At 74.2% G+C, this 56,325-nt stretch carries 55 protein-coding genes and 1 tRNA gene (2 of these 56 only partly in view); 47 read left to right on the top strand and 9 right to left on the bottom strand.

Annotated features, from left to right (window positions below):
- The 3 genes in view from EMA09_RS02485 to EMA09_RS02475 are tightly spaced (at most 45 nt apart) and all read left to right on the top strand, a layout consistent with a single transcriptional unit that may run on beyond the window.
- On the top strand, window positions 1-928 hold the 3' portion of the coding sequence (locus tag EMA09_RS02485; RefSeq protein ID WP_129838452.1) for a chorismate-binding protein. It extends 158 nt beyond the left edge of the window; 928 of the gene's 1,086 nt are visible here — the last part of the coding sequence; its start codon lies beyond the left edge, outside the window; its stop codon occupies window positions 926-928.
- Window positions 919-1,743 carry an aminodeoxychorismate lyase gene (locus EMA09_RS02480; protein ID WP_129838450.1) on the top strand — a complete coding sequence of 275 codons (825 nt, stop codon included), beginning with the start codon at window positions 919-921 and terminating at the stop codon, window positions 1,741-1,743. The genes EMA09_RS02485 and EMA09_RS02480 overlap by 10 nt, the downstream gene beginning before the upstream one ends.
- 45 nt (window positions 1,744-1,788) lie before the next feature.
- The gene (locus EMA09_RS02475) at window positions 1,789-2,382 is read left to right on the top strand and encodes a GNAT family N-acetyltransferase (RefSeq protein WP_129838448.1); all 594 of its coding nucleotides are present in this window, start codon (window positions 1,789-1,791) and stop codon (window positions 2,380-2,382) included.
- Here EMA09_RS02475 and EMA09_RS02470 read toward each other — a convergent pair.
- Complete coding sequence (locus EMA09_RS02470) at window positions 2,364-2,882, bottom strand: DsbA family protein (protein WP_129838446.1); 519 nt, start codon at window positions 2,880-2,882, stop codon at window positions 2,364-2,366. The genes EMA09_RS02475 and EMA09_RS02470 overlap by 19 nt on opposite strands.
- A 129-nt stretch (window positions 2,883-3,011) precedes the next feature.
- On the opposite strand from EMA09_RS02470, the gene EMA09_RS02465 reads away from it, so the two are divergent.
- On the top strand, window positions 3,012-3,416 hold the full coding sequence (locus EMA09_RS02465) for a hypothetical protein (protein ID WP_129838444.1): 405 nt from the start codon (window positions 3,012-3,014) through the stop codon (window positions 3,414-3,416).
- Between the two features lie 102 nt (window positions 3,417-3,518).
- Window positions 3,519-3,728 carry a hypothetical protein gene (locus tag EMA09_RS02460; protein ID WP_129838442.1) on the top strand — a complete coding sequence of 70 codons (210 nt, stop codon included), beginning with the start codon at window positions 3,519-3,521 and terminating at the stop codon, window positions 3,726-3,728.
- Between the two features lie 129 nt (window positions 3,729-3,857).
- Here the strand turns inward: EMA09_RS02460 and EMA09_RS02455 are convergent, their stop codons facing one another.
- Window positions 3,858-4,271, bottom strand: a complete 414-nt coding sequence (locus EMA09_RS02455; RefSeq protein ID WP_052850787.1) for an SsgA family sporulation/cell division regulator — start codon at window positions 4,269-4,271, stop codon at window positions 3,858-3,860.
- A gap of 200 nt (window positions 4,272-4,471) precedes the next feature.
- Here EMA09_RS02455 and EMA09_RS02450 point away from each other — a divergent pair, with 200 nt between their 5' ends.
- The 4 genes from EMA09_RS02450 (at window position 4,472) to EMA09_RS02435 (ending at window position 7,858) form a co-directional block, all read left to right on the top strand.
- On the top strand, window positions 4,472-4,954 hold the full coding sequence (locus tag EMA09_RS02450) for an SRPBCC family protein (protein ID WP_129838440.1): 483 nt from the start codon (window positions 4,472-4,474) through the stop codon (window positions 4,952-4,954).
- 46 nt (window positions 4,955-5,000) lie between these two features.
- Window positions 5,001-5,072, top strand: a tRNA-Val gene (locus tag EMA09_RS02445).
- A 178-nt stretch (window positions 5,073-5,250) separates the two neighbouring features.
- The gene (gene thrS / locus EMA09_RS02440) at window positions 5,251-7,230 is read left to right on the top strand and encodes a threonine--tRNA ligase (RefSeq protein ID WP_129838438.1); all 1,980 of its coding nucleotides are present in this window, start codon (window positions 5,251-5,253) and stop codon (window positions 7,228-7,230) included.
- Between the two features lie 70 nt (window positions 7,231-7,300).
- On the top strand, window positions 7,301-7,858 hold the full coding sequence (locus EMA09_RS02435; RefSeq protein WP_129838436.1) for an HIT domain-containing protein: 558 nt from the start codon (window positions 7,301-7,303) through the stop codon (window positions 7,856-7,858).
- Window positions 7,859-7,908: 50 nt separating this feature from the next.
- Here EMA09_RS02435 and EMA09_RS02430 read toward each other — a convergent pair whose 3' ends face one another.
- Window positions 7,909-9,585 carry a hypothetical protein gene (locus EMA09_RS02430; protein ID WP_129838434.1) on the bottom strand — a complete coding sequence of 559 codons (1,677 nt, stop codon included), beginning with the start codon at window positions 9,583-9,585 and terminating at the stop codon, window positions 7,909-7,911.
- 315 nt (window positions 9,586-9,900) lie between these two features.
- On the opposite strand from EMA09_RS02430, the gene pgsA reads away from it, so the two are divergent.
- The 15 genes from pgsA (at window position 9,901) to EMA09_RS02355 (ending at window position 25,481) form a co-directional block, all read left to right on the top strand.
- Complete coding sequence (gene pgsA, locus EMA09_RS02425; RefSeq protein ID WP_129838432.1) at window positions 9,901-10,581, top strand: phosphatidylinositol phosphate synthase; 681 nt, start codon at window positions 9,901-9,903, stop codon at window positions 10,579-10,581.
- On the top strand, window positions 10,578-11,477 hold the full coding sequence (locus EMA09_RS02420; RefSeq protein WP_129838430.1) for a phosphatidylinositol mannoside acyltransferase: 900 nt from the start codon (window positions 10,578-10,580) through the stop codon (window positions 11,475-11,477). The genes pgsA and EMA09_RS02420 overlap by 4 nt, the downstream gene beginning before the upstream one ends.
- Before the next feature lie 19 nt (window positions 11,478-11,496).
- The gene (locus EMA09_RS02415) at window positions 11,497-12,657 is read left to right on the top strand and encodes a glycosyltransferase family 4 protein (RefSeq protein ID WP_129838428.1); all 1,161 of its coding nucleotides are present in this window, start codon (window positions 11,497-11,499) and stop codon (window positions 12,655-12,657) included.
- Window positions 12,658-12,675: 18 nt separating this feature from the next.
- Window positions 12,676-13,308, top strand: coding sequence for a hypothetical protein (locus EMA09_RS02410; RefSeq protein ID WP_240796200.1), 633 nt, complete (start codon window positions 12,676-12,678; stop codon window positions 13,306-13,308).
- 194 nt (window positions 13,309-13,502) lie between these two features.
- Complete coding sequence (gene pdxS, locus EMA09_RS02405; RefSeq protein ID WP_129838426.1) at window positions 13,503-14,414, top strand: pyridoxal 5'-phosphate synthase lyase subunit PdxS; 912 nt, start codon at window positions 13,503-13,505, stop codon at window positions 14,412-14,414.
- A gap of 82 nt (window positions 14,415-14,496) precedes the next feature.
- Window positions 14,497-15,144 (top strand): pyridoxal 5'-phosphate synthase glutaminase subunit PdxT, encoded by a 648-nt coding sequence (pdxT, locus tag EMA09_RS02400; RefSeq protein WP_240796199.1) that lies wholly within the window; start codon window positions 14,497-14,499, stop codon window positions 15,142-15,144.
- A 71-nt stretch (window positions 15,145-15,215) separates the two neighbouring features.
- Window positions 15,216-15,968 (top strand): YebC/PmpR family DNA-binding transcriptional regulator, encoded by a 753-nt coding sequence (locus EMA09_RS02395; RefSeq protein ID WP_129838422.1) that lies wholly within the window; start codon window positions 15,216-15,218, stop codon window positions 15,966-15,968.
- A gap of 122 nt (window positions 15,969-16,090) precedes the next feature.
- Window positions 16,091-16,645, top strand: coding sequence for a crossover junction endodeoxyribonuclease RuvC (gene ruvC, locus EMA09_RS02390; protein ID WP_129838420.1), 555 nt, complete (start codon window positions 16,091-16,093; stop codon window positions 16,643-16,645).
- A complete protein-coding gene (ruvA, locus tag EMA09_RS02385) occupies window positions 16,642-17,265 on the top strand; it encodes a Holliday junction branch migration protein RuvA (RefSeq protein ID WP_129838418.1) in 624 nt (207 codons plus the stop codon). The genes ruvC and ruvA overlap by 4 nt, the downstream gene beginning before the upstream one ends.
- A gap of 53 nt (window positions 17,266-17,318) precedes the next feature.
- A complete protein-coding gene (gene ruvB, locus EMA09_RS02380; RefSeq protein ID WP_129838416.1) occupies window positions 17,319-18,398 on the top strand; it encodes a Holliday junction branch migration DNA helicase RuvB in 1,080 nt (359 codons plus the stop codon).
- Window positions 18,399-18,562: 164 nt separating this feature from the next.
- Window positions 18,563-19,033, top strand: a complete 471-nt coding sequence (gene yajC, locus EMA09_RS02375) for a preprotein translocase subunit YajC (RefSeq protein WP_129838414.1) — start codon at window positions 18,563-18,565, stop codon at window positions 19,031-19,033.
- A 219-nt stretch (window positions 19,034-19,252) separates the two neighbouring features.
- Window positions 19,253-21,028, top strand: a complete 1,776-nt coding sequence (gene secD, locus EMA09_RS02370; RefSeq protein WP_129843787.1) for a protein translocase subunit SecD — start codon at window positions 19,253-19,255, stop codon at window positions 21,026-21,028.
- Between the two features lies 1 nt (window position 21,029).
- The gene (secF, locus tag EMA09_RS02365) at window positions 21,030-22,274 is read left to right on the top strand and encodes a protein translocase subunit SecF (protein ID WP_129838412.1); all 1,245 of its coding nucleotides are present in this window, start codon (window positions 21,030-21,032) and stop codon (window positions 22,272-22,274) included.
- On the top strand, window positions 22,271-22,819 hold the full coding sequence (locus EMA09_RS02360; RefSeq protein WP_129838410.1) for an adenine phosphoribosyltransferase: 549 nt from the start codon (window positions 22,271-22,273) through the stop codon (window positions 22,817-22,819). The genes secF and EMA09_RS02360 overlap by 4 nt, the downstream gene beginning before the upstream one ends.
- 94 nt (window positions 22,820-22,913) lie before the next feature.
- A complete protein-coding gene (locus tag EMA09_RS02355) occupies window positions 22,914-25,481 on the top strand; it encodes a bifunctional (p)ppGpp synthetase/guanosine-3',5'-bis(diphosphate) 3'-pyrophosphohydrolase (RefSeq protein WP_240796198.1) in 2,568 nt (855 codons plus the stop codon).
- Between the two features lie 75 nt (window positions 25,482-25,556).
- Here the strand turns inward: EMA09_RS02355 and EMA09_RS02350 are convergent, their stop codons facing one another.
- Window positions 25,557-26,786 (bottom strand): DUF349 domain-containing protein, encoded by a 1,230-nt coding sequence (locus EMA09_RS02350; RefSeq protein WP_129838407.1) that lies wholly within the window; start codon window positions 26,784-26,786, stop codon window positions 25,557-25,559.
- Between the two features lie 199 nt (window positions 26,787-26,985).
- Window positions 26,986-27,843, bottom strand: coding sequence for a peptidylprolyl isomerase (locus EMA09_RS02345; protein WP_129838405.1), 858 nt, complete (start codon window positions 27,841-27,843; stop codon window positions 26,986-26,988).
- Between the two features lie 131 nt (window positions 27,844-27,974).
- On the opposite strand from EMA09_RS02345, the gene EMA09_RS02340 reads away from it, so the two are divergent.
- The 6 genes from EMA09_RS02340 (at window position 27,975) to EMA09_RS02315 (ending at window position 33,906) form a co-directional block, all read left to right on the top strand.
- Window positions 27,975-28,700, top strand: a complete 726-nt coding sequence (locus EMA09_RS02340) for an MBL fold metallo-hydrolase (RefSeq protein WP_129838403.1) — start codon at window positions 27,975-27,977, stop codon at window positions 28,698-28,700.
- Between the two features lie 11 nt (window positions 28,701-28,711).
- On the top strand, window positions 28,712-29,995 hold the full coding sequence (hisS, locus tag EMA09_RS02335) for a histidine--tRNA ligase (protein WP_168220625.1): 1,284 nt from the start codon (window positions 28,712-28,714) through the stop codon (window positions 29,993-29,995).
- Between the two features lie 75 nt (window positions 29,996-30,070).
- A complete protein-coding gene (locus EMA09_RS02330) occupies window positions 30,071-30,712 on the top strand; it encodes a vitamin K epoxide reductase family protein (RefSeq protein WP_129838399.1) in 642 nt (213 codons plus the stop codon).
- 54 nt (window positions 30,713-30,766) lie between these two features.
- Window positions 30,767-32,119: a replication-associated recombination protein A gene (locus EMA09_RS02325; RefSeq protein ID WP_129838397.1), complete on the top strand. Its 1,353-nt coding sequence runs from the start codon at window positions 30,767-30,769 to the stop codon at window positions 32,117-32,119.
- Window positions 32,120-32,193: 74 nt separating this feature from the next.
- Window positions 32,194-32,898: a HEAT repeat domain-containing protein gene (locus EMA09_RS02320; protein WP_129838395.1), complete on the top strand. Its 705-nt coding sequence runs from the start codon at window positions 32,194-32,196 to the stop codon at window positions 32,896-32,898.
- A gap of 6 nt (window positions 32,899-32,904) precedes the next feature.
- Entirely contained in the window at window positions 32,905-33,906 is a 1,002-nt protein-coding gene (locus EMA09_RS02315) for a MerR family transcriptional regulator (RefSeq protein ID WP_129838393.1), read from the top strand.
- A 751-nt stretch (window positions 33,907-34,657) separates the two neighbouring features.
- Here EMA09_RS02315 and EMA09_RS02310 read toward each other — a convergent pair.
- Window positions 34,658-36,643, bottom strand: coding sequence for a BTAD domain-containing putative transcriptional regulator (locus tag EMA09_RS02310; protein ID WP_129838391.1), 1,986 nt, complete (start codon window positions 36,641-36,643; stop codon window positions 34,658-34,660).
- A 137-nt stretch (window positions 36,644-36,780) separates the two neighbouring features.
- Between EMA09_RS02310 and EMA09_RS02305 the strand changes: the two genes are divergently transcribed.
- Window positions 36,781-37,701: an alpha/beta fold hydrolase gene (locus EMA09_RS02305; protein WP_129838389.1), complete on the top strand. Its 921-nt coding sequence runs from the start codon at window positions 36,781-36,783 to the stop codon at window positions 37,699-37,701.
- Between the two features lie 19 nt (window positions 37,702-37,720).
- Here EMA09_RS02305 and EMA09_RS02300 read toward each other — a convergent pair whose 3' ends face one another.
- Complete coding sequence (locus EMA09_RS02300) at window positions 37,721-38,455, bottom strand: DUF2470 domain-containing protein (protein WP_240796197.1); 735 nt, start codon at window positions 38,453-38,455, stop codon at window positions 37,721-37,723.
- 172 nt (window positions 38,456-38,627) lie between these two features.
- Here EMA09_RS02300 and rpsD point away from each other — a divergent pair, with 172 nt between their 5' ends.
- Window positions 38,628-39,239 carry a 30S ribosomal protein S4 gene (gene rpsD / locus EMA09_RS02295; protein WP_129838385.1) on the top strand — a complete coding sequence of 204 codons (612 nt, stop codon included), beginning with the start codon at window positions 38,628-38,630 and terminating at the stop codon, window positions 39,237-39,239.
- On the opposite strand, the gene EMA09_RS02290 is transcribed toward rpsD, so the two are convergent.
- On the bottom strand, window positions 39,227-41,527 hold the full coding sequence (locus EMA09_RS02290; protein WP_240796196.1) for an AAA family ATPase: 2,301 nt from the start codon (window positions 41,525-41,527) through the stop codon (window positions 39,227-39,229). The two genes, rpsD and EMA09_RS02290, sit on opposite strands and share 13 nt — an antisense overlap.
- A gap of 218 nt (window positions 41,528-41,745) precedes the next feature.
- Between EMA09_RS02290 and EMA09_RS02285 the strand changes: the two genes are divergently transcribed.
- From EMA09_RS02285 to nusB, 14 genes are all read left to right on the top strand, one after another.
- Window positions 41,746-42,192 (top strand): DUF948 domain-containing protein, encoded by a 447-nt coding sequence (locus EMA09_RS02285; protein ID WP_129838383.1) that lies wholly within the window; start codon window positions 41,746-41,748, stop codon window positions 42,190-42,192.
- Between the two features lie 7 nt (window positions 42,193-42,199).
- Window positions 42,200-42,511 carry a DUF6167 family protein gene (locus EMA09_RS02280; protein WP_129838381.1) on the top strand — a complete coding sequence of 104 codons (312 nt, stop codon included), beginning with the start codon at window positions 42,200-42,202 and terminating at the stop codon, window positions 42,509-42,511.
- Window positions 42,511-45,180 (top strand): alanine--tRNA ligase, encoded by a 2,670-nt coding sequence (gene alaS, locus EMA09_RS02275; RefSeq protein ID WP_129838379.1) that lies wholly within the window; start codon window positions 42,511-42,513, stop codon window positions 45,178-45,180. The genes EMA09_RS02280 and alaS overlap by 1 nt, the downstream gene beginning before the upstream one ends.
- Entirely contained in the window at window positions 45,180-45,644 is a 465-nt protein-coding gene (ruvX, locus tag EMA09_RS02270) for a Holliday junction resolvase RuvX (RefSeq protein ID WP_129838377.1), read from the top strand. The genes alaS and ruvX overlap by 1 nt, the downstream gene beginning before the upstream one ends.
- Window positions 45,645-45,730: 86 nt before the next feature.
- A complete protein-coding gene (gene mltG / locus EMA09_RS02265) occupies window positions 45,731-47,593 on the top strand; it encodes an endolytic transglycosylase MltG (protein ID WP_129838375.1) in 1,863 nt (620 codons plus the stop codon).
- Window positions 47,586-48,431, top strand: a complete 846-nt coding sequence (locus EMA09_RS02260) for a shikimate dehydrogenase (protein WP_129838373.1) — start codon at window positions 47,586-47,588, stop codon at window positions 48,429-48,431. Before mltG ends, EMA09_RS02260 begins: the two co-directional genes overlap by 8 nt.
- 112 nt (window positions 48,432-48,543) lie before the next feature.
- Window positions 48,544-49,728, top strand: coding sequence for a chorismate synthase (gene aroC, locus EMA09_RS02255; RefSeq protein ID WP_129838371.1), 1,185 nt, complete (start codon window positions 48,544-48,546; stop codon window positions 49,726-49,728).
- Window positions 49,725-50,261 carry a shikimate kinase gene (locus EMA09_RS02250; protein WP_129838369.1) on the top strand — a complete coding sequence of 179 codons (537 nt, stop codon included), beginning with the start codon at window positions 49,725-49,727 and terminating at the stop codon, window positions 50,259-50,261. Before aroC ends, EMA09_RS02250 begins: the two co-directional genes overlap by 4 nt.
- Complete coding sequence (gene aroB, locus EMA09_RS02245; protein WP_129838367.1) at window positions 50,258-51,367, top strand: 3-dehydroquinate synthase; 1,110 nt, start codon at window positions 50,258-50,260, stop codon at window positions 51,365-51,367. The genes EMA09_RS02250 and aroB overlap by 4 nt, the downstream gene beginning before the upstream one ends.
- Window positions 51,364-51,804: a type II 3-dehydroquinate dehydratase gene (locus EMA09_RS02240; RefSeq protein ID WP_129838365.1), complete on the top strand. Its 441-nt coding sequence runs from the start codon at window positions 51,364-51,366 to the stop codon at window positions 51,802-51,804. The genes aroB and EMA09_RS02240 overlap by 4 nt, the downstream gene beginning before the upstream one ends.
- A gap of 163 nt (window positions 51,805-51,967) precedes the next feature.
- Complete coding sequence (locus tag EMA09_RS02235) at window positions 51,968-52,663, top strand: AAA family ATPase (protein WP_240796195.1); 696 nt, start codon at window positions 51,968-51,970, stop codon at window positions 52,661-52,663.
- A 96-nt stretch (window positions 52,664-52,759) separates the two neighbouring features.
- Window positions 52,760-53,923 (top strand): M24 family metallopeptidase, encoded by a 1,164-nt coding sequence (locus tag EMA09_RS02230; protein WP_129838363.1) that lies wholly within the window; start codon window positions 52,760-52,762, stop codon window positions 53,921-53,923.
- Between the two features lie 73 nt (window positions 53,924-53,996).
- On the top strand, window positions 53,997-54,563 hold the full coding sequence (gene efp, locus EMA09_RS02225; RefSeq protein WP_129838361.1) for an elongation factor P: 567 nt from the start codon (window positions 53,997-53,999) through the stop codon (window positions 54,561-54,563).
- 2 nt (window positions 54,564-54,565) lie between these two features.
- Window positions 54,566-54,991, top strand: coding sequence for a transcription antitermination factor NusB (gene nusB, locus EMA09_RS02220; RefSeq protein WP_129838359.1), 426 nt, complete (start codon window positions 54,566-54,568; stop codon window positions 54,989-54,991).
- 89 nt (window positions 54,992-55,080) lie between these two features.
- Here nusB and bldD read toward each other — a convergent pair whose 3' ends face one another.
- Window positions 55,081-55,581, bottom strand: a complete 501-nt coding sequence (gene bldD / locus EMA09_RS02215) for a transcriptional regulator BldD (RefSeq protein ID WP_129838357.1) — start codon at window positions 55,579-55,581, stop codon at window positions 55,081-55,083.
- A 197-nt stretch (window positions 55,582-55,778) separates the two neighbouring features.
- Here bldD and pyrR point away from each other — a divergent pair, with 197 nt between their 5' ends.
- On the top strand, window positions 55,779-56,325 hold the 5' portion of the coding sequence (gene pyrR, locus EMA09_RS02210; protein ID WP_240796194.1) for a bifunctional pyr operon transcriptional regulator/uracil phosphoribosyltransferase PyrR. 68 nt of this gene lie beyond the right edge of the window; only the first 547 of its 615 coding nucleotides appear in the window; the start codon lies at window positions 55,779-55,781; the stop codon falls past the right edge of the window.

The raw sequence follows: 56,325 nt of genomic DNA, 5'->3' as shown, positions 1-56,325 counted from the left end.
CCCCGCGCCGCCCGCGCCCGCGTCACCGGCCCCCTGGTACGGGCCGTCCCGCGCTGCCTGGACCAGTTCGCTGGACCGGGCCGCCTGGACCGCGGGGGTGGCGGACATCCACGCCCGCATCGCCGCCGGCGAGGTCTACCAGGTCAACCTCTGCCGCGTCCTGTCCGCCCCGCTGCCCGCCGTCCCCGGCCACGCGCACGACATCGACGCCCTGACGGCCCGGCTCCGCCGCCACCACCCCGCCGCCGCGCCGGCCGGCACCGTCCGGCTCCCGGACCACGGGGTCGAGATCGCCACCGCGTCGCCCGAACTGTTCCTCCGCCGCACGGGCCGCACCGTCGAGTCGGGACCGATCAAGGGCACCGCCCGCACGGCCGCCGCGTTCCTGCCGAAGGACCGCGCGGAGAACGTCATGATCACCGACCTCGTCCGCAACGACCTCGGCGCCGTGTGCGCCCCGGGGTCCGTGACCGTGCCGGGCCTGTGCGTGCCCGAGCCCTACCCCGGCCTGGTCCACCTCGTCTCCACCGTCCGCGGCGAACTCACCGCGGGGGCCGGCTGGCCCGCGCTCCTCGACGCCGCGTTCCCGCCCGGTTCGGTGACCGGCGCGCCCAAGTCCAGCGCCCTGCGCGCCATCGCCGCGCTCGAACCGGTGCCGCGCGGCCCCTACTGCGGCGCCGTCGGCTGGGTGGACGCCGACCGCGGGACGGGCGAGCTGTCCGTGGCGATCCGCACGTTCTGGATCGACCGCGCGTCCGGGACACCCCTGCTGCGCTTCGGCGCGGGCGCCGGCATCACCTGGGACTCCGACCCCGCGGGCGAGTGGGCGGAGACCGAACTGAAGGCCGCCCGCCTCCTCGCGGTAGCGTCGGACCCGAACGATCACGAGCACGTCCACGACCTCCGGAGGGCACCCTCATGGCGCTGATCTGGCTGAACGGCGGGCTGCGCGACGCCGACAGCGCGCGCGTCCCCGTCCACGACCACGGACTGACCGTCGGCGACGGCGTGTTCGAGACCCTGAAGACCGTGGACGGGCGCCCGTTCGCCCTGACCCGCCACCTCGACCGGCTCGCCGTCTCCGCCGCCGGCCTCGGCCTGCCCGCGCCCGACACCGACGAGGTGCGCCGCGCCTGCGCCGCGGTGCTCGACGCCGTCCCGCTGCCGCTCGGCCGCCTGCGCGTCACCTACACCGCGGGACCCTCCCCGTTCGGCTCCGACCGCGGCGACGGCACCCCGACCCTGGTCGTGGCCCACGTGCCGACCACGCGCCGCCCGGACGCGACCGCCGTCATCACCGTCCCCTGGACGCGCAACGAGCGCGGAGCCCTCACCGGACTCAAGACCACCTCCTACGCCGAGAACGTCGTCGCCCTCGCGCGCGCCCGCGCGGAGGCCGCGAGCGAGGCCCTGTTCCCGAACACGGCCGGCCGGCTGTGCGAGGGCACCGGCAGCAACGTCTTCGTCGTCGTCGACGGCGAGATCCACACCCCGCCGCTCGCCTCCGGCTGCCTCGCGGGCGTCACACGCGCCCTGACCATCGAGTGGACGGGCGCCCGCGAGACCGACCTGCCGATGGACGTGCTGCGCCGGGCCGACGAGGTGTTCCTCACCTCCACCACCCGGGACGTCCAGGCCGTCCGCCGCGTCGACGACCACGAACTGCCCGGCGCGCCCGGACCCGTCACCGCCGCGGCGATGCGCGTCTTCGCGGAACGGTCGGCCGCCGACATCGACCCGTGAGCCGCCCGGGGCGGCGGAGCCGCGCGGCTGGGTAGGAATCCCGCGATGACGACGACACTGCGCCCCGAGGGGCCGCCGGAGCCCACCCCGGACGGCGGCCGGACCCGTGCCTACAGCATCCGCGTCAACGGCCGCGACGCCGGCCGTGTCGTGCTCGCCGCGGGACCCGGCCGTCCCGCGGCCGGCCGGATCGTCCGCCTCCATGTCGCGCCGGAGGAGCGGCGCCGGGGGAGGGGCACGGTCGCCGCGCTCGCCGCCGAGGAGGTCCTGCGGGCGTGGGGCTGCGCCGGTGCGGAGGCGGCCGTCCCCGCGGGGGAGGCCGCCGCGCTGCGCCTGGCCGCCGCCCTGGGCTGGCGCGAACGCGTCCGCACGTTCTCCGCCGACCTGGCCGCCGCCCCGTGGGACGACCCGGGCACGCCCGTGAGCGCCGGCCTCCCAGCCCGTCCGCCGGGCGCCGACGGTCCGGCGGACGGCGCGGCCTTCACCGAGGCCCTCCGTGCCGCCGTCCGCGCGGCACGGGCCGCCGGCACCGCCACGCTCGCCCTCGACCTGCCCGCCGACGACCCGCACGCCGCCCGCCTCGCCGCCGCGCACGGCCTCCGGGCGGCCGTCCACCACTTCTACAAGCCGCTGTCCTGAGCGAGCAGCGCCTCGACGATCGCCTCGATCCGCTCCCGCAGCCCCTCCTGGCTGCGGCCCCCGTCCAGCCGCTCCCCGCCGACGACGTAGGTCGGCGTCCCCGTCACACCGAGTGCCTGGCCCTCCGCGTGGTCGGCGTCCACGGCGAGCAGGTGCCGCCCGTCGATCAGTGCCGTGTCCACCTCGCCGGCGTCGAGCCCCAGCTCGGCCGCCAGCTCCGTCAGCAGGCGGGGGCCGCGCTCGCCGAGCTCGGCCCAACGGGCCAGCAGCGCCGTCCAGTACGCGTCGCCGCGCCCCTGGGCGAATGCCTCCTCGGCCGCCTGGGCGGCCGCCAGGGCGTGCGGGTGGCCGGGCAGCGGGAAGTGCCGCCGGCGCAGCTCCAGCGCGTCACCGAACCGCTCGCGCAGCGCCCGCACGTCGGACTCCGCACGGTGACAGTCGGGGCACTGGAGGTCGCACCACTGGTCGATGACCACGCGACGGGGGCGGTTCGGGTTCATGCCGCCAGTCTTCCACCCCGGCCGGGACGGCACCGGTTCTCGGGGCCACCTCGGGGAGTACCCGGACTTCTCCCCGATCCCGGGCACGGGGCATGGCCACCACCGCCGCCGGCGCGGCACGATGGAAAGATGCTGATCGGCACCGTCTGTACGCTTCTGACCGCCGCAGGCCTCGGGGTCTCCTTCCTGGTGGCCCGCCGCCGCAGGTACGCCGCCGCGCTGCGCATCGCCGGGATCTCCCTGCTGCCCGTCGGGCTGGCCATGACCGGCGTGGTCCGCTTCGTGTTGAACATGACGTTCAACCCGCTGGCCTGGGCCGGCTTCGGCGTGCTCGCCCTGGCCGTCCTGCTCTTCCTCTCGGGGCGCCTCGCCGACCGCTCGGGCGGCCGGCGGAGCGAAGCCGCGGCGCCGCGCGCCGCGACCGGCACGGCACGGCGCGGCCTGCCCGGCCGGGGCGCGGCGGCGTCCGACGCGGCGTCGCCCGCCGCCGAGTTCGACGAAATCGAGGCGATTCTCAAGAAACACGGCATCTGACGGAAGTCCGCCTTAGCACGCCGAGCCCGGCACTTGCGCGGGAACCGATGAAAACCACCGCGGGGGATGGCTGCCGATCGCCCGCGGTGACGTCGTCGCGCCATGATCACGCACGTCATGCCGTACATCACCGGGGAGCACGCTCCCGACACCACGACCCCGCCCCCCGCCGTGCCGGACCGCTCGACCGGCGAACCGGACGAGGCCCGCGGCTGCCTGTTCGCCCTCTCCCAGCCGCCGCTGATGCTCTTCCTGGCCGTCATCGGCACGCTGCTGCTCATCGTGGGGGTGCATGATCAGTTCCTGCTGTGAGTGACGCGCCGCCCCGGCGGCGCACACGTCGGCGGCGCCGTCACGGGAAGACCGTGACGGCGCCGCCTGTGTCGTCGCCGGCCCCACGCCGTCGCCCCGAGTCAGACGACGTGGGAAACCGGCGGGTCCCTAACTCTCGGCCAGGATGTGCGAGAGTTCCGAGTCGAGGTCGAAATGACGGTGTTCCGTGCCGGGCGGGACAGCGGCGTCCGTCCGCTTCAGGAACGATTCGAGTGCGCGGGCCGGAGCCTCCAGCAGCGCCTCGCCCTCGGGCGAACTCAGGGCGATGCAGACGACTCCCTGCCCGTGGCTCCGGGAGGGCCACACCCGGACATCCCCCGTGCCGGTGGGGCGATGGAGCCCCTCGGCCAGGAGATCCCGGGCGAAAACCCATTCGACGGTTTCTTCGGCTCCGGTGTGGAACGTCGCGTGGACGGCGTAGGGGTCCGCCGTGTCATACCGCAGCCCCGCGGGTACAGGTAGTGAGGACTCGCTCGACACGACGAGGCGCAGGTGCAGCTCGCAGCTGACCGTGGTGTTCATAAGCGCCAGGGCCTTTCGCTCAGTGTGCGCTCGGGGATTCGCACGTCGGCGAAATCGACATGCCACCTACCCATCGGTTCCAAACTCCTCCGCCCCGAATGCGGGGGGTAATCTCATTCAAATGGGCGAAGCAGAACAACCGATATAGCACCGACGGTGTGCGGCGGACGGCGCTTCCGGAAGGGCGCCGGGAGGGAGAAATGGAGATCGTCATGGGCGCGAACGCGGGGCAGGCCCGTTACCGGTTCTCCACCGTCTGGTCGCTGCCGGCGCCGCGGGAAACGGTCCGGGCGGTGCTCGAGTGTCCGCAGAGCTATCCGCGGTGGTGGCGCGAGGTGCGGCGGGTCGTCCCGACCGGCCCCGACAGCGGCCACTGCGCCTTCCGCTCGGCCCTGCCCGTGACGCTGCGCGTCGATGTGGCCGCCGCGCGCCGCGAGCCCGCCGCGGGCATCCTGGAGATCGGCCTCTCCGGCGACCTCGACGGTTTCCTGCGGTGGACCCTCACCGCCGCGGAGGGCCGCACGCTCGTCCGCTTCGACCAGGACACCGCCCTGCGCCACCCGCTCCTGCGCCGTCTCCCCGCCGCCGCGCGCCCGCTCCTGCGGGCCAACCACGCCCGCATGATGCGCTCGGGGGAGCGCGGTCTGCGGGCCTGGCTGGGTGCGCATTTGGAAGAGAGCTGACCTGCCCTGTATGGTTCTTCCCGTGCCGCAAGGCGCAAGCTCACAGGGGCGATTAGCTCAGCGGGAGAGCGCTTCGTTCACACCGAAGAGGTCACTGGTTCGATCCCAGTATCGCCCACCGGCACACCGGCGGCCCGCCGTCACGGACTCCGTGACGGCGGGCCGCCGTCGTCGTGCCCGCCGCCCGCCGCCGCTTCGCTTCCGCCCCCGCCGCCTCGGTACGATGCGGAACTGCGCGGCCGGCGCCGCGCCGCGCCCGGCAGGGGCCGGGCCGAGACACATGTCAGGAGAGACCGGTGGCAGACATCCGTGTGATCATCCAACGCGATTCCGAGCGGGAAGAACGCGTGGTGACCACGGGCACTACGGCCGCCGCGCTCTTCGAGGACGACCGCTCCGTCGTCGCCGTCCGCGTCGCGGGCGCCCTGCGGGACCTGACCCGTGAGCTCGCCGACGGGGACGAGATCGAGCCCGTCACCCTCGCCTCGCAGGACGGGCTCGACATCCTGCGCCACTCCACCGCGCACGTCATGGCCCAGGCGGTGCAGGAGCTCTTCCCCGAGGCCAGGCTCGGCATCGGCCCGCCCATCAAGGACGGGTTCTACTACGACTTCGACGTCCCCGAGCCGTTCAACCCGGAGGACCTCGCCCGCATCGAGAAGCGGATGCAGCAGATCCAGAAGCAGGGCCAGCGCTTCTCCCGCCGCGTCGTCGGCGACGACGAGGCCCGCGCCGAACTCGCGGCCGAGCCCTACAAGCTGGAGCTGATCGGCCTCAAGGGCGCCGCCGCCGACGCGGCCGAGGGCGCGGGCGCCGAGGTCGGCGCCGGCGAACTCACCATCTACGACAACCTCGACCCGAAGACCGGCGAGACCTGCTGGAAGGACCTGTGCCGCGGGCCGCACCTGCCGAGCACCCGGCTCATCCCGGCGTTCAAGCTGATGCGCAGCGCCGCCGCGTACTGGCGCGGCAGCGAGCGCAACCCGCAGCTCCAGCGCATCTACGGCACTGCCTGGCCGTCGAAGGACGAACTGAAGGCGCACCTCGCGTTCCTCGCCGAGGCGGAGAAGCGCGACCACCGCCGCCTCGGCACGGAGCTTGACCTCTTCTCCATTCCCGAGGAGCTGGGCTCGGGCCTGGCCGTCTTCCACCCCAAGGGCGGCACGGTGCGCCGCGTGATGGAGGACTACTCGCGCCGCCGCCACGAGGAATCGGGATACGAATTCGTCAACACGCCGCACATCAGCAAGCGGCGTCTCTTCGAAATCTCCGGCCACCTGCCGAACTACGACGAATCCATGTTCCCGCCCATGGAATTCGAAGGCCAGGATTATTACCTGAAGGCCATGAACTGCCCGATGCACAACCTGATTTTCCGGGCGCGCGGGCGGTCCTACCGGGAATTGCCGCTGCGGCTGTTCGAGTTCGGCACGGTCTACCGGTACGAGAAGTCCGGTGTCGTCCACGGCCTCACCAGGACCCGCGGGTTCACCCAGGACGACTCCCACATCTACTGCACCAAGGAGCAGATGCCGGACGAGCTGGACGCGCTCCTCACCTTCGTCCTCGGCCTCCTGCGGGACTACGGCCTCTCCGACTTCTACCTGGAGCTGTCCACCCGGGGCGACAGCGACAAGTTCATCGGTGAGCCGGAGGAGTGGGCGGAGGCCACCGAGGTGCTGCGCCAGGCGGCCGGCAAGCAGGGTCTCGAACTCGTCCTCGACCCCGGCGGCGCCGCGTACTACGGTCCGAAGATCTCCGTGCAGGCCAGGGACGCCATCGGGCGGAGCTGGCAGATGTCCACGATCCAGGTCGACTTCCAGCAGCCCAAGCGCTTCGAGCTGGAGTACACCGCGGCCGACGGCTCGCGGCAGCAGCCCGTCATGATCCACCGCGCGCTGTTCGGCTCGATCGAGCGGTTCTTCGCCGTCCTGCTGGAGCACTACGCCGGTGTCTTCCCGCCGTGGCTCGCCCCGGTGCAGGCGGTCGGCATCCCGATCGGCGACACCCACGTCCCCTACCTCCAGGAGTTCGCCGCCGAGGCGAAGGCCCAGGGGCTGCGGGTCGAGGTGGACGCGTCGTCCGACCGCATGCAGAAGAAGATCCGCAACGCCCAGAAGGCCAAGATCCCCTTCATGGTGATCGCGGGCGACGACGACGTGGCGAAGGGCGCCGTCAGCTTCCGCTACCGCGACGGCTCCCAGAAGAACGGCGTCCCGCGCGACGAGGCGCTCCGCGAGATCGCCGAGGCCGTCGCCTCCCGCGTCCAGGTCTGACCGGCGCCCGGGGCGCGGACGACCCGTCCGCGCCCCGGGGCACCGCCCGTGGCGGGGGCGGGCACGCCATATGCTGGCGCCCATGAGCAGCGAGCCGGAACAGCAGATCGGAGTCGGGACGCCGGACGCGTTCCAGCGCCTGTGGACCCCCCACCGCATGGCGTACATCCAGGGCGAGGGAAAGCCCACCGGCCCGGACGCGGGCGACGGCTGCCCGTTCTGCGCGATCCCGGGGAAGAGCGACGAGGACGGGCTCGTCGTGGCGCGCGGCTCGGCCGTCTACGCCGTGCTCAACCTCTACCCGTACAACGGCGGCCACCTGCTGGTCGTGCCCTACCGCCATGTCGCGGACTACACCGAGCTGACCGGTGAGGAGACGGCGGAGCTGGCCGAGCTGACCAAGCGGGCCATGACGGCGATCCGCACCGCCTCCGGCGCCCACGGCTTCAACATCGGCCTGAACCAGGGCACCGCCGCCGGCGCCGGCATCGCCCCGCACCTGCACCAGCACGTCGTGCCCCGCTGGGGAGGCGACGCCAACTTCATGCCGGTCGTCGGCAACACCCGGGTGCTGCCGCAGCTCCTCGCCGACACCCGGCGGATGCTCGCCGCCGCCTGGCCCGTCTGACCGGACGCCGCACGGCCCCGGCCCGCGGGGGACCGGGACCGGCGGCCGGCTCACATGTTGTACTCGTCCGCGTGGCGCGGCTCGGCCGCCTCGACCTGACCGCTCAGCGCCTGCGCCCTGCTGTCGAACGGCGCGACCTCCACGCCGTGCTCGGCGAGGACCTTTATCGCCGCCGCGTGCGCGACCCGCAGGACCGGTGTGGCCGTCCGCAGCACGTCGTCCACCATGAAGCGGTGCCGCCACGGCTTCGTCGCCCACGTGTGCCGCAGGCCGAGCGGCTCGGGCAGGGCGATCGTGCCGCCGAGCTTGTCCAGCCGGGCGGGGAACCACGTCAGCGGCGCCCTGGCCGCCAGCCGCACCACCTCGCGCGGTTTCACGAGCGGCACCGGCTTCTTCGTCACCTTCCAAGGCCGCAGCGGGTCCCTGATCTCCTTCGTCTCCGTGTCGGGACCCTTGCGGAACCAGCCGTCGAGCGGCCCGAGCGCGTGCCCCGTCACCTCGATCCGCAGGGTGTGGTGGAGGACCGTCACCGAGATCATCATGGTGATGACCAGCTCGCCCTCCCACAGCACGAACTGCGCGCCCACGTAGTGCCGGTCGCCCTTGTCGTACTGCTGCTCGTTGCAGATGCGCTGGACCTCCAGCGAGTTGAAGCTGTAGCCGTCGGCCGTGGGGCCGTCGGGCCGGGACACCTCACCGGCGCCCTCGCCCACGTGCCGGACGATCCAGTGCACTATCGAGGGCGCCTTGAACCCGCCGGTGTGCAGCGGCCCCCGCTCCAGAAGCTGGAGCTGCTCCCCGATCGCCCGCGCCACGTCCCACGCGCGGAAGGGATCGATCTCCCGGCCCGGGTCCTTGGGCCGCAGCTCCTCCGCGAGCTGCCAGCTCCCCCAGCGCACGCCCATGCCGAGTATCCCCTTGGGACCGGCGTAGTGGACGAGGTTGCTGCGCTGCTCGGCCGCCAGCTTCGCGAGCCCCACGCGCACGCGCTCGGCCTCGGCGTCGTTCGGGTTCTGCGGGACGGCCTCCGGGATGCGCGCGCCCGCACCGCCGCCGCCGAGCAGGTCGGTCCAGTGCGCGCGCAGGTTCACGGCGGTGCGCTCGCAGATCTGGCGCGCCCACAGCCAGCCCAGCACGGGGGCGGGCAGGACGGCCCACAGGTACAGCCGCAGCACCCCGTCCACCGGCGCCCGCAGGACCGCGACGACCGCGAGCACCGCGATCATCGCCAGCAGCAGGGACCCGAGGGCGCCCGCGCGCCGCCCCTGCGACCCGGCGAACGTCCGCCGGAGCTGGAACAGCCCGAGCCACACGGCGACGCCCGGCAGGAACAGCACCCCGAACACGATCATCAGCGCGGTGAGCCTGCGGTCGCGCTGCCGCCGGATCCGCTTGGCGTTCAGCGCGTGCTCGACGACCGTCCGCGGCTCGATCCCGAAGGACTGGACGAGCGGCTTGCGGCCGTCCGCCAGCATCCGCGTCTCCACGGCGCGGGTGAACGCCTCGCCGAGGTTCGGCTCCAGGAGGGAGAACTTGCCCGTCTTCACGTCGGCCGCGTCGTTCGGCTCCTTGATCCGCTCCGGCGCCCAGTCCCGGTAGGACACGGAGGCGATCGCGTTCGACAGGCCCGGCATCCCGCTGCCCGCCCCGGACAGCGGGACCTGCGCGCCGATCCCGAGGTCGAACTCGAACCCCGCCCCGTTCCCCGGGCCGCTCAGACCCGCCATCGGACACCCCCAGCTCTCGGACCGCCGCCGAACACCGGCCGCTGAGGGGGCACTTCCCTCCTCGCGCGCCGGGCACACCTGAACGGCCGCAAGCCTAGCGGCGCGGCGCCCCGCGCACCCCGTGAGCGGACCATCTCCGGCCAAACTTCCCCGGAGCCACCCCGCCCGCCCCGCGTCATCCGCCCCACGCGCCCCCGGCGTGCCCCGGAGCACCGCCCACCGGCCGCCGCACGGACCGGCCGCCCACGTGACTACGATGGGGCCTCCTGATGGCCGCCCGACCGCCGCGGCCCGCCCCGACCCCCTGGGAAGGACATGCTCAACAAGTACGCGCGTGCCTTTTTCACGCGTGTCCTCACGCCATTCGCCGCGCTGCTGATCCGCCTGCGGGTGACCCCCGACATGGTCACCCTGGTCGGGACGGCCGGAGTCATGGCGGGCGCGCTGGTCTTCTTCCCCCGGGGCGAGTTCTTCTGGGGCACGGTCGTGATCACGCTGTTCGTCTTCTCCGACCTCGTCGACGGCAACATGGCGCGTCAGATCGGCACCTCCAGCCGGTGGGGCGCGTTCCTCGACTCGACGCTCGACCGGGTCGCCGACGCGGCGATCTTCTCCGGCATCGCCCTGTGGTACGCGGGCGGCGGTGACAACGAGGTCCTGTGCGCCGTCACCCTCTTCTGCCTCGCCAGCGGCCAGGTCGTCTCCTACACCAAGGCCAGGGGCGAGAGCATCGGCATGCCGGTCGCCGTCAACGGTCTCGTGGAGCGCGCCGAACGGCTCGTCATCACCCTCGTCCTCGCGGGCTTCGCCGGCTGGGAGCGCACCTTCGACGTGCCGCACATCGGCGTGCTCCTGCCCATCGCCCTGTGGGTGGTGGCCGCCGGCAGCTTCGTCACCCTCGTCCAGCGGGTCGTGACCGTGCGCCGCGAGGCGGCCGAGGCCGACGCCGCCGAGGCCGCCCGCGCGGCTGCGGAACGGGGAAGCGGCCCCGCATGAGGGAACGCCTCTCCGACGCGCTCTACGGTTCCGGCTGGGCCGCCGTCAAACGTCTCCCCGAGCCGGCCGCGCACGCCCTGGGCCGCGCTGCCGCCGACGCCGCCTGGCGGCGGTCGGGCCGGGGCGTACGGCAGCTCGAGGCCAACCTCGCCCGAGTCGTCCCCGACCCGACACCGGAGCGCCTGCGCGCCCTGTCCCGGGCCGGCATGCGCAGCTACCTGCGCTACTGGATCGAGTCGTTCCGGCTGCCGGTGTACGGACCCGAGCGCATAAGGACCTCCTGCGTCATAGAGGACATCCACCTCGTGACCGAGGCGCTCGCCTCGGGCCGGGGTGTCGTCCTCGCCCTCCCGCACATGGCCAACTGGGACCTCGCCGGCGCCTGGGTCGTCACCGCGCTGCGCACCCCGTTCGCCACCGTCGCGGAGCGCCTGCGGCCCGAGACGCTGTACGACCGGTTCGTCGCCTACCGCGAGGGCCTCGGCATGGAGGTCCTGCCGCACACCGGCGGCTCGTCGTTCGGCAGCCTCGCGCGGCGGCTGCGGGCCGGCGGCCTGGTCTGCCTCGTCGCCGACCGCGACCTGACGCGCTCCGGCGTCGAGGTGTCGTTCTTCGGCGCCACCGCCCGCATGCCGGCGGGACCCGCCCTGCTCGCGCAGCAGACCGGCGCCCTGCTGCTGCCCGCCACCCTCTGGTACGACGCCCCGCCGCTCATGCGGGGGCGGGTCCACCCGGCCGTGCCCGTGCCGGAGACGGGGACGCGCGCCGAGCGCACCGCCGTCATGACGCAGGCGCTAGCCGACCGTTTCGCCGAGGGCATCGCGCAGCACCCCCAGGACTGGCACATGCTCCAGCGGCTGTGGCCGGGCGACGCCCCCGCGTCCTCCGCCCGATGACTCCGGAAGGCGGCACCGCATGAGGATCGGCATCGTCTGCCCGTACTCCTGGGACGTCCCAGGAGGCGTGCAGTTCCACGTGCGCGACCTGGCGGAGCACCTCATCCGCCTCGGGCACGACGTGTCCGTCCTCGCGCCGGCCGACGACGAGACCCCCCTGCCCGCGTACGTGGTGAGCGCCGGCCGTGCCGTCCCCGTGCCGTACAACGGGTCCGTGGCGCGGCTCACGTTCGGCTTCCTGTCCGCCGCCCGGGTCCGCCGCTGGGTGCACGAGGGCGACTTCGACGTGCTCCACATCCACGAGCCGGCCACCCCGTCGCTGTCCCTGCTCACCTGCTGGGCGGCGCGCGGCCCGATCGTCGCGACGTTCCACACGTCCAACCCGCGCTCCCGCGCCATGGTCGCGGCCTACCCGATCCTCCAGCCGGCGCTGGAGAAGATCAGCGCCCGGGTCGCGGTGAGCGAGTACGCCCGCCGCACCCTCGTGGAACACCTGGGCGGTGACGCCGTCGTCATCCCGAACGGTGTCGACGTCGACTTCTTCGCGCGGGCGGAGCCGCGCCCGGAGTGGCAGGGCGACACGATCGGCTTCATCGGCCGGATCGACGAGCCGCGCAAGGGGCTGCCCGTGCTGATGCGGGCACTGCCCCGCATCCTCGCCGCGCGCCCCGGCGTCCGGCTCCTCGTCGCCGGCCGCGGCGACACGGAGGAGGCCGTCGAGGGGCTGCCGCCGGCGGCGCGGGAGCGGGTGGAGTTCCTCGGCATGGTCAGCGACGAGGACAAGGCGCGGCTGCTGCGCAGCGTCGACCTCTATGTCGCGCCCAACACCGGCGGCGAGAGCTTCGGGATCATCCTGGTCGAGGCGATGTCGGCGGGTGCCGCCGTGCTGGCCAGCGACCTGGACGCGTTCGCGCAGGTCCTGGACGGGGGAGCGGCGGGCGCCCTCTTCCCGAACGAGGACGCCGACGCCCTCGCCGACGCCGCGGTGGCGCTGCTCGCCGACCCGGAGCGCCTGACCGGGCTGCGCGCGCGGGGCAGCGCGCACGTCCGCCGGTTCGACTGGGCGACGGTCGGCGCCGACATCCTCGCCGTCTACGAGACGGTGACCGCGGGCGCCGGCGCGGTGGCCCCGGACGAGCGGGCCGCGCGGCCGGGCCGGTTCGGGTTCGCGCGCGACTGACCGCTAGGGTGACCCGGCGTGACCACCGTCATCTGGATCGCCGCCGTGCTCGTCCTCGCCGCGGTCTATCTGAGCTGGACCGCCGGCCGCCTCGACCGCCTGCACGCCCGGATCGACGCCGCCCGGGCTGCGCTCGACGCGCAGCTCCTGCGGCGTGCCTCGATCGCGCAGGAGCTGGCCACCGCCGGCGTCCTCGACCCGGCCGCCTCGATGGTCCTGTACCAGGCGGCCCACGCGGCCCGGCTCGCCAGGGACGAGGAGCGCGAGGTCGCCGAGAGCGAGCTGAGCCAGGCCCTGCGCGCGGTCCTCGGGGACGGCGGGCAGCTCCGCGTCGTGCGGGAGGCGCCGGGCGGCCGCGACGGGGCTGACGAACTCGCGGCCGCCGTGCGGCGGGTGCCGATGGCCCGCAGGTTCCACAACGACGCGGTGCGGTCGGCGCGGGCCGTGCGGCGGCACCGGATGGTCCGCTGGTTCCGGCTGGCGGGGCACGCGCCGTTCCCCCTGGCGTTCGAGATGGACGACGAGCCGCCGCCCGTGCTGGTCGCGTACGCGGCGGGGCACGGCACCCCGCCGGCCGGGCCGTCCGCCGCTGCCGGGGACGGCGTGCCCGGGGACAACGGCACGCGGGACGGCGGCGAAGCGGGCCACTGAGGGACGATTGGCTCTTTCCCCGGGGGCCGGTCCCGCGGTTCCCTGGGGGAGTGGCCTCCCGGCCCCCTCGGGACGCCTCCGAACAGGATTACGATGGACAGGGTTGTCCGTCATGGCGCTTCCGCCCGTTCCGTCCGGCGCGACGGCGCCCACCGTCAGCACTTGTTGAGCACTCGTCCAGTGAGGTCGCATCCGTGAGCACGTCCCCCAGCACCCCGCAGACCCCCGAGACCGGTACCGCCCGCGTCAAGCGCGGCATGGCCGAGCAGCTCAAGGGCGGTGTGATCATGGACGTCGTCACCCCCGAGCAGGCGAGGATCGCCGAGGACGCCGGCGCCGTGGCCGTCATGGCCCTGGAGCGCGTCCCCGCCGACATCCGCAAGGACGGCGGCGTCGCCCGCATGTCCGACCCGGACATGATCGACGGCATCATCGAGGCCGTCTCCATCCCGGTGATGGCCAAGTCCCGCATCGGCCACCTCGTGGAGGCCCAGGTCCTCCAGGCCCTCGGCGTCGACTACATCGACGAGTCCGAGGTCCTCACCCCCGCCGACGAGGTCAACCACACCGACAAGTGGTCCTTCACGACCCCCTTCGTCTGCGGCGCGACCAACCTCGGCGAGGCCCTGCGCCGCATCGCCGAGGGCGCGGCGATGATCCGCTCCAAGGGCGAGGCCGGCACCGGCAACGTCGTCGAGGCCGTGCGCCACATGCGGCAGATCCGCGGTGACATCGGCCGGCTGCGGAGCCTCGACAACCACGAGCTGTACGCCGCGGCCAAGGAGCTGCGCGCCCCCTACGAGCTGGTCCGCGAGGTCGCCGAGCTGGGCAAGCTGCCCGTCGTGCTGTTCTCCGCCGGCGGCGTCGCCACGCCCGCCGACGCCGCGCTGATGCGCCAGCTCGGCGCCGAGGGCGTCTTCGTCGGCTCCGGCATCTTCAAGTCCGGCGACCCGGCCAAGCGCGCCTCCGCGATCGTCAAGGCGACCACCTTCTACGACGACCCGAAGGTCGTCGCGGACGTCTCGCGCGGCCTCGGCGAGGCCATGGTCGGCATCAACATCGATGTCCTCCCCGAGGGCGAGCGGTACGCGTCCCGCGGCTGGTGACCCGGGCGCCATCGCCCCGGTGGCCGGACGCGGCGCACCCCGACCAGAAGCACGGCACCGAGAAGGGAAGCGTTCCGCACCCGTGACCGAACCCGCCACCACCCCCACCGCCGCCGGCGAGCCGGCACGGCCGGTGATCGGAGTCCTCGCCCTGCAGGGCGACGTCCGGGAGCACCTGGCCGCGCTGGCCGCCGCCGGCGCGGCCGCCCGGCCCGTCCGCAGGCCCGATGAACTGGCCGCCGTCGACGGCCTGGTCATCCCGGGCGGCGAGTCGACCACCATGTCCAAGCTCGCCGCCGTCTTCGGGCTCATGGACCCGCTGCGCGAGCGGGTCCGCGCCGGCCTGCCCGTCTACGGCTCCTGCGCCGGCATGATCATGCTGGCCGACAAGATCCTCGACCCGCGCTCGGGCCAGGAGACCGTCGGCGGCATCGACATGATCGTCCGGCGCAACGCCTTCGGCCGCCAGAACGAGTCGTTCGAGGCCGCCGTGGAGGTCGCCGGCGTCCCCGGCGGCCCCGTCGACGGCGTCTTCATCCGTGCCCCCTGGGTGGAGTCCACCGGCGCTGCGGCCGAGGTCCTGGCCTCCGTCGACGGCCACCCCGTTGCCGTGCGGCAGGGCTCCCTGCTCGCCACCGCGTTCCATCCCGAACTGACCGGGGACCACCGCGTCCACGCGCTGTTCGTGGCGATGGTGCGTGCGGCGGCGCCGCGCACGGACGGTGCGTGACGCCCGGTAGCGGGCTGCCGGTAGGATCACCACGTCGGTTGAAATCTGGGTGACATCGAAGGAGCAGCGCTGTGTCCGGCCACTCCAAGTGGGCAACCACCAAGCACAAGAAGGCCGTGATCGATGCCAAGCGCGGCAAGCTGTTCGCGAAGCTGATCAAGAACATCGAGGTCGCCGCCCGCACCGGCGGCGGAGACCCGGACGGCAACCCCACGCTCTTCGACGCCATCCAGAAGGCCAAGAAGAGCTCCGTCCCCAACACGAACATCGACCGCGCCGTCAAGCGCGGTGCCGGTCTCGAGGCGGGCGGCGCCGACTACCAGTCGGTCACCTACGAGGGCTACGGCCCCAACGGCGTCGCCGTCCTGATCGAGTGCCTCACGGACAACCGCAACCGCGCCGCCTCCGACGTCCGCGTCGCCATGACCCGCAACGGCGGCTCCATGGCCGACCCCGGCTCCGTCTCCTACCTCTTCAACCGCAAGGGCGTCGTCATCGTCCCGAAGGCCGGCCTGAGCGAGGACGACGTCCTCGGCGCCGTCCTCGACGCGGGCGCCGAGGAGGTCAACGACCTCGGTGAGACGTTCGAGGTCGTCAGCGAGGCGGGCGACCTCGTCGCCGTGCGCACCGCGCTCCAGGACGCCGGCATCGACTACGACTCGGCCGAGGCCGGCTTCCTGCCCACCATGCAGGTCGAGCTGGACGAGGACGGCGCCCGCAAGATCTTCCGCCTCATCGACGCGCTGGAGGACAGCGACGACGTGCAGAACGTCTTCGCCAACTTCGACGTGAGCGACGAGGTCATGGCCAAGGTCGAGGCCTGATCCGGGAGGCGGCCGCGCCGGGCCGCCGTGCCGGCCGGCTGCGCGGGCTTGTCAGTGGCGGGCGGTAGCCTGCCCGGCGGGCCGGCCACCGGGGTCGTGCCCGGTGAGCGAGGGAGGCCGTCGTGCGGGTACTGGGCGTGGACCCCGGGCTGACACGCTGCGGCGTGGGCGTGGTCGACGGCCTTCCGGGCCGCCGGCTGCGCATGGCCGGAGTCGGGGTGGTCCGCACCCCCGCCGAACTGGACGCGGCCCGGCGGCTCGTGCTGGTCGAGGAGGGCATCGAGCAGTGGCTCGACACCCACCGGCCCGAGGTCGTCGCCGTGGAGCGCGTCTTCAGCCAGCACAACGTCCGCACCGTCATGGGCACGGCCCAGGCCAGCGCCGTCGCCATGCTGTGCGCCGCCCGGCGCGGCCTGCCCGTCGCCCTGCACACGCCGAGCGAGGTCAAGGCCGCCGTCACCGGTTCAGGCCGCGCCGACAAGGCCCAGGTCGGCGCCATGGTCACCCGCCTCCTGCGGCTGGACGCGCCCCCGAAGCCGGCGGACGCGGCCGACGCCCTGGCCCTCGCCATCTGCCACATCTGGCGCGCCCCGGCCGTCTCCCGCCTCCAGCAGGCCCACGCCGCCGCGCGCCGCGGCGCCCCCGCCACCGCACCGAAGGGCATCCTCCCGTCATGATCGCCTTCGTCCAGGGACCGGTCGCCGCCCTCGCCCCCGACACGGCCGTCGTCGAGGTCGGCGGGATCGGCATCGCCGTCCAGTGCACCCCGGCCACGCTCGCCGGCCTCCGCGCGGGGGAGCCCGCCCGGCTCGCCACCTCCCTCGTCGTCCGCGAGGACTCCCTCACCCTCTACGGCTTCGCCGACGAGGACGAGCGCCAGGTGTTCGAGCTGCTGCAGACCGCGAGCGGCGTCGGCCCCCGCCTCGCCCAGGCCATGCTGGCCGTCCACAGCCCCGACGCGCTGCGCCGCGCCGTCGCCGCCGGCGACGAGAAGGCCCTCACCGCCGTCCCCGGCATCGGCAAGAAGGGCGCGCAGAAACTCCTCCTCGACCTGAAGGACCGGCTCGGCCCGCCGACCGGCGCCGCCCGCCCGGCCGCGCCGGCGGCCAGCGCCCCGCCCCCGTGGAACGAGGCACTCCTCGACGCCCTCACGGGTCTCGGGTACGCCCAGCGGGAGGCCGAGCGCGCCGTCACGGCCGTCACCCCCCGGGCGGAGGAGGCGGCCGCACAGGGCGGCGAGCCGTCCGTCCCCGCCCTGCTGCGCGCGGCCCTCCAGAGCCTGAACCGCGCCCGCTGACCCCGCCGCACCGCACCGCACGCACACGAGACGCACGCCAGGAGGCGATCCCCGTGACCCGGGACGAGTACGCGACCGAGGGCGGCGACCGGCTGGTCGGCCCGGCGCCCGACGGCGACGACCTCGCCGTCGAGGCCGCCCTGCGGCCGAAGGACCTGGGCGAGTTCATCGGCCAGCGGCGCGTACGCGAACAACTGGACCTCGTCCTGCGCGCGGCCCTGGCCCGCGGCGGCACCGCCGACCACGTCCTGCTCTCCGGCGCGCCGGGGCTCGGCAAGACGACCCTTTCCATGATCATCGCCGCCGAGATGAACGCGCCCATCCGCATCTCGTCGGGGCCCGCCATCCAGCACGCGGGCGACCTCGCCGCGATCCTCTCCTCGCTCACCGAGGGCGAGGTCCTCTTCCTGGACGAGATCCACCGCATGTCGCGTCCCGCCGAGGAGATGCTGTACATGGCGATGGAGGACTTCCGCGTGGACGTGGTCGTCGGAAAGGGGCCGGGCGCGACGGCCATCCCGCTGGAACTGCCGCCGTTCACCCTCGTCGGCGCCACCACCAGGGCCGGCCTCCTGCCGCCGCCGCTGCGCGACCGCTTCGGATTCACCGGCCACATGGAGTTCTACGCGACCGACGAACTGGAGCGGGTCGTCCGGCGTTCCGCGCGGCTGCTCGACGTCGAGATCACCGCCGACGGCGCGGCCGAGATCGCCGGCCGCTCCCGCGGCACCCCGCGCATCGCCAACCGCCTGCTGCGCCGTGTGCGGGACTACGCCCAGGTCCGGGCGGACGGTGTGATCACGCGGGAGACGGCGGCCGGCGCGCTCGCCGTCTACGAGGTGGACGGCCGCGGCCTCGACCGCCTCGACCGCGCCGTCCTGCACGCGCTGCTCCACCTGTTCGGCGGCGGTCCGGTGGGCCTGTCCACCCTCGCCGTGGCGGTGGGGGAGGAGCGGGAGACGGTCGAGGAGGTCGCCGAGCCGTTCCTCGTGCGCGAGGGGCTGCTCGCGCGCACGCCCCGCGGACGGGTGGCGACCCCGGCGGCCTGGCGGCACCTCGGCATCGAGCCGCCGGCGCCCGGCGGCGCGGGCACCGCGGCCGGTGGCGGGCAGCAGGGGCTTTTCGGCGCGTGAGGGCGCGGGATTTCCCACTTCAGGAACTCCGATAGCATCCTGCACGTTGTTCCGGCGGCGAAGCCTCGCCTAGACTCCGCCGATGCCGTCCGAATCCGGATGGCGTGCCCACCCCCCGAAGAGCCGGACCGCGCCAGCGGCCATGCGAAGGAAATTCCTGCATCGTGGATATCGCGATTTTGTTCCCGTTCATTCTGATCATCGGCGTCATGTTCCTCATGTCGCGCTCGGCGAAGAACCGCCAGCGGCAGGCGCTGGAGATGCGGAACGCGATGGAGCCCGGTACCGGCGTACGGACCATCGGTGGCATGTACGCCCAGGTCAAGGAGGTCCGCGAGGACACCGTCCTGCTGGAGGTCACGCCCGGCGTGCACGCCGTGTTCGCGAAGAACGCGATCGGCGCCGTCCTGGACGCGGACGAGTACCAGCGCATCGTGAGCGGTGAGGAGCACCACGACGACGACACCCCCGTCGTGCCGGACGACGCCTCCTCCCTGATCGACGGGGCCGATGACCACAAGCGCGTGGACCTCGGCAAGGACGACGCCGACCGCGGCTCGGACGACGCCGCCGGGGAGGGCACGAAGGACGACGACGCCCGCAAGGACGACGGGGAGCACGGCTCCGCTTCCTGACGGCGGCGGTACGGGCCGTCCGTCAGTCACCCCGCTGAGTGAGCCGCGCGGCGTTCACCGGGCGCGGTCGTTGGACAGAGAGAAGACGACAAGGTGGCGACACCGAAGAAGGGCGCGAGGCGCTCGAGAACAAGGGGCTCCGCGTCCCGGGGGGCCAACGGCCGTCCGGGCAGGCCCCTGCTGCTTGTCCTGGTGGCGATCGTGGCGCTCACCGGGGGGATGTTCCTCTCCGGCCACACGACGCCGCGCCTGGGCATCGACCTCGCGGGCGGCACGAGCATCACGCTCTCCGCCCGGGCCGACGAGGGCAATGAGGACGCGATCAACGCGACCAACCTGAAGACCGCCGTCAGCATCATCGAGCGCCGCGTCAACGGCCTCGGTGTCTCCGAGGCTGAGGTCCAGACCCAGGGTGATCGCAACATCATCGTGAACATCCCGAAGGGCGCGGACGAGCAGCAGGCCAGGGAGCAGGTGGGCACCACCGCCCAGCTCAACTTCCGGCCCGTGCTGAGCGCCACCCTGGTCCAGGCCGCGACGGACGGCAGCGAGTCGCCCGAGCCCACCGACGACGCCTCCCCCTCGGACGACGCCTCCGAGAGCGCCGACGAGGGCACGGACGAGGCGACCGACGAGGCCACGGACGAGGCGACCGGCGACGAGTCGGCCGACGAGTCCGGCGAGACCTCGGACGACGCGTCGTCCGACGACGAGTCGCCCGACGCCCAGGGCCTGTCGGCCCCCGGCGGCGCCACCACCGCCGACACCGCGAGCTTCGCCTCCTACCGCTCCGACGAGAGCACCGACGAGCCGAGCACCGAGGCCACCGACGAGTCCGGCGACACCGCCGAGGAGACCGGGAACACCGGCGACGCCGAGACGGACGCCGCGGCGATCCAGACCCAGCTCGACGCACTCGACTGCTCCACCCCCGAGGCCAGGACCGAGGCCGGCCAGGCCGCCGCGCAGGCCGAGGACGAGGACCTCGTCGTCTCCTGCGACCAGGACGGCGTCTACAAGTACGCCCTCGGCCCCGTCGCCGTCCCCGGCACGGACGTGAGCGACGCCAGCGCCCTGTACGACACCCAGTTCGGCAAGGGCTGGATCGTCCAGATGGAGTTCAACGGCTCCGGCACCGACAAGTTCGCCGACATCACCGGTGAGCTGGCCTCCCAGGTGCAGCCGCAGAACCAGTTCGCGATCGTCCTCGACGGCGAGGTCGTCTCCGCCCCCACCGTCTCCGAGCGCCTGGGCGGCGGCAGCGCCGAGATCTCCGGCAGCTTCGACCAGGAGTCGGCCGACGACCTGGCGAACATGCTCAAGTACGGCGCCCTGCCGCTGACGTTCGACGAGGCCAGCGTCTCCACGGTCTCCCCGACCCTCGGCGGCGACCAGCTCCGCGCGGGCCTGATCGCCGGCGCCATCGGCCTGGGCCTCGTCGTGCTCTACATGATCGTGTACTACCGGGGGCTCGCGCTCATCGCGTTCGCCAGCCTCGCGGTCTCCAGCATCCTCACCTACACGATCATGACGCTGCTCGGCCCGGCCATGGGCTTCGCGCTGAACCTGCCGGCCGTCTGCGGCGCGATCGTCGCCATCGGCATCACGGCCGACTCGTTCATCGTCTACTTCGAACGCATCAGGGACGAGGTCCGCGAGGGCCGCACCCTCCGCCCCGCCGTGGAACGGGCCTGGCCCCGCGCCCGGCGCACCATCCTCGTCTCCGACTTCGTGTCGTTCCTCGCCGCCGCCGTCCTGTTCATCGTGACGGTCGGCAAGGTGCAGGGCTTCGCGTTCACCCTCGGCCTGACGACGCTGCTCGACGTGGTCGTCGTCTTCCTCTTCACCAAGCCGCTGATGACCCTGCTGGCCCGCCGCAGGTTCTTCTCGTCCGGCCACCCCTGGTCCGGCCTCGACCCCAAGCGGCTCGGCGGCAGGCCACCACTGCGCGGTCGCCGCCCGGCGCCCGTCCCGTCCGACCCGAAGGAGGCGTGACATGTCACGGCTGGGCGCGTTCGGTGCCAAGCTCTACCGGGGCGACGTCACGATCGACTTCGTGGGCCGCCGCAAGATCTGGTACGGCATCTCCATCCTGATCACGCTGCTCGCCTTCGGCGCGTTCTTCGTCCGGGGCCTGCACATGGGTGTGGAGTTCGAGGGCGGTGCCTCCTTCACCACGCCCGAGACGTCGCTGTCCCGCTCGGAGATCGAGTCGATCGTCGAGGACGAGACGGGCCACCTGCCCCAGGTGACCGAGCTCGGCGGCTCGGACGGTGCGAAGCTCGTCAAGGTCGCCGGCCTCGACACGGACCAGTCCAACTCCACCCGCGCGGCACTGGCCGAGGCCCTCGACATCCCGACCGACTCGCTCAACGCCGAGGTCATCGGCCCGAGCTGGGGCGACCAGATCGCGAACAAGGCGTGGCAGGGCCTCGGCATCTTCATGGTGCTCGTGGTCATCTACCTGGCGATCGCGTTCGAGTGGCGGATGGCGCTGGCCGCGCTCATCGCCCTGGTCCACGACATCACGATCACGGTGGGCGTCTACGCCCTGGTCGGCTTCGAGGTCACCCCGGGCACGGTCATCGGTCTGCTCACCATCCTCGGCTACTCGCTCTACGACACCGTCGTCGTCTTCGACGGCCTCAAGGAGCAGACGAGGAACTTCACCCGCCAGACCCGCCACACCTACGCCGACCTGGCCAACCGCAGCCTGAACGGCACCCTGGTGCGCTCCATCAACACCTCGGTGGTCGCCCTGCTGCCGGTGGCGGCGCTGCTGTTCATCGGCGGCGGCCTGCTCGGCGGCGGCATGCTGAACGACATCGCGCTGTCGCTGTTCGTCGGCCTGGCCGCGGGTGCCTACTCCTCCATCGTGATCGCCACCCCGCTCGTCGCCGACTTCAAGATGCGCGAGCCGGCGATCAGGGCACAGGACCGCAAGGTCCTCGCCCGCCGCGCCAAGCGCGGTGACGAGCCCGAGGGCGGCGCGGACGGCGCCGACGACTCCGACCGCGCCGACGACGAGGACGACGAGGACGACGAGGACGACGGCGCCACCGGGTCCTCCGGCACCGGCCACGAGACCCGTGACAGTGCTCCCGGTGCCCAGGACGACGCCGCCGACGACGCGGACGACGACCGGGCCGTCTCCGCCGGGGCCGGCGCCCGGCGCGCCCCGCGCCGTCAGCCCCCCTCGCGCGCCCGCGGCCGCGGACGTCCCTCCGGGAAGCGGCGATGAGCGCCCCCGCCGCCCTGGCGGACCTGCTCACCAGCCGGATCCGGGACGTCGCCGACCACCCGAAGCCCGGCGTCGTCTTCAAGGACATCACGCCGCTGCTGGCCGACCCCGAGGCGTTCACCGCCCTCGTGGACGCGTTCGCCGCGTTCGCCGCCGAGCACGGCGCCACCAAGGTCGTCGGCCTGGAGGCGAGGGGCTTCATCCTCGGCGCACCGGTCGCCGTACGGGCCGGCCTCGGCTTCGTCCCCGTCCGCAAGGCGGGCAAGCTGCCCGGCGCGACCCTCGCCCAGTCCTACGACCTGGAGTACGGCAGCGCCGAGGTGGAGATCCACGCCGAGGACCTCACGTCCGACGACCGGGTCCTCGTCGTGGACGACGTCCTGGCCACCGGCGGCACGGCCGAGGCGGCCCTGCACCTGATCCGGCGCACCGGCGCGCGGGTCGCCGGGCTGGCGGTGCTGATGGAGCTGGGTTTCCTGCCCGGCCGCGAGCGCATCGCCGCCGCGCTGGACGGCGCTCCTTACCAGGCGCTGCTCACCGTCTGAGACCGCGCGCCCACGATCCCGGCCGCCCGCCGCACCGCCGGCGGCCGGGATCCGGCGCCCCGTGCACGCGAGGGTTGGCCCGCGGCTCGTTACCATGGCAGTCCGATCGTTCCCCGGCCGGACTCTCCCCTCGGCCGCCCCGCGGCCCGGAGGACCGCCGCCGCTCCCGGCCGCCACCCGGCGGGAGGGGCCCCGCAAAGGAGTGCCCTTGCCTGACGACGCCCAGCCGCTCACCTCCCCGCAGCGGAAGAACGCGGGGCCGCAGCCCGCCCCCGGCCGCAGGGACGGCGCCGACGGCCGCACCGCGCCGCCCGTCGCCCCGCCCACGAGCCCCACGGTGTCCGGTGTCTCCGGCCGCTCGGGCTCGTCCAACCGCGTGCGGGCACGGCTCGCCCGGCTCGGCGTCCAGCGCTCCAGCCCGTACAACCCGGTCCTCGAACCGCTGCTGCGCGTCGTCAGGGCCAACGATCCGAAGGCCGACACGGCCGCCCTGCGCCGCATCGAGCGCGCCTACCAGGTCGCCGAGCGCTGGCACCGCGGCCAGAAGCGCAAGAGCGGCGACCCGTACATCACGCATCCGCTGGCCGTGACGACGATCCTCGCCGAGCTGGGCATGGACGCGGCCACGCTGATGGCGGGGCTCCTGCACGACACCGTCGAGGACACCGAGTACGGCCTCGACACCCTCCGCCGCGACTTCGGCGACCAGGTCGCGCTGCTGGTGGACGGCGTCACCAAGCTGGACAAGGTCAAGTTCGGCGAGGCGGCGCAGGCCGAGACGGTCCGCAAGATGGTCGTCGCCATGGCGAAGGACCCGCGCGTCCTCGTGATCAAGCTCGCCGACCGCCTCCACAACATGCGGACCATGCGCTTCCTGAAGCGCGAGAAGCAGGAGCAGAAGGCGCGCGAGACCCTGGAGATCTACGCGCCCCTGGCCCACCGCCTGGGCATGAACACCATCAAGTGGGAGCTGGAGGACCTGGCGTTCGCCATCCTCTACCCGAAGATGTACGACGAGATCGTGCGGCTCGTCGCCGAGCGCGCCCCGAAGCGGGACGAGTACCTCGCCACCGTGATCGACGAGGTCCAGGCCGACCTGCGCGGCGCCCGGATCAAGGCCACCGTCACCGGCCGGCCCAAGCACTACTACAGCGTCTACCAGAAGATGATCGTGCGGGGCCGGGACTTCGCCGAGATCTACGACCTGGTGGGCATCCGCGTCCTCGTGGACACCGTCCGTGACTGCTACGCCGCCCTCGGCACGGTCCACGCCCGGTGGAACCCGGTCCCCGGCCGGTTCAAGGACTACATCGCGATGCCCAAGTTCAACATGTACCAGTCGCTGCACACGACGGTGATAGGACCCGGCGGCAAGCCCGTGGAGCTGCAGATCCGGACGTTCGACATGCACCGGCGCGCCGAGTTCGGCATCGCCGCGCACTGGAAGTACAAGCAGCAGGCCGTCGCCGGGTCCTCCAAGGTCCGCTCCGACGCGCCCCGCAAGGACGGCCGGAAGAACGGCCACAGCGCCGTCGACGACATGACGTGGCTGCGGCAGCTCCTCGACTGGCAGAAGGAGACGGAGGACCCGGGCGAGTTCCTGGAGTCCCTGCGCTTCGACCTGTCGCGCAACGAGGTCTTCGTCTTCACGCCCAAGGGCGATGTCATCGCCCTGCCCGCGGGTGCCACGCCCGTGGACTACGCCTACGCCGTCCACACCGAGGTGGGGCACCGCACCATAGGGGCCAAGGTCAACGGGCGCCTCGTCCCGCTGGAGTCCACCCTGGACAACGGCGACACCGTCGAGATCTTCACCTCCAAGGCCGACGGCGCCGGCCCGTCCCGCGACTGGCTCGGCTTCGTCAAGTCCCCCCGGGCGCGCAACAAGATCCGCGGCTGGTTCTCCAAGGAGCGGCGCGACGAGGCCATCGAGCAGGGCAAGGACGCCATCGCGCGCGCCGTGCGCAAGCAGAACCTGCCGATCCAGCACGTCCTGTCCGGCGACGCGCTCGTCACGCTCGCCCACGAGATGCGCTACCCGGACATCTCCGCGCTCTACGCGGCCATCGGCGAGGGTCATGTCTCGGCGCACAACGTCGTGCGGAAACTCGTCCAGGCCGTGGGCGGCGAGGAGGCGGCGGGCGAGGACATCGCCGAGTCGGCGCCGCCCGTGCCGGCCCGCACGCGCCGCCGTACCTCCGCCGACCCGGGCGTGGTCGTCAAGGGCGTGGACGACGTGTGGGTGAAGCTCGCCCGCTGCTGCACGCCGGTGCCGGGCGACCCGATCATCGGCTTCGTCACCCGCGGCAACGGCGTCTCCGTCCACCGCGCCGACTGCCTGAACGTGGACGCGCTCGCCCGCGAACCGGAGCGCATCCTCGACGTCGAGTGGGCGCCCACGCAGTCGTCCGTGTTCCTCGTCGCCATCCAGGTCGAGGCGCTGGACCGCTCGCGGCTCCTGTCGGACGTCACCCGCGTCCTGTCCGACCAGCACGTCAACATCCTGTCGGCCGCCGTGCAGACCTCGCGCGACAGGGTCGCCACGTCCCGCTTCACCTTCGAGATGGGCGACCCGAAGCACCTCGGGCACGTCCTGAAGGCCGTACGGGGCGTCGAGGGCGTCTACGACGTCTACCGCGTCACGTCCGCCCGCAGGCCCTGACGCACGGACCTCCGCACGACGGTGGCGCCGGCCCCTCCCGGGGACCGGCGCCACCGTGCGGCGGGCGGGTGCCCGTCAGCCGCCGAACTCCTGGAGCCCCTTGAGGGCCTGGTCGAGCAGCGCCTGCCGCCCCGCCAGCTCCTGCTCCAGCTTCTGGGCCTTCGCCGTGTTCCCGGCGGCACGGGCCGACTCCGCCTGCCGCCGCAGCCGGTCGACGGCGTCCTGGAGCTGCCCGGTCAGCCCGGCCGCGCGGGCACGCGCCTCCGGGTTGGTCCGCCGCCACTCGGCCTCCTCGGCCTCGGCGACGGCCCGCTCCACCGCGTGGATGCGCCCCTCGATACCGGCCCGCGCGTCGCGCGGCACATGCCCGACGGCCTCCCACCGCTCACCGATCGACCGCAGCGCGGCACGCGCCGCCCGCAGGTCGGTCACCGGCAGCAGCTTCTCCGCCTCGGCCGCCAGCTCCTCCTTGCGCGCCAGGTTGTCGCGCTGCTCGGCGTCCCGCTCGGCGAACGTCGCGCTGCGCGCCTGGAAGAAGACGTCCTGCGCCGCACGGAACCGCGCCCACAGGTCGTCCTCGGCGTCCCGCTGCGCGCGGCCGGCCGCCTTCCACTCGCCCATCAGCTCGCGGTACCGCGCCGCCGTGGCGCCCCAGTCGGTGGAGCCCGACAGGGACTCCGCCTCGGCGATCAGCTTCTCCTTGCGCCGCCGCGTCTCCTCGCGCTGGGCGTCCAGCGATGCGAAGTGCGCCTTGCGGCGCTTCGAGAACGCCGAACGCGCCTGCGAGAAGCGGTGCCACAGCTCGTCGTCGGTCTTCCGGTCGAGCCGGGGGAGGCCCTTCCAGGTGTCGACCAGGGCACGCAGCCGGTCGCCGGCCTGCCGCCACTGCTCGCTGGCCGCGAGCTGCTCGGCCTCGGCGACCAGGGCGTCCTTGGCCTGCCGCGTCTCCTCGGTCTGCCGCGCCCTGGCCGCCTTGCGCTCCTCGCGCCGCGTCTCCACGACCTCGACCAGACCGTCGAGCCGGGCGGCGAGCGATGCCAGGTCGCCCACCGCGTTGCCCTCGTCGACCTGGGCGCGCAGGTGCCCGATGGCGGTCATGGCGTCCTTCGCCGACAGATCGGTGGTGCGCACCCGGCGCTCCAGGAGATCGATCTCCACCACGAGGCCCTCGAACTTCCGCTCGAAATAGGCCAGCGCCTCGTCCGGCGAACCGGCCTGCCAGGAGCCGACGGTCTTCTCCCCGTCCGCCGTCCGAACGTAAACGGTCCCCGTCTCATCGACGCGGCCCCATGGCTCGCTGCTCACAGCGCCTCCTCGTTTGATGCGCGACAGGGCGTGACCGCCCCCGGCATCGTCCACACGCCCGCGACCCGCCGGTCCGGCTGGAGAACCACCCGGCCGGCGCAGGCACCCTGTACAAGGCCAACATAGGCGACACCCCGCCCGGCTGTCCGCACCTTCTCGCGCGGAACTTGCCGGTGAGCGGGGTGCCGGCGGCGCCCCGTCAGTCCTGGGCCTGCTCGTCCTCCGCCGGCTCGACGGTCGCCTCGTCGATCACCACCGTGGCGTAGGGGGCGGTGTTGCCGGTGGTCGGGTCCGCGGGCGCCGCACCGGCCTCCGCGATGGTCGCCAGGACGTCCATGCCCTCCGTCACCGTGCCGAACGGCGTGTAGTCAGCCGGGAGCTGGCTGTCCTCGTAGACCAGGAAGAACTGGCTGCCGCCGGTGTCGGCGCCGGCGTTGGCCATCGCCACCGTGCCCGCCGGGTAGACGCCGCCCGCGACGTCCGGGTCGTCCAGGTTCTCGTCCGGGAGGGTGTAGCCGGGGCCGCCCTGGCCGGTCGCGGTCGGGTCGCCGCACTGCAGCACGTAGATGCCCTCGGTCACCAGCCGGTGGCAGCGGGTGTGGTCGAAGTACCCCTCGCCGGCGAGGAACGCGAACGAGTTCACGGTGTGCGGCGCGGCCTCCGCGTCCAGCGCGATGCTGATGTCGCCGCACGTGGTGGCCAGCGTCATGGTGTACGCCGCGCCCTCGTCGATCGTCATGGCCGGCTCCTCGTCCCACTGGTCGCCGGACGGCTCGCCCTCGGCGGGCGCCGCGCACGGGTCCTCGGCGGGCGGCTCCGCCGCGTCCGTCGCCGGATCGGTGCTCGACTCCGCCGCCGCGGCCGCCTCGTCGGTGCCCTCGTCGTCCTGGTTCACCACGACGAGCGCCGTCGCGCCGCCCGCGATCACCAGCACGGCCAGCGCGGACAGCAGGACCCGCATCCTGCGGCCCCGGTGGGCGCGGGCCGCCCTGCGTTGCTGCTGGCGCTCCCATTTGGCCCGCGCGAGCTGCTTGCGCCGCTGTTCCTTGGTGGACACCGCGCTCTCCCTCTCTCGGCGCCGGCACGGGCGGCCGGCGACTGGACCCGTGTGGCGTCACCGTATACGGGTTCGCCCGCGCTGCACCGCCGCCGGTAGGCTCTGGGGTCTGTCGACAACGGAGGACGGCCGTGCTCATCGCTGGTTTCCCCGCCGGGGCCTGGGGGACCAACTGCTACCTCGTCGCCCCCGCGGCGGGCGAGGAGTGCGTGATCGTCGACCCCGGCCACCGGGCCGCCCCCGGCGTCGAGGAGGCCATCGCCAAGCACCGGCTCAAGCCGGTCGCCGTCGTCCTGACCCACGGGCACATCGACCACGTGGCCTCCGTGGTCCCCGTCTGCGGCGCCCACGGCGTCCCCGCCTGGCTGCACCCGCGGGACCGGTACATGCTGAGCGACCCGGAGAAGGCGCTCGGCGCCAGGATCGGCGCCCCGCTGCTCGGCGAACTCACCGTCGGCGAGCCTGACGACCTGCGGGACCTCACCGACGGCGCCGCACTCGAACTGGCCGGCCTCACCTTCACGGTCGCCCACGCCCCCGGCCATACCGAGGGGTCGGTGACCTTCCGGCTGCCGGAGCGCGCGGACATCCCGTCGGTGCTCTTCTCCGGTGACCTGCTGTTCGCCGGCTCCATCGGACGCACCGACCTTCCCGGCGGCGACCACGCCGCGATCCTGCGGTCCCTGGCCCGTGTCTGCCTGCCGCTGGACGACTCGACCGTGGTGCTGTCGGGACACGGCCCGCAGACCACCATCGGACGCGAGCGCGCCACCAACCCGTACCTGGCCGGACTCACCGGACCGGACACGGCCCCGGACACCGCCGGCGGCACGCAGCCTCCGCGACAAGGAATGTGAAGAACCCCTCCGTGAGCACCTTCTCCGCCCCCAAGGGCACGTACGACCTCCTCCCGCCCGACTCGGCCGCCTTCCTCGCGGTCCGCGAGGCCATCGCCGCGCCGCTGCGCCGTGCCGGCTACGGCTACGTGGAGACGCCCGGCTTCGAGCACGTCGAGCTGTTCGCGCGCGGCGTCGGCGAGTCGACCGACATCGTGACCAAGGAGATGTACACCCTCACCACCAAGGGCGGCACGCGCCTCGCGCTGCGCCCCGAGGGCACCGCCTCCGTGCTGCGCGCCGCCCTCCAGGCCAATCTGCACCGGTCGGGCAGTCTCCCCGTCAAGCTCTGGTACTCGGGCACCTACTACCGCTACGAGCGCCCGCAGGCCGGACGCTACCGGCACTTCTCCCAGGTCGGGGCCGAGGCCATCGGCGCCGAGGACCCGGTGCTCGACGCCGAGCTGATCATCCTGGCCGCCGACGCGTACCGCTCCCTCGGGCTCAGCGGCGTCCGCCTCCTCCTGAACTCCCTCGGCGACCGGACGTGCCGGCCCGCGTACCGCGAGGCCCTCCAGAACTTCCTGCGCGGCCTCGACCTGGACGAGGAGACCCGCGCCCGCATCGAGATCAACCCGCTGCGCGTCCTGGACGACAAGCGCCCCGACGTGCGGCGTCAGCTCGCCGACGCGCCGCTGCTGCGTGATCACCTGTGCGAATCCTGCAAGGAGTACCACGAGGGCGTCCGCGCGCTGCTGACCGCCGCCGGCGTCCCGTTCACCGACGACCCGGCGCTCGTCCGCGGCCTCGACTACTACACGCGCACCACGTTCGAGTTCGTCCACGACGGCCTGGGCTCGCAGTCGGCGGTCGGCGGCGGTGGGCGCTACGACGGCCTGTCCGAGCTGATCGGCGGCCCCGCGCTGCCGTCCGTCGGCTGGGCGCTCGGCGTCGACCGCACCGTGCTCGCGCTGCGCGCCGAGGGCGTCGCCCCCGCCGTCCCCGCGGCCACCGACGTGTTCGCCGTGCCGATGGGCGACGAGGCGCGGCGTGTGCTCTTCGCCACGGTGACGGAGCTGCGGCGCGCGGGCGTGGCGGCGGACTTCGCGTACGGCGGCAAGGGCGTCAAGGCGTCCATGAAGGCCGCCAACCGCAGCGGCGCCCGCTACGCCGTGGTGCTGGGCGAGCGCGACATCGCCGAGGGCGTGGCCCAGGTGAAGGATCTGGAGAGCGGCGACCAGGTCGCCGTGCCGCTCGACGGACTCGTGGCCGACCTGGCCGCCCGGCTCGGTCCGGGGGCCGCCGGGCGGGAGTGACCGTCCGCTCACTGGTGCAGAATGGCCGGGTACGCGGTCGGCAGGGCCGTTACCCGGACGGAACGGATGGACCACATGGCGGCATCGGTGGTGGACGAGGCACGGACCGGCAGCCCGGCGGCGGCCGGGCCGGGGAGCGGCGGCACCGGCGCGGGGCGCGGCTTCGCGCTGCTGCTCGTCATCACCGGGTTCGCCGGGCTGCTGGCGGCCTGGGTCATCACGCTCGACAAGTTCCACCTGCTGGAGGACCCGGACTTCACGCCCGCCTGCAGCCTGAACCCGGTCGTCTCCTGCGGTTCGGTGATGGAGAGCGACCAGGCGTCGGTCTTCGGCTTCCCGAACCCGATGCTCGGCATCGCCTGCTACAGCGTCGTGATCGCGATCGGCATGGGCCTGCTGGCGGGCGCCCGGTACCGCCGCTGGTTCTGGCTCGGCCTCCAGGCCGGCACCCTGTTCGGTGTCGGCTTCTGCACCTGGCTCCAGTTCCAGTCCCTGTACGAGATCAACGCCCTGTGCCTGTGGTGCTGCCTCGCCTGGGTCGCCACGCTCACCATGTTCTGGTACACGACGGAGCACAACGTGCGGCACGGCTTCCTGCCCGCCCCCGCCGGGGTGCGCGAGCTGTTCCGCGAGTTCCACTGGCTGCCGCCGGTGCTGCACACGGCCATCATCGGGATGCTGATCCTGACCCGCTGGTGGGACTTCTGGACGAGCTGACCCCGGGGGCGGCCTCCGGCCGCGCTGTCAGTGGGGTGGCTTAGGGTCGGTGCCGTGGAGCCCGACCTGTTCACCGCCGCCGCCGAGGAGCGCGCCGAGAAGGACCCCGCCGCCCGGCCGCTCGCCGTCCGGATGCGCCCCCGCACCCTCGACGAGGTGGTGGGGCAGCGGCACCTGCTGCGGCCCGGCTCGCCGCTGCGCCGCCTGGTCGGCGAGGGCGGGGGAGGACCGGCGGGGCCGTCGTCGGTGGTCCTGTGGGGGCCGCCCGGCACGGGCAAGACGACCCTCGCCCACGTCGTCAGCCGGGCCACGGACAAGCGGTTCGTGGAGCTGTCGGCGATCACCGCGGGCGTGAAGGAGGTGCGGGCCGTCATCGACGGCGCCCGCCGCTCCTCCGGCGCGTACGGCAAGGACACCGTCCTCTTCCTGGACGAGATCCACCGTTTCAGCAAGGCCCAGCAGGACTCCCTGCTCCCGGCCGTCGAGAACCGCTGGGTCACCCTGATCGCCGCCACCACGGAGAACCCGTACTTCTCCGTCATCTCCCCGCTGCTGTCGCGGTCGCTCCTGCTCACGCTCGAACCGCTCACCGACGACGACCTGCGCAGTCTGCTGCGCCGGGCCGTAACCGAGGAGCGCGGTCTCGGCGGCGCGGTGTCACTGCCCGCCGGGACGGAGGACCACCTGCTGCGTGTCGCCGGCGGTGACGCACGGCGCGCGCTGACCGCGCTGGAGGCCGGCGCGGGCGCCGCGCTGGCCGAGGGAGAGGCCGAGGTGTCCCTCGCGACGATGGAGCGCGCCGTCGACCGCGCCGCGGTCACCTACGACCGCGACGGCGACCAGCACTACGACATCGCCAGCGCCCTCATCAAGTCGATCCGCGGCTCTGACGCGGACGCCGCCCTCCACTACCTGGCGCGGATGATCGAGGCCGGGGAGGACCCGCGGTTCATCGCCCGCAGACTGATGATCTCGGCGAGCGAGGACATCGGCATGGCCGATCCCACGGCCCTGCAGACGGCGGTCGCGGCGGCGCAGGCGGTGGCGATGATCGGTTTCCCCGAGGCGGCCATCACCCTGGGCCACGCCACGGTGGCGCTGGCCCTCGCCCCCAAGTCGAACGCGATCGTGACCGCGATCGGCGAGGCGCAGGCCGACGTCAGGGCCGGTCTTGCGGGGCCGGTGCCGCCGCATCTGCGGGACAGCCACTACGGCGGCGCGTCGAAGCTCGGGCACGGCGCGGGGTACCAGTACCCGCACGACCTGCCGGGCGGGATCGCGGCCCAGCAGTACGCTCCCGACGCCGTGCACGGCAAGCGGTACTACCGTCCCACCACGCACGGGGCTGAGGCGCGCTACGGAGAGGTCCTCGACCGCGTCCGCCGCCGTCTCGCCGGCGAGCAGTGACACCCGGCCGCGCCGCGGGCGCTTGACCCTGACACGGTGACAAGGTCTTCACTGCGGCCGAGGAGGTGGTACCGATGACCACACCGGAACCGGACCGGGCCGACCCCACGGACACCGGCGCAGGCACGGACACCCGCACGGCGCGAGCCCTCCGGGGGCTCGGGCACGACCACCCGTCGGTGCGGCTGGGCGCGGCGCTGGCGGCCGGCACGTCCCCCGACCCCCGGCTCGTCGGCGCGCTCATCGAGCGGTGCGCGCGCGAGCCCGACTTCTCCGTGCGCGAGACGCTCACCTGGGCGCTGACCCGCCACCCGCCGGCGTTGACGGTCCCCGGCCTCGTCGCCGAACTCGGGGACGAGCGCGCCCTGGCGCGGAGCCAGGCCCTGCACACGCTGTCCAAGATCGGGGACCCGCGCGCCTGGCCCGCGATCACGCGCGCGCTGCTCACCGACACCGACGACGAGGTGGCGCGCAGCGCGTGGCGTGCCGCGGTCGCCCTCGTGCCGGACGGTGCGGAACCGGCCCTGGCCGAGGTGCTGGCGTCGCAGCTCGGCCGCGGCGGGCGCGCGACGCGGCTGAGCCTCAGCAGGGCGCTGATCGCGCTCGGCGGGGCGGCCGCGCCGGTCCTGAGCGCCGCGCTGGGCGCCCCCGACCCGCGGGTGCGCGCCCACGCGATCGCCACGGACCGGCTCGCGCGCGACCCGGACGCCGGGTTCGAGTCCGCGATCGAGGAGGCGAAGCGCGTCATGGCTCTCGGAGAGACCGGCCGGGCGGGGTGAGGGGCCGTGCTGATCGGTGAGGTGGCGCGGCGGTCGGGGGTCAGTGCCCGCATGCTCAGGCACTACGAGGCGCTCGGCCTGGTACGGCCGACGGGCCGTACCGGCGCCGGATACCGCGCCTACTCCCGGGCGGACGTCCGGCGGATCCTGCACATCGAGAGCCTGCGGTCGCTGGGGCTGTCGCTGCGCGACGTCGGGCGCGCGCTGGACGACCCGGAGTTCGCGCCGTCGCGGCTCGTCGACGGCCTCATCCGCCGGACGCGGGAGCGCATCGCGGCCGAGACGGAACTGCTCACCCGGCTGCGCCGGATCGACGCGGCCGAGCCCGCCGGCTGGGAGGACGTCCTCCGGATCGTCGCGCTGCTGCGGGCGCTGGGCTCGGACAGCGCCGGCAGGCGCCAGCACGCGGCGCTGGCCTCGCGCGACGACGTTCCCGTACCGGCCGACGCCCTGGCCGAGGCGGCGCTGGGCGAGCCGGACCCGCACGTCGCCGGCGCGCTGCGCTGGGCGCTCGCCCGGTCGGGCGGCGGCCTGCCGGTGCTCGCGGAGGGGCTCGCCTCCCCGGTGGCCGAGGTCCGGCGCCGCGCCGTCGAGGCCATCGCCGCCGTACCGGGGGATGCGGCGACCGCGCTGCTGCGCGAGGCGCTCGCCGCCGGCGACGACGCGGTGCGCGGCCCCGCGGCCCTCGCGCTCGGGGCGCGGGGGGAGGCCGGCGCGATCCCGGCGCTCACCGACATGGTCGTCGCGGGGACGAACGACGTCGACGCGGCCGACGCGCTGAGCGCGCTGGCGGCCGACGCGGCGTCGGCCGACCGGATCGCGGCCGGACTGACCGGCCGGCTCGCCCACGCCGCCGCGGAACCGGCCGCACGCCGCCGGCTGGCGCAGGCGCTCGGGGACATCCCGGGAGCCGTGGCGGCCCGAGCCCTGGCGGACCTGTCGCGGGACGGGGACCGGGCGGTCGCGCTCACCGCGACGTACCTCCTGGAGATCCGCGGCGCACGCTGACCGCCGGTGACGCCGGGCCGCGCCGGGAACACCACGGTGGCCGTCGTCGGCACGTCGGTGTGCGGCCCGTGCGTTCCGAGCGCTGTCGGGTGCCGTCGGCGTACGGGCGCCGGGGTCGCGGTGGGCCGTGCCGTCGCGTTCGCCGCGACCCGGTGCTTCCGCGCGCGGCACTCATCGATCGCCGGGCTGTGCCCTTGGGGGCAGGCCCCCGGGGGCGAGGTGTGCCGGGGCCGCCGGGATGGGAGCCGAGTGGGTTGTGCGCACCGCTGTGCGCTTGCGCATGGCGCATGCTGGACGTCGGCGATCACGGTGGCCGAGGTCGTGGCGTCGGTGTGCTTCTGGTCGTCGCGCTGTGCCTGCTCGGGTGACGCGGCTCGCTGGGCGTCGGACGGTCTCCGGGGCGTGGGGTGGTGGCGGTCGGGTCGTCGTGCCGGCGCGTGGTCCGTTGGCGGGCGCGGTTGCGTCGGGTCGCGCTGTTCGTCGCCACGTGCCGGCTCGGAGGCGCCGGCGAGCAACGGGCCGGGCCGGTCTGCGGTGGCTGTCCGCTCCTCCGCCGCAGGGCGACCCGGCGTCCACGGACCGGGACGAGGCTGGACCCGTGCGTCGAGCCGTCGGCCGACGCAGGCAGGCTCCGACGGGGCGCGGGCCTCGTGCCCCCTTGCGCACCCCCCCGGGGCGGGCCTGCGCGGCGGCGCCCGCCGTGCCGTGCTCCCCCGGAACGCGCCGTGCGCGCTGCCCGGCCGACGCGCCGTCAGGCGAGGGCGCCGTCCATGGCGGCCAGCCAGTCGTCCACCGGGCCGAACGTGAGCAGCCCGCTGCCCGCGCCCGCGAGTTCGCCCGCGGCCGGCAGCAGCCGGTCACGGACCAGGCGGAGGGCGGTCCGGTCGCCGAGGTCGAGCGCGACGGCGGCCTGCAGGCAGCACATGGCCTCGTACAGCAGGTCCGGCGGTGGCTCCGGCAGGCGGCTGAGCGCTTCCCCCGCGTCCGCCCGGCGGCCCTCGCGCAGCAGGAGGAACGGCTCGGCCCACGGCGCGTGGGGTCCCCAGTCCGCGTCCGGATCGAGAAGGGCCGCCGCCTCCGACGCGGGAACCCCCGGACCGGTCAGGCGCAGGGACAGCAGAGCGAGGGGCGGCAGTCCGTCCGCGAACCCGGGCATGCCCGCGCCGTCCAGCAGCCCGATGGCCCGCAGGTACGCCGCCCCGGCCCGTTCCGGCGGGCCCGACACGGCCGTCCGCAGGGCGCGGTACCACTCCGTGAAGACGCCGGCGAGCGGCCGTTCGTGGCGCTCGGCCAGCCGCTCGACCGCCGCCGCGTGCCCGTCCGCCGCCGCGAGGTCGCCGAGCGCGCCCCCGGCCTGCATCCGGATCAGCCGGCCGAGCACCTCGAAGCTCACCAGGCCGTGCCGGGCGGCCAGCGCGGTCAGCTCCGCGCCGATCGCGTCCCGCCGCGCCGCGAGGCCGGCCCGGCCGCACGCCTGCATGAACGCCCCGTTCAGGGCGAACGCCAGCAGTGTCGGATCGTCCAGGCGCCGGGCGATGTCCTCCGCCTCCCGCGCGGCGCGGGGTCCGCGCGGCGAGCGCACGCCGCGCGTCTCCAGGGCGATCGTCGCGAGCAGGCGGCAGCGCACGGCGGCTCCCCCGGCTCCGTCCGGCAGGGCGGCCAGGGCGCGCTCGGCGGCCCCGACGATCCGGCGGGCCGCTTCCGGGTCGTCGGACCGCGTCCAGACGGCGGGGACGTCGTAGGCGCCGATGACCCGCGCGGTCAGCTCCGGGTCGCCCAGCTCCTCCGCCGCCGCGATCGTCTCGGCGCGGTGCTCGCGGGCCGCGAGAAGGCCGCCGCCGCCCGTCACCGCCAGGTTCCGCAGCAGGCCGACCGTCGCCTCGAACCGGGCGGGCGCGTCCGCGGCGACCGCGCGGTCGTAGGCGTCGGCCGCCCGTGACCACAGGCGGGCCGCCGCGGCGACCGGCCCGGCCGGCGGGTCGAGACGCGGGTCCTGGGCGAGGATGTCCGCCTCCAGGCGGCGCAGCCGCGGGCCGGGCTCCACCCCGAGCCGGGCGACCAGCTCGGTCCGGGCGCGGCGCAGCGCGGCGAGGGCGTCCGCCTGGCGGCCGGCGCCGTACAGCGCCGTGGCCAGCAGCCACCAGGCGTCCTCGCGCCAGGGGTGCGCGGCCACGTGCGCCCGGAGGTCGGGCACGGCCTCGGCGGCCGGCCGCACCGCGAGCCGGGCCTCGGCCAGCCGTTCCACGGCGCGCAGCCGCAGTTCGGTGAGGCGGGCGCACTCACCGCGCGCCCAGTCGTCGGCGGCGAACTCGGCGTACGCCGGGCCGCGCCACAGCCGCAGTGCCCCGTCGAGCCGCTCGGCCGCCCGCCCCGGGGGCAGCGTCCCCGCCTCGGTGACGGCCGCCTCGAACCGCCACGCGTCGACGGCACCGGGCGCGGCCCTGAGCGCGTACCCCGGCCCCTCGGTGACCAGGAGCCGGGCGGGGGAGCGGCGCGGGCGGTCGGGCTCCAGCGCGCGGCGCAGCGCGGCGACGAACGTCTGCACGGCACCGACCGCGCCGGGACCCGGCTCGTCCCACAGGTCGTCCACCAGCCGCCCGACCGGCACGACACGGCCGCGTGCGACCAGCAGCCGGGCGAGCACCGCCCGGTGGCGCGGCCCGCGCAGCGCGAGGGCGTCCCCCGCGGCGTCCCAGGCCGTCACCGGCCCGAGGACCCCGAAGGTGACCGGGTCCATCCGCACCTCCCGCACCGTGTCGCCACGTCCCACCGTACGTGCTGACCGGGCGCTGATTCGGGCGCAGGAGGCTGGACGCACGGCCCCGGCGGACCCGCGGGGGCCGACCGTCCGACGTCCGGAGAGAGGTACTCACCATGGCCCCGAACAGCTCGGCCCCGCACACCCCGGAGCGCCCCGGTACGCCGGTGATCCCCGGGTTCGCGCACCGGCGCGTCGAGGTCGCCGAGGGCGTCGCCCTGCACGCCGCCGTCGGCGGCGCTGGCCGCCCGATCGTGCTGCTGCACGGGTTCCCGCAGACCCACCTCATGTGGCGGCACGTCGCCGCCGATCTCGCGGCCGACCACACCGTCATCTGCCCCGACCTGCGCGGCTACGGCGCGAGCGACAAGCCGGCCGCCACGGGACCCGCCGTCTACGCCAAGCGCACGATGGCCGCCGACGTCGTCGCGCTCGCCCGCGCGCTCGGTCACGAGCGGTTCGCGCTCGCCGGTCACGACCGCGGCGCCCTGGTCGCCTTCCGGGCCGGCCTCGACCACCCCGGCGCGATCAGTCACCTCGCGTGCCTCGACGTCCTGCCGACGCCCGACATGTGGGACGTGCTGCACGGCCGGGACGCCGCCGTCGGCTTCCACCTCTACCTGATGGCCCAGCCGCCGGGCCTGCCGGAACGGCTCATCGCCGCCGACGCCGACGCGTTCTTCGGGCACTTCCTCGACCTGTGGGCCGAGGACCCGGCCGCCGTGCCGCCCGCCGTCCGCGCCGCCTACCTGGAGGCCTGCCGGAACGCGGTGCCCTCGATCGTGGCGGACTACCGCGCCTCGGCGACCGTCGACGCGGACGACGACCTGGCCGACCGCGCGGCCGGCAACCGGCTGCGGATGCCCGTCACGGTGCTCCAGCAGGACTGGGGAGCGGCACTCGGTTACGACGCGGCCGGGCTGTGGCGGGCCTGGGCGCCGGACCTGCGGCACGCCACCGTCGACTGCGGTCACTTCATGGCGGAGGAGGCCCCGGGGCGGGTCGCCGCCGAGCTGCGGTGGCTCCTGGCCCGCTGAGCCGGTCGCGCCGGACGTGTCAGGAGGCGGCCCCCGCGGCCTCGAAGAGGTGGTGCATGGCGCGCCGCAGGCCCGTGATGTCGGTGACCGGTTCGGGGAAGTCGAAGCGCGCGTCACAGACCGTGCCGACGGACCGCAGGCGTACCCGCAGGCCGAAGCGGTCGAGGCTCAGCGGGGTGATGGCGTCCCACGCGGGGCACGCGCCGCCCTGCTCGTCGCCGAGCAGGGAGCACAGCGACCACACCTGCTCGCCGTGCGACGCCGCGAGGTGCTGCAGGAGGTCGGCCTCGTGCCGGGCGACCGGGTCGGGCAGTGCCGCGGCGAACTCGTCCGGCTCGACCTGCGCCTCGCCCCACAGGTCGTCGGTGTACGCCTCGCCGACCTCAAGGCGCAGCAGCGCCCACGCGTCGCCGGGCAGCGGTGAGCCGGGGTGCCGTTCGGCGAGGATCCTGGCCGCCTCGCGGTGCTCGTCCCCGTCGCGGACGGCCGTCAGCCAGCCGGCGACCCAGCCGCGCGCCCGGACCCGGTGGGGGACGGCGACCGGCGCGACGTCCGTGATGTCCATCACGGCCGTCAGCTCGTCGGCCCGCGCGTGCTGGGCGGCCTTGACGGCCGGCGCGTCCGCCGGGACCAGCAGGAACAGCGTTCCGGCCGGGCCGACGGCCCGCGCCTCGGGAACGCCGTGCCCCAGGTCACCGAGCGGTCCCGGCACCGCGCCGGGAATCGTCAGGACCGCCGATGCGTTGGACTCCACCAGAGTGCGTACCCGCTCGGCCCCCGACGGCCGGCGGTCTTCCTCCACGGGACGCGGCTGCCCCGCCTCCTGGCTTCGGTGTCCGAGGCCGGACGGGGGGTTCCCAGGTCGAATCATGCGCGCTCCTCGGCTAAGGTAAGGCTCACCTAACTTACACGGAGGTCCGTTCAACGTGAACCAGTCGCGTCCCAAGGTCAAGAAGTCGCGCGCCCTCGGCATCGCGCTCACCCCGAAGGCCGTGAAGTACTTCGAGAAGCGCCCCTACCCGCCGGGTGAGCACGGCCGCGGCCGCAAGCAGACCAGCGACTACAAGGTCCGTCTGCTGGAGAAGCAGCGGCTCCGTGCCCAGTACGACATCAGCGAGCGCCAGATGGTCCGCGCCTACGACCGCGCCCGCAAGGTCACCGGCAAGACCGGCGAGGCCCTCATCATCGAGCTCGAGCGCCGCCTCGACGCCCTCGTGCTGCGCGCCGGACTCGCCCGCACCATCTACCAGGCGCGCCAGATGGTCGTGCACGGCCACATCGCCGTCAACGGCCGCAAGGTCGACAAGCCGTCCTTCCGCGTCCGCCCCGAGGACGTGGTCAGTGTCCGCGAGCGCAGCCGCGACAAGCACCCCTTCCTCGTCGCCCGCGAGGGCGGCTACGCGGGCGAGGGCGAGACCCCCCGCTACCTCCAGGTCAACCTGGAGGCCCTCGCCTTCCGCCTCGACCGGGACCCCAACCGCAGTGAGATCCCGGTCATCTGCGACGAGCAGCTCGTCGTGGAGTTCTACGCCCGCTGAGCCGCGCCGCCCGCCGCCTCCCCGCCGTCCGCGCGGGAGACGGCGGGCAGCGGGACGAGGCCCGCACCGCCCCCGAGCCGCGCCGGCCGCACGGTGCCCGTCCCGAGCACGGCCCGCCCCGCGGCGCGGTCGGCCCGCCCGTACAGCGCGCGCTCCACTGCCTCGTCCAGGTCCAGACGCTCGCCCTCCCGCAGCAGCTCCCGGTACCGCGCCTGGTCGAGCCGCTCCCGGACGAGCCGTTCGCACTCGGTGTGCGCACGGCCGAAGTTGACCGAGCCGAACAGCGGCATCCCCACCGAGCCCCACATCCGGCCCGCGGCGCCCTGCAGCACCGCCGCCTCGGCCGCGTCGCCCTCGTCCGCCGTGAACAGCGCCAGGAGCTCGATCGCCTGCACGGTCCCCACCAGGTCGTGGAACTGGTGCGTCACCCGCAGCGAGTGCTCCAGCAGCTCGCGGGCCGCGGGGGTGTCCCCCTGGTACCAGGTCGCGTACCCGAGGACGTACAGCGCGTAGGTGCTGGCCCACAGCTCGCCGTGGTCCTCGCACGCCTGCCGCACCTCCTCGCACAGCCGCACCGCCCGCTCCAGATCGCCGCGGAAGGCGACGGCCATCGCGTACTCGGCCCGCCCGACCAGGACGTTGCCGTTGACCGTGCCCATCTCCTCGTACCGCCGCAGCGCCTCCCCGAGCAGCTCCTCGGCGCGCTCCATGTCGTCGCCGATCAGCGCGACGCAGCCGTTCAGGTGCACCGTGTACGCGGCGATGAGCCGGTTGCCCGTGCGCTCGGCGCCCTCCCGGCACTCGTGCAGCACGCTCAGCGCGCCCACCGTGTCGCCCTGGAGGACGGAGATGTACCCGTAGGCCCACAGGGCGAGCAGGCGGGACTCCTCGTGGTCCGTGTCCAGTTCGAGGACCCGGTCGAGCCAGTGCCTGCCCTCGGCGAGACGGCCGCAGCCCACCCAGTCGAACCACAGCGTGCCGGCGAGGTGCAGGGCGTACCTGCCGTCCTCCTCGTCCTCCAGCGCGTAGTCGAGGGCCAGCCGCAGGTTCGGCATCTCGGCGTCGAGCCGCGCCGCCACCTCCGCCTGGCGGGCGCCGAACCAGTCCAGCTCGCAGTACGTGACGAGCCCCGTGCACCAGTCGCGCAGCCGCCGCCGCATCCGGGGCGCGTCGCCGCTGGCCTCGAGCCAGTCCCCGCCGTACGCGCGCAGCGTGTCGAGCATGCGGTAGCGCAGCCCGGCCGGCGTCTCCTCGCGGGACACCACCGACTGGGCGACCAGCTCGCCGAGCACGTCGAGCACCTCGTCCTGCTCCAGGCCCCCGCCGACGCAGACGTACTCCACCGCGTCCAGGTCGAAGCTGCCCGCGAACACCGACAGCCGCGCCCACAGCAGCCGCTCCCGCGGCGAGCACAGCTCGTGGCTCCAGCCCACGGCCGTCCGCAGCGTCCGGTGGTGCGCCGGCACGCCCCGCGCGCCGCCGACCAGCAGGTGGAACCGGTCGTCGAGGCGCTCCAGGATCTGCTCCGGCGACAGGGTGCGCAGCCGGCTCGCCGCCAGCTCGACGGCGAGCGGGATGCCGTCCAGACGGTGGCAGATCTCCGCCACGACACGCCCGGTGGCGCCCGTCGCGCGGAAGTGCGGCACGACCGCCGCGGCGCGCTCCGCGAACAGCGCCACCGCGTCCCCCGCGGGCACCATCGTGTCCGGGCCGCCGGCCGGCGCCGCCGCCGGGGCCGGCACGGCGGGCGGCGCGGTCAGCGGCTCCAGAGGGAACAGCACCTCCCCCGCCACGTCCAGCGGCCTGCGCCCGGTCACCAGCACCCGCAGCCGCGGCGCACGCCGCAGCAGCTCGTGGACCAGCTCGGCGCAGGGCTCGGCGAGGTGCTCCGTCCCGTCGAGCAGCAGCAGCGCCCTGCGGTCCGCCAGGTGCTCCATCAGCACCGTCTGCGGGGGCCTGCGGGACTGGTCGATGATGCCGAGGGCGTCGACGACGGCGTGCCCGAGCAGGTCGGGGTCGCGCACGGAGCCGAGCTCGACGAGCCACACGCCGTCGGGGAAGCGTTCCTGCGACTGGCGGGCCGCCTGGAGCGCGGCCCGGGTCTTCCCGACACCGCCGGCGCCGGTCACCGTCACCAGCCGCGCACTGGCGATCTGCTGTCTCACCGCGGCGATCTCGTCGCGGCGGCCGATGAAGGTCGTGATGTCCGCCGGGAGGTTGCCGGGTCTGCCGCGTCCGGTGCCCGTCCGCTCCCGCGCCGGGGGGACGGCGCTTTGAAAGCCTCGCATAAGACACGCAGCGTACTGGTCGATATGCAGAACGTACAATTACGGCCGCGTGCCTTGGCATTCGCCCCGGAATACGGTACGAGCGCGGGCGCGGGGCGCGATAGGGTCGGGGCCTGCCGCCGCACGCGGAGCGGGCCCGCAGAACCCGGCGGGCGGCGGCGAGCGGGGCATCCGTTCCGAAGTCTGTCCGAAACCCGTCCGAGGGAAGCGGTGCGTACGTGTCCGGTGGAGAAGTGGCCGGCCTGCTGGTGGCCGTCTTCTGGGCGATCCTGGTCTCGTTCCTCGCCGTCGCGCTCGTCCGGCTCGCGCAGGCCCTGAGCGCCGCCACGCGCATGCTGAACGCCGTCACCGACCGGGCCGTACCGCTCCTCGGCGAGGCGTCCGCGGCCGTCAGGTCCGCCCAGACGCAGCTCGACCGGGTCGACACGATCGCCTCCGACGTCGAGGACGTCGCTGCCAGCGCCTCCGCGCTCTCCGCCACCGTGGCCACCACCTTCGGCGGCCCGCTCGTCAAGGTCGCCGCCTTCGGGTACGGGGTGCGGCGCGCGCTGGCGCGCCGCGACTCCCGGGACGCCGCCGCGTCCCCCGGGACCGCCCGCACCGTGCCCGGGCGCGCGCTGCCCGTACCCCGGCGCCGCCGCGCCGGCCGTCAGGGAAAGGACTGACCAGCCCGTGATCCGCCGCGCCTTCTGGTTCACCACCGGCGCAGCCGCCGGCGTCTGGGCCACCACCCGGGTCCAGCGTTCGCTCCGCCGGCTCGCGCCCGACAGCCTCGCCGTACGGGCGGCCGACCGCGCCGCCGCGGCGGGGGCGCGCGTCCGCGGCTTCGCCCTGGACGTGCGCGCCGGCATGGCGCAGCGCGAGACCGAGCTGACCGAGGCGCTCGGCCTCGACCGCGAGCAGGCCGCCCCGCTGCCGCCCGCACCCCCCCGTCGGACCGTTCGACAGACCCCTCGCCAGATCACCCGAAATGAGGACCACTGATGGAGTCGGCTGAAATCCGCCGCCGCTGGCTGAGCTTCTTCGAGAAGCGCGGACACACCGTTGTCCCGTCGGCGTCGCTGATCGCGGACGATCCGACCCTGCTGCTGGTCAACGCGGGCATGGTGCCGTTCAAGCCCTACTTCCTCGGCGAGGTGGCCCCGCCGAGCCCGCGCGCCGTGAGCGTGCAGAAGTGCGTGCGCACGCCCGACATCGAGGAGGTCGGCAAGACCACCCGGCACGGCACGTTCTTCCAGATGTGCGGCAACTTCTCCTTCGGCGACTACTTCAAGGAGGGGGCGATCACGCAGGCGTGGGAGCTGCTGACGTCCTCCGTCGCCGACGGCGGCTACGGCCTCGACCCCGAGCGGCTGTGGATCACCGTCTACGAGGAGGACGACGAGGCCGAGCGCATCTGGCGCGACGTCGTCGGGGTGCCGTCCGAGCGCATCCAGCGCCTCGGCAAGGGGCCGAACTTCTGGTCCATGGGCGTACCGGGACCGTGCGGCCCCTGCTCGGAGATCAACTACGACCGCGGCCCCGAGTTCGGCGTCGAGGGCGGCCCGGCGGTCAACGACGAGCGCTACGTCGAGCTGTGGAACCTCGTGTTCATGCAGTTCGAGCGCGGCGCCGGCGAGGGCAAGGAGGACTACCCGATCCTCGGCGAGCTGCCCGCCCGCAACATCGACACCGGCCTCGGCCTGGAACGCCTCGCGATGATCCTCCAGGGCGTCCGCAACATGTACGAGACCGACACCCTCCGCGTCGTCATCGACCGCGCGGGCGAGCTGACGGGCGTCAGCTACGGCGACGACGAGCGGTCGGACGTCGCGCTGCGCGTGGTCGCCGACCACCTGCGCACCTCCGTCATGCTGATCGGGGACGGCGTCACCCCCGGCAACGAGGGCCGCGGCTACGTCCTGCGCCGCATCATGCGCCGCGCCATCCGGAACATGCGCATCCTCGGCGCGACCGGCGAGGTCGTCGGCGAGCTGGCCGACGTCGTCCTCGCCACCATGGGGCAGCAGTACCCGGACCTGCTGACCGACCGGAAGCGCATCGAGACGGTCGCCCTCGCCGAGGAGGCCGCCTTCCTGAAGACGCTGCGGGCCGGCACCAACATCCTCGACTCCGCCGTCACCGAGACGAAGGCGGGCGGCGGCAGCACGCTGGCCGGCGACAAGGCGTTCCTCCTCCACGACACGTGGGGCTTCCCGATCGACCTCACGCTGGAGATGGCCGCCGAGCAGGGCCTGTCCGTGGACGAGGCCGGGTTCCGGCGCCTGATGAAGGAGCAGCGGGAGCGCGCCAAGGCCGACGCCCGCGCCAAGAAGCAGGGCCACGCGGACCTGTCGGCGTACCGCGAGGTCGCCGACCGGGCGGGCGCCTCCGAGTTCATCGGGTACGCCCACACCGCCGGGGAGGCCACCGTCGTCGGTGTCCTGGTGGACGGCGTGCCCGCGCCGGCCGCGACCGAGGGCGACGAGGTGGAGATCGTCCTCGACCGCACCCCCTTCTACGCCGAGGGCGGCGGGCAACTCGCCGACACCGGCCGGATCCGTCTCGACTCCGGCGCCGTCGTCGAGGTGCGCGACGTGCAGCAGCCGGTGCCCGGCGTCATCGTGCACAAGGGCGTCGTCCAGGTCGGCGAGGTGACCCTCGGGGCCGCCGCCGACTGCGCCATCGACATCACGCGCCGGCGCGCCATCGCCCGCGCCCACAGCGCCACCCACCTCACGCACCAGGCGCTGCGCGACGCGCTCGGCCCCACCGCGGCGCAGGCCGGCTCGGAGAACTCCCCGGGCCGCTTCCGCTTCGACTTCGGCTCGCCGGCCGCCGTCCCCGGCACGGTCCTCGCCGACGTCGAGCAGAAGATCAACGAGGTCCTCGCCCGTGAGCTGGACGTCACCGCCGAGGTGATGTCCATGGACGAGGCGAAGAAGCAGGGCGCCATCGCGGAGTTCGGCGAGAAGTACGGCGACCGCGTGCGCGTCGTCACCATCGGCGACTACTCGAAGGAGCTGTGCGGCGGCACGCACGTGCACAACACCGCCCAGCTCGGTCTGGTGAAGCTGCTCGGTGAGTCGTCCATCGGGTCCGGCGTGCGCCGCGTGGAGGCTCTGGTCGGCACGGACGCCTACCGGTTCCTCGCCCGCGAGCACACGGTCGTCGCCCAGCTCACCGAGCTGGTCAAGGGCCGTCCCGAGGAGCTGCCCGAGCGGATCTCCGGCATGCTGGGCCGCCTGAAGGACGCCGAGAAGGAGATCGAGCGCTTCCGCGCGGAGAAGGTGCTCCAGGCCGCCGCGGGCCTGGCCGCGGCCGCGCAGGACGTGCGGGGTGTGGCGTTCGCCGCCGGCCGGGTGCCGGACGGTACGACCGCCGACGACCTGCGGCGCCTCGTCCTGGACGTACGGGGCCGCATCCCGGGCGACCGGCCGGCCGTCGTCGCGCTCTTCACCGTGCTGAACGGGCGTCCCCTCACCGTGGCAGCCACGAACGAGGCGGCCCGTGAGCGCGGTCTCAAGGCCGGCGACCTGGTCCGTACGGCCGCGAAGGCGCTGGGCGGCGGTGGCGGCGGCAAGCCGGACGTCGCGCAGGGCGGCGGCCAGAACCCGGCCGCCATCGACGAGGCGCTGGCCGCCGTCGAGCGTCAGGTCGCGGAAACCGCGTGATGCGGCGCGGCAGGCGGCTCGGCGTCGACGTCGGCGAGGCCAGGATCGGGGTCGCGAGCTGCGACCCCGACGGCCTGCTGGCCACGCCGGTCGAGACGGTGCCGGGGCGGGACGTGCCGGCCGCCCAGCGTCGCCTGGAGCGGCTGGTCGCCGAGTACGAGCCCATCGAGGTGGTGATGGGCCTGCCCCGGTCGCTCAGCGGCCGGGAGGGGCCCGCCGCCGCCCGTGTGCGGGCCTTCGCGCGGGACACGGCGCGGCGGATCGCCCCGGTGCCCGTACGGCTCGTGGACGAGCGGCTGTCCACGGTCAGCGCCGCCCGGGACATGCGGGCCGCCGGTGTCTCGGCGAAGAAGGGACGGGGCCGTATCGACCAGGCGGCGGCGGTGGTTATTCTTCAGTCCGCCCTGGAGAGCGAGCGGAGCGCGGGGCAGCCACCGGGGCAGTGCGTCGAAGTGGTTGTCTGATCGCGGTACGGTAACGTTCCCCGCCAAGGGCAGGTGCAGGGGCCGCCGGGGGAGCCGTACCGCCGCATTGCGTCTCAAGGGGATCGATGACTGAGTATGGCCGGGGGCCTGGCCCCGAACCGTGGTACCCGGACAATGATCCGCTGAACGGCCAGGGGCAGCAGGGCGCGTGGGACCAGTACGGCCAGCAGGCGCAGTACGGGCAGGACCAGTTCGGCCAGACCCAGTACCAGCAGGACCAGTACCAGCAGGACCAATACGGGCAGGGTCAGTACCAGGGTGAGCAGTACGGCGCCGACCAGTACGGGCAGGGTCAGTACCAGGGTGAGCAGTACGGCGCCGACCAGTACGGTCAGGGCCAGTACCAGGGCGAACAGTACGGCCAGCAGTACCAGGACACCGGCCAGGGCTACCCCCAAGGGTATGACCAGCAGCAGTACCCGCAGCAGGGCGGCTGGGGTCAGGGCGATCAGTACGGCGGCCAGTACGCGGGCGGTGGCGACCCTTCTTTCGGCGGGCAACAGCAGGCCGACGGCTACAGACCCGACGGCTACGGAACTGACGGCTACAGACCCGACGGCTACGGAACAGACGCATTCGGTCCCGGGGGCGACCACCAGGACCCCTTCTCCCAGGGCTACCAGACCGGCGCCCCGCACCAGGCGGCGCAGCACCCCGAGCCGCAGTACGCCTCCCGCGCCGAGCCCGTGCCCGGCGGCGTCGCCCGGGCCACCCGGCGCGGCGCCGGACCGGGCCTCGCCCCCGATCCCGTCACCGACCCGGACCCGGCGGACCCGGGACCCGACCCCGAGACCGGCTGGGACCCGGGCCCCGACCAGGGCGAGAAGGACTTCTTCACCCGCGGCGACGATGACGACGACGCCTGGTCCGACGAGGACGAGGGGCGCCGCGGCGGCAAGAAGGCCAAGAAGCGCAGCGGCCCGGCCTGCCTGATCGTCGCCGTCGTGATCATCGGCGCCATCGGCGGCGCCGGGTACTGGGGCTACGGCTTCTACCAGGACCGCTTCGGCCCGCCGCCGGACTACGCGGGCGAGGGCACCGGCGAGGTCGAGGTCGAGATCCCCGAGGGCGCCTCGCTCTCCGACATGGGGAACATCCTCAAGCGCGAGGGCGTCGTCGCGAGCCATGACGCGTTCGTCGAGGCGGCCGGGACCGACGGACAGCAGATCCAGGCTGGCATCTACACCCTCCGCAAGGAGATGTCGGCCGAGGCGGCCGTCGCGATGATGCTGGAGGGCGTCGGCGACAACGCCCTGACCATCCCCGAGGGCACCCGTGCCACCGCGGTCTACGAACTCATCGACGAGCGCCTCGGCCTGGACGAGGGCACCACCGAGGACGTCGCCGAGAGCGCCGACCTCGGGCTGCCGGACTGGGCCGAGGGCGACATCGAGGGCTTCCTGTGGCCCGCCAGGTACGACGTGGGCGAGGAGACGACCCCCGAGGACCTCCTCACCTCCATGGTGGACCGGGCCGAGGCGGAGTTCGAGGAGATCGACCTGGAGGGCCATGCGGCGGAGCTGGACCGCACGCCGCACGAGATCCTGGTCATCGCGTCGCTGGTGCAGGCGGAGGCGCAGGCGGACGACGAGTTCGGCAAGGTGTCGCGCGTCATCTACAACCGGCTCGACATCGACATGAAGCTCCAGTTCGACTCCACCATCAACTACGCGATGGGCCGTTCCACCCTCAACACCAGCATCGAGGACACGCAGTACGACTCGCCGTACAACACCTACAACGAGTACGGCCTGCCGCCCGGCCCCATCGACAACCCGGGGCACCAGGCCCTGGAGGCGGCGCTCAACCCGACCGAGGGTCCGTGGATCTACTTCGTGACCGTCTCGCCGGGCGACACCCGCTTCACGGACGACCCGGCCGAGCACGACCGCAACGTGGAAGACTTCAACGAGGCCAACGGTGAGTGACCCCGCAAGCCCTGTTCCCGGCCGCAGGGCCGCCGTCCTCGGGTCACCCATCGCGCACTCGTTGTCCCCGGCGCTCCACCGCGCCGCCTACCGCGCGCTCGGGCTCACGGGCTGGACGTACGACCGGTTCGAGGTCGGCGAGACGGATCTGAAGGCGTTCCTCGACGGCCTCGGCCAGGAGTGGGCCGGGCTCTCGCTGACGATGCCCCTCAAGCGCGCCGTCCTGCCGCTGCTCGACGGCGTCAGCGACACGGCCGCGTCCGTCGAGGCGGTGAACACCGTCGTGTTCACCGCCGACGGCCGCCGCGTCGGCGACAACACGGACATCCCCGGCATGGTCGCCGCCCTCCGTGAGCGCGGCATCACCCGGGTGCCGCGGGCCGCCGTCCTCGGCGCCGGTGCCACCGCGTCGTCCGCCGTCGCGGCGCTGGCCCGGGTGTGCGAGGGGCCGGTCACGGCGTACGTGCGCGGCCCGGCCCGCGCGGCCGAGATGCGCGGCTGGGGCGAACGGCTCGGCGTCCCCGTCGAGACCGCCGACTGGGCCGACGCCGCCGAGGCCCTGACCGCCCCACTCGTCGTCGCGACGACGCCCGCCGGCACGACGGACGCCCTCGCGGCCGCCGTCCCCGAGGCGCCCGGCACCCTCTTCGACGTGCTGTACGAGCCGTGGCCCACGCCGCTCGCCGCCGCCTGGGCGGACCGCGGCGGCCGGGTCGTGGGCGGCCTCGACCTCCTGGTGCACCAGGCGGTCCTCCAGGTGGAGCAGATGACGGGCGCGGCCGAGGCCCCGCTCGCGGCCATGCGCGACGCCGGCGAGCGGGCCCTGGCCGCCCGCTGAGCGCCGCCGCGTCTCGCGGGTCGGGCGCCCGGCGGGCGCCCGCGGGCGACGTGGCAGGATCGGGGGAGACACCGGCAGGGTCGCATCGCCGAGGAATTCGCAAGGAGCACCGTTGAGCAGGCTGCGCTGGCTGACCGCGGGAGAGTCGCACGGTCCCGCACTGGTGGCGACGCTGGAGGGGCTGCCCTCCGGCGTGCCGATCACCACCGACATGGTGGCCGACGCGCTGGCGCGCCGCAGGCTCGGCTACGGCCGGGGCGCCCGCATGAAGTTCGAGCGCGACGAGGTCACCTTCCTCGGCGGCGTCCGGCACGGCCGCACGCTCGGCTCCCCGGTCGCCGTCATGGTCGGCAACACCGAGTGGCCGAAGTGGGAGAAGGTCATGGCCGCCGACCCGGTGGACGCGGCCGAGCTGGCCGAGCTGGCCCGCAACGCGCCGCTGACCCGCCCCCGGCCCGGCCACGCCGACCTCGCCGGCATGCAGAAGTACGGCTTCGACGAGGCCCGCCCCGTCCTGGAGCGCGCCTCCGCCCGCGAGACCGCGGCCCGTGTCGCCCTGGGCGCCGTCGCCCGGTCCTACCTCGCCGAGACGGCCGGCATCGAGATCGTCTCCCACGTCGCCGAACTGGGCGCGGCCCGCGCCCCCCGCGACAGCGTCCCGGTCCCCGGCGACACCGCGCGCCTCGACGCCGACCCGGTGCGCTGCCTCGACCCGGCGGCGAGCGAGGCGATGGTCGCCGAGATCGACCAGGCCCACAAGGACGGCGACACCCTGGGCGGCGTCGTCGAGGTGCTGGCGTACGGCGTGCCGGTCGGCCTCGGTTCGCACGTCCACTGGGACCGGCGGCTCGACGCCCGCCTGGCCGGTGCGCTCATGGGCATCCAGGCCATCAAGGGCGTCGAGGTCGGCGACGGCTTCGACCTCGCCCGCGTGCCCGGCTCCCGCGCGCACGACGAGATCGTCGCGACGCCGGACGGCATCCGCCGCGCCTCCGGCCGGTCCGGCGGCACGGAGGGCGGTCTCAGCACGGGCGAGCTGCTGCGCGTGCGGGCCGCGATGAAGCCGATCGCGACGGTCCCGCGCGCCCTCGCGACGGTGGACGTGGCCACCGGCGAGCCCGCCCGCGCCCACCACCAGCGGTCCGACGTGTGCGCGGTGCCCGCCGCCGGCATCGTCGCCGAGGCCATGGTCGCCCTGGTCCTGGCCGACGCGGTGGCCGAGAAGTTCGGCGGCGACAGCGTCGCCGAGACCCGCCGCAACGTCGAGGGGTTCCTGGCCGCGCTGGAGGTCCGGTGACGGGCGCCGCCGCGCGGCCCCGCGGACCGGCCGTCGTCCTCGTCGGCCCGCCGGGGTCGGGCAAGTCCACGGTGGGCGCGCTCCTCGCGGACCGGCTCGGCGTCCCGGCGCGCGACACCGACGCCGACGTCGAGCGGACCGCCGGCAAGCCGATCCCGGAGATCTTCCTCGACGAGGGCGAGGCGCACTTCCGCGCCTTGGAGGCCGCCGCCGTGCGGGAGGCCGTCACCGGGCACGACGGCGTGCTGTCGCTCGGCGGCGGCGCCGTCATGGACGCCGGCACGCGCGCGCTGCTGACCGGGCTGCCCGTCGTGTTCCTCGACGTGCCGCTCGCCGATGCCGTGCGGCGCGTCGGCCTGGACACGCCGCGCCCCCTTCTCGCCGTCAACCCGCGGCAGCGCTGGCGCGCCCTGATGGAGGAGCGCCGTCCGCTCTACACGGAGGTCGCCCGCGCGGTCGTCACCACCGGGGACCGCACGCCCGGCGAGGTCGCCCAGGCAGTACTCGACGCATTGGAGCTCACGACAGCATGACCACCCCCGCGCGAGAGAATGCGGCCCCCGTGCGGGTCGCGGTCGGCGGCGCCGCGGGCCACGACCCGTACGACGTGCTGATCGGCCGGCAGTTGCTCGGCGACCTGCCCGCGCTGATCGGGCCGCGTGCCCGGCGGGTCGCCGTCCTGCACCCGGAGGCCCTGTCCGCCACCGGCGAGGTGCTGCGCGACGACCTCGCGGCGCAGGGCTACGAGGCGATCGCCGTGCAGGTGCCGAACGCCGAGGAGGCCAAGACCGCCGAGGTCGCCGCGTACTGCTGGAAGGCGCTCGGCCAGACCGGGTTCACACGCACCGACGTCGTGGTCGGCGTGGGCGGCGGCGCGACGACGGATCTGGCCGGTTTCGTCGCGGCCACCTGGCTGCGCGGCGTGCGCTGGATCGCGGTGCCCACCACGGTGCTCGGCATGGTGGACGCGGCCGTCGGCGGCAAGACCGGCATCAACACCGCCGAGGGCAAGAACCTGGTGGGCGCGTTCCACCCGCCGGCCGGCGTCCTGTGCGACCTGGCGGCGCTGGACTCCCTCCCGGTCAACGACTACGTCTCGGGGCTCGCCGAGGTCATCAAGGCCGGGTTCATCGCCGACCCGGAGATCCTGCGCCTGATCGAGTCCGACCCGGAGGCGGCCCGCCGCCCGGACGGCCCGTTCACCGCCGAGCTGATCGAGCGCGCCGTCCGCGTCAAGGCCGAGGTCGTGAGCGACGACCTGCGGGAGACGGGCCGCCGCGAGATCCTCAACTACGGCCACACCCTCGCGCACGCCATCGAGAAGAACGAGCGCTACCGCTGGCGGCACGGCGCCGCCGTCGCGGTGGGCATGGTCTTCGCCGCCGAGCTGGGCCGGATCGCCGGCCGCCTCGACGACGCCACCGCCGACCGGCACCGGGCCGTGCTCGCCTCCGTCGGCCTGCCCGTCACCTACCGCGGCGACCAGTGGCCGAAGCTGCTGGAGACGATGCGCATCGACAAGAAGACCCGCGGCGACCTGCTGCGGTTCATCGTCCTCGAAGGGCTGGCCCGGCCCGGCGTCCTGGAGGGACCCGACCCGGCCATGCTGCTCGCCGCGCACGCGGAGATCGCCGCGTGAGCCGCCGCGTCCTCGTCCTGAACGGCCCGAACCTCGGCCGCCTCGGCTCCCGCGAGCCCGACGTGTACGGCTCCACGTCCTACGCCGGCCTGGTCGAGCGCTGCACGGCGCTGGGCACCGAACTCGGTCTGGACGTCGAGGTCCGCGAGACCAACGACGAGGGGGAGATGATCCGCTGGCTGCACGAGGCGGCGGACGGCGAACTCCCCGTCGTGCTGAACCCGGGGGCATTCACGCACTACTCGTACGGCATGCGGGACGCCGCGTCCCAGCGGACGGCGCCGCTGGTGGAGGTCCACATCTCCAACCCGCACCGGCGCGAGGCGTTCCGGCACACCTCGGTCGTCGCCGCGGTGGCCAGCGGCACGGTCGCGGGCTTCGGGATCGGGTCGTACCTCCTCGCCCTGCGCGCGGTGGCGGAAGAACTCGCCGGCTGACCGGCACGACCGGCGCGCGCCCGGCACCCGACCGGTGCCCGGCGCGTTGTCACGGTGACACGGTGCCCCATGTGGCGGGAACGGCGTGCCCGGTACCGTGTGAGACACCCGAACAGGTGCGCGAGCCCGTGGGCCGCGCCCGGAGAACCCAGGTGGGGGAGCCATGCATCAGCCCGGCGGGATGCCGGTGCCGCCCGGGGCGGTACCCGACGGCGGGGCCACCGGATTCGTGCCGCTGCCGCCCGAGCACGCGGTCCCCGCGCCGGCACCGGCGCCCGGCGCGGCGGCGCCGGACGTCGCGCACGCGGGTGTGGCGGTCCTCCTGATCGGCCCGGCCGGCGCGGGCAAGACCACCGTGGCGCGCCACTGGGCCGACCGCAGGCCCGTGCCCACCGCGCACATCAGCCTCGACGACGTCCGCGAGTGGGTGCGGTCCGGTTTCGCCGACCCCAGGTCCGGCTGGGACGACCGCTCGGAGGCGCAGTACCGCCTGGCCCGCCGCACCTGCGGCTTCGCCGCGCGCAACTACCTGGCCAACGGCATCTCCTGCATCCTGGACGACGCGGTCTTCCCCGACCGGCCCGCCGTCGGCCTCGGCGGCTGGAAGCGCCATGTCGGCCCCGGGCTGATCCCGATCGTGCTGCTGCCGGGCCTCGACGTCGTCCTGGAGCGCAACGCCGCCCGCACCGGCACCCGCCGCCTGTCCGACGAGGAGGTCGCCACCATCCACGGCCGCATGGCCGGCTGGTACGGCTCGGGGCTCCCCATCATCGACAACTCGCGGCACGACGTCGCCACCACCGCCCGGATGCTCGACGAGGCCGTCGCGCGCAGCCTCACCACCCCGCCGCAGTGGTGACCCCGCGGGCGTCCGCCCCCCGGCCGCCGCACCGCGCCCCCCTCGTCCGGACGCGCTGAGCCAGCCGTCCCCGCCCGCCGTGCGTACGCTCGGGGCATGTCCGAGGTACTCGCAGGCCGGCGCTCACGGCTGCGCGCCCGCTCCGCTCCGTCGGGCACCGGCGCCATCGTGGTGTCCCGTCCCACCAACGTCCGCTATCTCGCCGGGCCGGCCCCGGCCGGCGCGGCGCTCCTGCTCGGGCCCGGGGACACGGACGCACTGCTCGCGCACCCGGACCCCACGGCGGACCCGCCCGGGCCGCACGCCCTCGCGGGACGCCGGCCGGGGGAGCCGGGGGATCCCTGGGACGCGGCGGAGCCGGGGGACGACGGCCTGCGCCGCACCGTGCCCGAGCCGGGGCAGGACCCGGCCGTGGCCGCCGTGCTGCTGGCGGCCGCGGCGGGCGCCGCGGCGGTCGCCGTCGAGGAGCACCATCTGACGGTCGCGCGCCACCGGACGCTCGCGGCGGCCGTGCCCGGCACCGCGCTGACCGATCTCGACCGCGCGGTGGAGCGGCAGCGGCTCGTCAAGGACGAGGACGAGATCGCCGCGCTCCGGGTCGCCGCCGAGATCACCGACCGGGCGCTCGGCGAGCTGCTGGAGTCGATCCTCGTCGGCCGCACCGAGCGGCATCTCGCGCTGGAGCTGGAGCGGCGGCTCGTGGACCACGGCGCGGACGGCCCGGCGTTCCCCACCTCCGTCGCGACCGGTAGCCACTCCGGCCTCGCCGGCCACCGTCCGACCGACCGGCGCGTGGAGGAGGGCGACTTCCTCACCGTGCGGCTCGGCGCCAGCTTCCGCGGTTACCGCTGCCAGATCGGCCGGACGTTCGTGATCGGCACGAGTCCGGCGCCCTGGCAGATCGAGCTGTACGACCTGGTGTTCGCCGCCCAGCGGGCGGCGCGTGAGGCGCTGGCACCCGGCGCCGAGCTGCGGGAAGTGGACCGCGCGGCCCGCGAGGTCATCACGGCCGGGGGGCACGGCGGGGCGCTCGGCCCGGTCACCGGGTACGGGGTGGGCCTGGAGATCGGGGAGGACCCTCGGCTGTCGCCCGCCGCCATGGGTAGACTTGGCCCTTGCGTGCCGGTCACCGTCGAGCCGGGGGTGCACCTTCCGGGCCGGGGCGGTGTCCGGATCGACGACACACTCGTCGTCCGCCCACCGGCGGACGGCGGACCGGAGCTACTCACCATCACGACCAAGGAGCTCCTCGCCCTGTGACCCCGCCCGGGTGCAGATCGAGCGGGGGGACCGGGGTCGCCCCAAGCAGCAGTCTGTAGGAGATTCCGCGACCGTGGCCACCACGAACGACCTCAAGAACGGCATGGTGCTCAAGCTCGACGGCGGCCAGTTGTGGTCCGTAGTCGAGTTCCAGCACGTCAAGCCCGGCAAGGGCGGCGCCTTCGTCCGCACGAAGCTCAAGCACGTCCTCTCCGGCAAGGTGGTGGACAAGACGTTCAACGCGGGCACCAAGGTGGAGACCGCCACCGTGGACCGGCGCGGCATGCAGTTCTCCTACAAGGACGGCGCCGACTTCGTCTTCATGGACACCGACACCTACGAGCAGCTCCCCATCAACCCGGAGACGGTGGGCGACGCGGCCAACTACCTGCTGGAGGGCCAGGACTGCACCGTGGCCATCTACGAGGAGAACCCGCTCTTCGTCGAACTCCCGGCCGCCGTCGAGCTGGTCGTGGAGTACACCGAGCCGGGCGTCCAGGGCGACCGGTCCACCGGTGGCACCAAGCCGGCGCGGCTGGAGACCGGGTACGAGATCGGTGTCCCGCTGTTCATCACGACCGGTGAGAAGATCAAGGTGGACACCCGTTCGGGCGACTACCTCGGCCGGGTGAACAGCTAACCGTGGCTGCCCGCAGCAAGGCCCGTCAACGAGCGCTCCAGATCCTCTTCGAGGCCGACCAGCGCGGTGCGGCGCCGCTCGACGTGCTCGCCGGGTGGGTCACCCTCGCGCGGACCGACGAGCGCCAGCCGCCGGTCAGTGCCTTCACCCGCACCCTGGTCGAGGGCTACGCGGCGCACGCCGCCCGCATCGACGAGCTCATCGCCCAGTACGCCGTGGGCTGGCCCCTGGACCGCATGCCGGTCGTCGACCGGAACATCCTGCGGCTCGCCGCCTACGAGCTGATCTGGGAGGACGAGACGCCCGACCCCGTCGTCCTCGACGAGGCCGTGCAGCTCGCCCGTGAGTTCTCCACGGACGAGTCCCCCGCGTTCGTCAACGGCCTCCTCGGCCGGCTGAAGGACCTCAAGCCCTCCCTGCGCCGCTGAGCGGCGCGACCGGCGGCCGAGGGGCCGGGACACCGCGCGACGCGGTGTCCCGGCCCCTCGGCCGTTGCGGCGCCGTGGCGCCCGCGGTGTCAGCTCTCCTCGGCCTGGACGGCGCGGCGCGCGTCGGCGCCGAGGACGCCCCAGCTGATGAGCTGCTCGGTCAGCACCGAGGGCGACTGGTCGTAGATCACGGCCAGGGTGCGCAGGTCGTCCTGACGGATGGAGAGGACCTTGCCGTTGTAGTCGCCGCGCTGGCTCTGGATGGTCGCGGTGTAGCGCTGGAGCGGGCCGGCCTTCTCGCTGGGCACGGTGGCCAGGCGCTCCAGGTCGAGCACCAGCTTCGGCGGGGGCTCGGCGGCACCACCGGGCGTCGAGCCGGGCAGCAGCTCCTGCACGGGCACCCCGTAGAAGTCCGCCAGCTCCGCGAGGCGCTGCACGGTGACGGCACGGTCGCCGCGCTCGTAGGAGCCGACCACGACCGCCTTCCAGCGGCCCTGGGACTTCTCCTCGACCCCATGGAGCGACAGACCCTGTTGGGTGCGGATGGCCCGGAGCTTGGCTCCGAGCTGTTTGGCGTATTCGCTGGACATGTATCTCCCCGGAACGGCGTCTCGGTAACTCACTGTGAGGTTACGCAGCGTAATTTATCCCGTCAAGCCGGGGCCGAAGAGTTGCCCCTGACCTGGGGCGATGCGGAGCGTGCCGGAGGGCCTGATAGGCTCGGGGGCGATCGACCGACGTCCTTTAAGGCCCGTCCAGTGAGGCGGGGAAGGAGGTCCTGTATTTCATGGACACCCCCACCGGCCCCCGGGCCGACCGGACGGCCCCCGTGGTGGCCGACCCGCACGCCGGCCCCGCCCGTTCCGTGCTGGAGGCCCCGGACATCGCACGGGCACTCACCCGCATCGCGCACGAGATCGTCGAACGCGCCAAGGGCGCCGACGACGTGGTGCTGCTCGGCATCCCGACCCGCGGCGTCCACCTGGCCCGCCGGCTCGCCGACCGGCTCCAGGAGATCACCGGCCACCCGGTCCCGGTCGGCTCGCTCGACATCACGATGTACCGCGACGACCTGCGTCTGCGCCCCACCCGCGCGCTGGCCCGCACCGAGATCCCCGGTGACGGCCTCGACGGCCGCCTCGTCATCCTCCTGGACGACGTGCTGTTCTCCGGCCGCACCATCAGGGCCGCCCTCGACGCGCTGAACGACCTCGGCCGCCCCCGCGCCGTCCAGCTCGGCGTCCTGGTGGACCGCGGTCACCGCGAGCTGCCCATCCGCGCGGACTACGTCGGCAAGAACATCCCCACGTCGCTGCGCGAGACCGTCCGGGTCC

It is taken from the genome of Streptomyces sp. RFCAC02, from assembly GCF_004193175.1.
Lineage (GTDB): Bacteria > Actinomycetota > Actinomycetes > Streptomycetales > Streptomycetaceae > Streptomyces.
This window is presented reverse-complemented; position numbering and strand designations above follow the sequence as displayed.

Coding starts and splice junctions, on each gene's coding strand:
- aroB (WP_129838367.1), top strand. CDS start 50,258: ATGACCACCCCCGCGCGAGAGAATGCGGCCCCCGTGCGGGTCGCGGTC.
- EMA09_RS02420 (WP_129838430.1), top strand. CDS start 10,578: ATGAGGGAACGCCTCTCCGACGCGCTCTACGGTTCCGGCTGGGCCGCC.
- EMA09_RS02230 (WP_129838363.1), top strand. CDS start 52,760: ATGTCCGAGGTACTCGCAGGCCGGCGCTCACGGCTGCGCGCCCGCTCC.
- EMA09_RS02435 (WP_129838436.1), top strand. CDS start 7,301: ATGCTGGCGCCCATGAGCAGCGAGCCGGAACAGCAGATCGGAGTCGGG.
- EMA09_RS02330 (WP_129838399.1), top strand. CDS start 30,071: ATGGCGGCATCGGTGGTGGACGAGGCACGGACCGGCAGCCCGGCGGCG.
- EMA09_RS02480 (WP_129838450.1), top strand. CDS start 919: ATGGCGCTGATCTGGCTGAACGGCGGGCTGCGCGACGCCGACAGCGCG.
- EMA09_RS02360 (WP_129838410.1), top strand. CDS start 22,271: ATGAGCGCCCCCGCCGCCCTGGCGGACCTGCTCACCAGCCGGATCCGG.
- alaS (WP_129838379.1), top strand. CDS start 42,511: ATGGAGTCGGCTGAAATCCGCCGCCGCTGGCTGAGCTTCTTCGAGAAG.
- pgsA (WP_129838432.1), top strand. CDS start 9,901: ATGCTCAACAAGTACGCGCGTGCCTTTTTCACGCGTGTCCTCACGCCA.
- EMA09_RS02455 (WP_052850787.1), bottom strand. CDS start 4,271: ATGAACACCACGGTCAGCTGCGAGCTGCACCTGCGCCTCGTCGTGTCG.
- EMA09_RS02460 (WP_129838442.1), top strand. CDS start 3,519: ATGATCACGCACGTCATGCCGTACATCACCGGGGAGCACGCTCCCGAC.
- EMA09_RS02290 (WP_240796196.1), bottom strand. CDS start 41,527: ATGCGAGGCTTTCAAAGCGCCGTCCCCCCGGCGCGGGAGCGGACGGGC.
- EMA09_RS02310 (WP_129838391.1), bottom strand. CDS start 36,643: ATGGACCCGGTCACCTTCGGGGTCCTCGGGCCGGTGACGGCCTGGGAC.
- EMA09_RS02465 (WP_129838444.1), top strand. CDS start 3,012: ATGCTGATCGGCACCGTCTGTACGCTTCTGACCGCCGCAGGCCTCGGG.
- bldD (WP_129838357.1), bottom strand. CDS start 55,581: ATGTCCAGCGAATACGCCAAACAGCTCGGAGCCAAGCTCCGGGCCATC.
- mltG (WP_129838375.1), top strand. CDS start 45,731: ATGACTGAGTATGGCCGGGGGCCTGGCCCCGAACCGTGGTACCCGGAC.
- EMA09_RS02355 (WP_240796198.1), top strand. CDS start 22,914: ATGGCAGTCCGATCGTTCCCCGGCCGGACTCTCCCCTCGGCCGCCCCG.
- EMA09_RS02320 (WP_129838395.1), top strand. CDS start 32,194: ATGACCACACCGGAACCGGACCGGGCCGACCCCACGGACACCGGCGCA.
- EMA09_RS02430 (WP_129838434.1), bottom strand. CDS start 9,585: ATGGCGGGTCTGAGCGGCCCGGGGAACGGGGCGGGGTTCGAGTTCGAC.
- EMA09_RS02450 (WP_129838440.1), top strand. CDS start 4,472: ATGGAGATCGTCATGGGCGCGAACGCGGGGCAGGCCCGTTACCGGTTC.
- secF (WP_129838412.1), top strand. CDS start 21,030: ATGTCACGGCTGGGCGCGTTCGGTGCCAAGCTCTACCGGGGCGACGTC.
- EMA09_RS02415 (WP_129838428.1), top strand. CDS start 11,497: ATGAGGATCGGCATCGTCTGCCCGTACTCCTGGGACGTCCCAGGAGGC.
- secD (WP_129843787.1), top strand. CDS start 19,253: ATGTTCCTCTCCGGCCACACGACGCCGCGCCTGGGCATCGACCTCGCG.
- ruvX (WP_129838377.1), top strand. CDS start 45,180: ATGCGGCGCGGCAGGCGGCTCGGCGTCGACGTCGGCGAGGCCAGGATC.
- EMA09_RS02470 (WP_129838446.1), bottom strand. CDS start 2,882: ATGAACCCGAACCGCCCCCGTCGCGTGGTCATCGACCAGTGGTGCGAC.
- ruvA (WP_129838418.1), top strand. CDS start 16,642: ATGATCGCCTTCGTCCAGGGACCGGTCGCCGCCCTCGCCCCCGACACG.
- EMA09_RS02235 (WP_240796195.1), top strand. CDS start 51,968: ATGCATCAGCCCGGCGGGATGCCGGTGCCGCCCGGGGCGGTACCCGAC.
- EMA09_RS02475 (WP_129838448.1), top strand. CDS start 1,789: ATGACGACGACACTGCGCCCCGAGGGGCCGCCGGAGCCCACCCCGGAC.
- EMA09_RS02305 (WP_129838389.1), top strand. CDS start 36,781: ATGGCCCCGAACAGCTCGGCCCCGCACACCCCGGAGCGCCCCGGTACG.